Here is a 43,720-nt window from a genome sequence, read left to right as displayed (position 1 = left end):
GAATTGAGATTACTAGTCCGAAAGAGATTGTGATTACTGCTGGAGGTTCTCAGATCAAGCTGGATGGTTCGGGTATTTTCTCAACCACAGGTGGTAAATTTGAAGTGAAGGCAGGGCAGCATTTGTTTATGGGTGGGGCGAAAGTTTCTGCTGAATTACCTTCTTTGCCTGTCCATGGCGAGAGTGCAGGTTTTATAGAGTTAAATTATGTTTATGAGGATTTGTCGCCTGTTCAGCAAGCGACTTATGAACTGCTATTCGAGGATGGTGCAAGTAAGAAGGGTCAGTTAGATGTAAATGGCTATGCAAAAATAGAGGGTATTGAGCTAGGGAAAAAAGCAAAAGTCTTGTATGGAGAGGATATAAGAACGGAGCCAGAGCATTTTATCAAACCATTAGAAAACCCAATTTTAAGTCAAAAAATCAGATCAGACGAAGAGGCAGCAGCAGCTAGAACTTCTTTCATAGAGTCATATCAATCATATTTAACAGATAACTTTTTTGATGATGAAATTGAAGAAATACAAAATGGTGGAGAGGTTGTCCATGACTATTATGATGACTACAGATTAGACAATGAAATTAATCCCGAGACAAAATCATATACAGATACTCATTCAAAAGATTTAACTGACGATGAAGTAGCAACAGCACGTACTTTTCAAGAAGGTGATATTTAATGGCTAATTTACCTTCTGTTCCTTCAAATGCAATTAAACCAGTTAATCCAAATGTCTCACCACAACAACTAAAAAAAGCGGATGATGATGTTGGTAAATGGTTTATGGGGTTACTTGATGGTAGTGGAACTGGCCCTAGCCAGATTGTTGTTACTGCTGTATTAGGTTGTGTCCCTGTCGTAGGACAATTATTTGATTTAAGAGATCTCATTAAAGGGATTATTTTAGTTTCAGCAACACCTGCAAATGTAATGGGGTGGGTAGATTTAGTTATTACACTGATTGGGTGTATTCCTGGTTTTGGTGATGCGTTTAAAGCTGGGTTTAAGTTGGCTAAAAATGGGGAAAATGCAGAACGTGTTTTTGATGTAATGCGTAAATATGCCAAGATTGATCCGAAAAAAGCGCTTAAAGAAATGGATTGGAATAAGTTAAAGAATCAATGTATTTCTTTACTTAATAAAATGATTGATGAAATTGTTGATGTACTTGACTCTTGGCTTGCTAAACAAGTGATAGGTCGACCAAAAGTAAATGAAGTAATCAGAATGTTTACTCAGGTAAAAAAAGATGCGCCTAAGTATATGAACGCTGCATTTGCTGAAATTCAAAAAACGGTCAATCAAATGTTAAATATGCACCCACCATTACCATCAACGGCTATTGGTAAATCAAGCCATCAAGTGCCTGCTAGACCAGTAGTGCCAATTGGTAGTGGAAAGGGGGCAACGCCTCCACCAGCTCAACGTCCATCAAATCCTCAACGAGGTGGAGCACAACAACAAGTTAAAAATAATGCGCCTACAACTCAAAGCTCAACAGTATCAAAAGCGAAAAAGAGCCATGAAATACGACAAGCCAAGAAAAAACGCTGGTCTACAGGAGTGCCAGCGGAACATATTGTTGATTATTACTCTAAAGAAAAGCGTAAGTCATTACGCAAAATCAATGATCATGGGCGCTTGATTGAGGAGTATGAACGTTTAAAGCGTAATGCAGCTGGTGATCGTATACGTAAGCAAGATATTAACCAAACTGGTATTGATCATTTGTGGTTTGGTAATCATAAAGGACGTAAATATTTAGTTGGTGAAACTAAGGGAAGTATTTTTGGTCACTTTTCTTTTTTGGCTGGTATGGCACAATCCGATGCTAAGGCGATAGAAGGAAATCGTTCTGAAATTGGGAAAATTTTTGATGAAAAAACTGAATATAATGAGCAGTCAGGTCTAGGTAAAAGATCAACTAGTGCAGAAACTTCGATCCGAAATGAAAGTGCATTGGAAGGGAGTAAAGGTAAAGCGGGTTTAGGTGGAACTAAAGCTAAAGGTCGTCAAATGAGTCATAAGTGGATCGGGGCTTCAATAAGTACAGATAACAGTATTTCACCAACACACAAATCAAATTTTATTATTGCATACAGAAGTTATATCCGAACTGGTAAAGATATAACACTTTATAATCGTGAAATATATATGGTTACTGGAAAGCAATATGAACAACACGATCGTTCAAAAGGAAAAGTCCATAATATTCAAATGCCGTTAATTTCTATTCCAGACAATACTTTAGTAGAGTGAAATAATGATGTTGAAACTAATCTCAAAAGAAGCATGGGCATTTCAAAAAAGAGAGTCTTATCAAAAGTATAAAGATTATGAAATGGTGGCAACTTCGGCAATAGAAGGGATTCCTATAACTTTAGAAACAATCAACAATTCTAAACAACTACCTTTGGAGTCTGTTTATACTAAGCTAATGATGGCATCTAATTTACTTGGAAAAGAAGGATTGGAACTTATCATTTACAGCTATTCAGCAGGATTACCTGCAAAAGAGTTAGCAGAATATTTCCCCAGTGTTATTGAGTATTGGCAGTTATATGCAAAGCACCATATCAATTTTCATAAAAGTAGTGAATGTGATGGTCATTTAGTACCGCATTTAGAGTTAATTACAGACGGATATTGGGAAGCACTACAATTAGTTTGCTTTTCGATACTATTTGGTCAACCAGAGCATTTGCCTACAATTATGGATATTTTGGCTTATGAAAATGATGAACAAGATGCATTGTTAGATAAGTTAGCTTCTCCTTGGCTACCAGATCGAGATATTTCGAATATTTATTTAAGGCAGTTGCCTTATCGCAAACTAGATAAAATATTTGCAGCCAAAGAAGAAGACCGACCTAAGTTGATGTCACAGTATTTGGATGAATGGTATGGTGCTAGCAAACGCGAGCCGTATCATGACCGACATAAGAGTAGTTTTTTCCCAGGCTATTGGTCACTTGAAGCTGCGGCAGTTACAGTAATATTAAGAATAGATGACAGTAGCTATCGAGATAAATCCTATTATCCAAAAGATTTGGTTGATTTTGCTCGGAGTCAATATACACCTCTAGATCAGCACGGAAATACTGAGAGTGATGACACTCGATTGCGCTGTGTAGCTGGTGAGATTTGTCCGCAATCAGGTGAATGGTATAGCCCAGCCAACAACATGGAAAAACGTCATTTTGATCAAGGCGAAACAATGCCTGAAATACCAAATAACTCGTGGGGCGAAACCATTTGGTATTTGGATTTAAGTCATTGATATGAATTAAAAGGAACTGATAAGGTTCCTTTTTTATAACAAATATTTTCTGGTAGTTGATAAATAAGCTGATCGAGTCTAGATATAAATCATTTAGTTTAGAACAACTAATTATCTTAGGCTGGATACGTATTGATGGAATAACTTTGATGATTACATTACTCAATGAAAGTGATTGGAAAATACAAAAAAGAGAGCCATATCAAAAATATAAAGATTATGGAAATGTTATAACTCAAGCTTTAGAGTCAGTCCAAATAATTGGTGAAAAAATAAACAATAAGGAGTTTTTAAAAGATAAACCTAAAGGTGCAATTTACTTATCATCTAATCATTTCTTGAAAGCTTCTTTAGAACTTATTATTTATAGCTATTCTGCAGGAGTTAATGTTGCTGAGCTTGCAAAATATTTTCCAAAAGTAGTTGAATCCCTTCAAATTTTAGCGAAGCACCATATCAATTTTCATAAAAGTAGTGAATGTGATGGTCATTTAGTACCTCATTTAGAGTTAATTACAGATGAATATTGGGAAGCACTACAATTAGTTTGTTTTTCGATACTATTTGGTCAACCTGAGCATTTATCAACAATCATGGATATTTTGGCTTATGAAAATGATGAACAAGATGCATTGTTAGATAAATTAGTTTCTCCTTGGTTACCAGATCGAGATATTTCGAATATTTATTTAAGACAGTTGCCTTATCGCAAACTGGATAAAATATTTGCAGCCAAAGAAGAAGACCGACCTAAGTTGATGTCACAGTATTTGGATGAATGGTATGGTGCTAGCAAACGTGAGCCGTATCATGACCGACATAAGAGTAGTCAATTTCCTGGCTATTGGTCGCTTGAAGCAGCAGCAGTTACAGTTATATTAAGAATAGATGACAGTAGCTATCGAGATAAATCTTATTATCCAAAAGATCTAGTTGATTATGCTCAGAGTCAATATACACCTTTGGATCAGCAAGGAAATACTGTGAGTGATGACACTCGATTGCGCTGTGTAGCTTGTGAGATTTGTCCGCAATCAGGTGAATGGTATAGCCCAGCCAACAACATGGAAAAACGTCATTTCGATCAAGGTGAAACAATGCCTGAAATTCCAAATAACCCGTGGGGTGAAACTATTTGGTATTTGGATTTAAGTCATTGATATGAATTAAAAGGAACTGATAAGGTTCCTTTTTTATAAAAAAATTCTGACGTTTAGAGTAATAAGATTGATTTGAAAGAAAGTTTTAATTATTCAATCAAAATTTTTTGAGTAGGTTTATGGATATTTTAAAATTAGATGATTGGAATAATTTTCATAGAGAAAATTATCAAAGTTATAAAGATTATAATTCACGAATAGATGCTATAGCTAAAGAAGTCAAAAGGAAAGGGCAAAATATAATGAATGACGAAGAGTTATTTTTAAGCCAAGAAGAAGTCACTGATTATATAGCCGAATTTAAGAAGGATAGTGACCATATCTATGGGTATGAACAAGAAGAGTTCGGTATTTGCCCATACATCACATTTTATATTTATCATCAAGATTATGAAGTGGAAGAGGCTGCTAATAGAATCATTGATATTTATGAGGAGTTTGAAAGTAAAATAATTGATAAGCTTTTTAAACTCAAGTACAGGCATAAAACAAGTACGTGGAAAAAGGCTGAAAAATGGCAAACAACTCGTCAGGAGTTATTGGATGAAATGCATGAAGGCTATAAAAAAAATTCTGTATATTTTATAGCAGCGACCACTGGAGATTCAGACAACCAAAGTGCGCAGTGGGCTTTTCAAAGTAATATTAGAGACAACGGATTAAGATATTCTAGTCTAAAATTATCATTTGGCGAAAAATGGTATAAAGAGCATAAAAAGCAATGGTATCAGTTTGTACAGCATTGTTTAATTAAACTCAATCCAATACAAGCTTATAGTGGTTATGAAGTTGGGAGTGCAGCACAATTTCCTATGGTTTCTCCAGAATTTGAAATTGTAGAACGCATTTTTAGTGACTATTTTTACGGACTAGATATCGATCATCCGAGTAACATGAGTCATTCTCATGATGATATAGATGGTTTTATCTACACACCATCATTAGCAGCAGGAATACGTACTCCAACATGGTGTTTTTTATTATCACCATATTGGTTAGATAAATTGGGATTAAGTGAGGAGCAAATCCGTTTAAAACTAGATGATCCACGAATCGAGATTACCAAACTGCTAGATCCAACAGATCCTGAAAAATTCAGTCTTTGGATTCAGCTGGGAGAGTTATCACTTTATCCAGTTGAAGAAGGTATTCCAGATTTATTGGTAAAGGCAAACGAGTTGATTAAACCAATACGATGTAATGATCTGAAGCTAACAACACTTGATGCATGGGATGATGACTCTAATCCAAGATTCGACGTTGAAAATTCTCCACAATGGATTGCTCGTTTTGATGAAGACAGCGGTTGGCCTGAAGGGAAACGAGTCAATAAGGTTAGTAACTTATCATTGGAAGAAGAAAAATTTAAAGTGAAAGGTGGAGAGTTATGCCCACAAACTGGCTATTGGCAAACACCAGCACAACCTGATTCACGACAGTATTTTAAACAAGGTGAAATTATCCCAGTACTTACTGAGTTAGATTGGGGTGATGTGTATTGGTATTGGGATGGTGAGAAATAATTTAAATAGTTGGAAAACCATTCTAGATAGGATGGTTTTCCAACTTGTGTTAGGAATTATCTTTTTCAATCAGTTCAAGCGTGTGTACCACAGCTCTTTTGCTTTAACCATCGCTTCATCATAACTATTTACAGCACCCATGGTATACAACGCGATTCCCATGGTTTCGATGACTGCCAATTCGCCATATTCATGAGACTGTTTGCCAATCCAAACTGCTTTAAATACAGCAAGGTCTAGTTCTTCTTCAATAGGGCTGCGGTCTGGTGTTAATTTTGGCAATTCGTGCTCATATAATTCGCCGCTTTTAATTCCACAAATTAACGTTTTGGCATCAGGATTACGTTCAAACTCACCACCTTCACCTTTAATGACAGCACTGTTTTGATAACCTAAACGGAAAGCCGTTTGTTGATGTGAAGTACGATAAGCAGGGTGGAAAATTGCTTGTAAGGTCGCTTTAGCATCAAAAGGATTAATCAATCGAGTAAGCGTATGAATTGGAGAACGAAGCCCCATCACATTACGTAGTGAAATCAATTCACTGAGAATTGGTGAAATGACTTCAAGTGGTAAAAATGCAAAATTGTGTTGAGCAAGCTGATTTTGTACATCATGTTCACTTTGACAAATCGTATAGCCCAAGTACTCTAAAACTTGTTCAGTATAAACGCGGTTGATAGTGTGACCTGATGCACCATGCATCACAATTTTGTAACCATGATGAGAGAGAGTAAGTGCGGCTAATAAGAACCACGGATAATGTTTGCGTTTACCAGCGTACGAAGACCAATCTAGATCAACTTCGAGTGGTTTAAATGAGAGTTGATCACGAGTCGCTTGAACAAAACCAGCAAGTTCATCTACAGATTCTTCTTTTACGCGAAGTAACATGAGAAAAGCGCCGAGTTGAACATCAAGTACTTCATTTTTAAGGATCATACTAAAAGCTTGATAAGCTTCTTCGTAGCTAAGTGAACGAGAGCCAGTTTTACCTTTACCTAAAATACGAACATATTGTGCAAAAGGATGTTCTTCGGTTTTATAAATATTTCGTTTCGTGTTCATGATCGTATTTAAAGCGATGGCTAAGAATTAAAACCAATATGACATAAAAGTGACGTATTTAGCGTAAAAAATGAAAGAAGCTGTTTAATCAGTAAACAATTGTCGTTATGAAAAGCGTATTGCAAACAAAATTATTGACCGAATGAGTCTAGTGATTTGATGCAAACGGGACATGACATCTCGAAAAAAAGTTATTAGCATGACGGCGAACTTATTTTTAAAACAAAGAAAGCGAAAGGAAATAATGATGTTAGCTTACGATGCAGATTTGGAACTCTTCCGTGATAATTTTAAACGCTTTATGAGCGAAAATATTGCTCCTCATTATGAGCAGTGGGAACGCGAGGGCATTATGCCGCGTTCAGTTTGGACATTGTTAGGTGAAAATGGATTTCTGTGTGTAGATGTACCAGAAGAATACGGTGGCTATGGTGTACCTACCCATTATTCATTAATGTTAGTTGAAGAGTCTGCACGTGCAGGCTACTGCGCGTTATCAACTGCAATTTCATGTCATTCTGAAATTGCTGCACCATATATTCAACACATTGCCACAGAAGAACAGAAAAAGCATTGGTTGCCAAAAATGGTTTCAGGTGAAGTCGTTGGTGCGATTGGGATGACGGAACCAGGTGCTGGGTCTGACTTACAAGCAATGCGTACTAGTGCAATTTTGCAAGATGATCATTATATTCTTAATGGTTCAAAAACTTTTATTTCAAATGGTCAACATGCTGATTTAGTTGTTCTTGCAGTGAAAACAGACCCGCAAGCGCGTGCTAAAGGTGTGTCTTTGATGCTCGTAGACACACATCTTGAAGGCTTTAAAAAGGGAACGAACTTAGACAAGATCGGTTTGCATTCACAAGATACATCTGAATTATTCTTTGATAACGTCAAAGTACCCAAAGATCAATTGCTTGGGAATGCTGGATCTGGTTTTGCTTATTTAATGCAAGAATTACCGCGTGAGCGTACTGCAATTGCTTCTACAGCACTTGGTGCAATTCGTGGTGCAATTGATTTAGCGACGGCTTATGTCAAAGAACGCCAAGCGTTTGGTCAAGCAATTGCGCAATTCCAAAATACGCGGTTTGTTTTAGCTCAAGCAAAAATTGATGAATTGGCAACTGCTGCATTTTATAACCAAAATGTAGAACTCTACATGGAAGGTAAATTAGATGTGGAAACAGCCGCTGCATTAAAGAGCTTTAGTACTGATATGCAAATGAAAGTAGCAGATAATTTACTACAGTTATTTGGTGGTTATGGTTATATGACCGAATATCCAATTTCACGTTTCTTCATTGATGCGCGTATCCAACGTATTTACGGTGGAACAAATGAAATCATGAAAGAGATCGTAGCTCGTGGATTGATTGGTAAAGCCTAGTTAACTTAGATCAGCCTGTTCAAAAGAGCAGGCTGGTTTTGATTATTTTGATGAAAGAATAACGATAGGATAATTCTGCTGCTTAGTTTGTTTTTGCAGTGCTTGATTTATTTTAATTAGAAAAGCATCAGCCTTATCTTGATTTGGCCAATGATCATTGTATTGACTTCTCTTTTGAATATTTACACCACAACCCGTGATTTCCATGTTCTTGGGATTAAAAGACCAATCGTTTGGATCTTTTAAAAGAACATCTAAGCGATCATCGCAACTTTTCCATAACTGAGCAAATTCATTGTTTATCGCTGGGGCAGCGTCTACGACACGGTAAGCAGTAAAGCCTTTAAACTCGGAATTGAAGAACTGTAAAAAAGTTGTGACTGACATTCCTCCCCAGATCATTGCTGTATTTGGTGCAAGTTCTATTTCAGTCAAATTTCTCTCATCTAATGCTTTGTATTGTTGATCTATTTGTTTTGAATCCATCAGTTTATAGGTGAGTTTACTTTGTGAGGGAACGATTAAATGTCGAACGTGGGTTGTTGTGGTTGTATAAAAATAAGGGGAAGCATCGCGGCCACAGCCGTTTGGGTTATAGCAGCCAATACAGCCTGTTAAACCTAAACTACTTAGTACAATCATTGGAAATGAGATTATTATTTTCATTTTTACTATTTGGTCTTTTAAAATTTGATTATAACCAATTCAGCAAGAATGGAAATTTGGATTTAAATGTTTTGTTAAAAGCATTTAAACACTCAATGTTTTTATCATTTTTAGTGTGTAATTGGTCGTTGGATCAATTGGTCATTCTGTTGCATAGGTAATGAAGTAAGTTGAGTTATCGCTACAATTACAACCCGCATTAGGCAACCACTACACGCAGTTAAATCGATATTCACTAAACTTAGTCAACTAAAGCCGAAAAATTTTACTCATTGTTTTCTTGTACCGGTTCATCAAACAAATTCGTACAACTTTCTGGCTGACAACCAGCAAGCATGATTGCTTTTGGTAAGCTTGCATACATGTTTGTTAAATGTTGTTCAGCAGGGTGTCGGAAGTCCCAGTATAAAAACTGTTGTGTTTGTTGTTTTTTGAAGTTTTGATAAAAGTGACTCTGCTTTTGCTGTGCTTGAAGATCAGGAGTTGCATTTTTGCGGTGTTCATGTGTTCCAACAGTAGTCATTAACATCATTGGTTTAGTTTTATCTCTTTTATTCAACCAATCATTTTGCTTTTCTAAAAGCATATAGTCATCAAACCATAGCGAAGGGCTTGCAGCGATGTATCGTTGAAAGCTTTGTGGCTGAGTAAATATCGCATGAAGTACAAATAACCCACCAAATGAGTGTCCAAATAGGCTTTGTTGTTTTGTATTTACGTTGATTCGTGACTCGATTTCAGGTTTGAGCTCTTTTTCAATAAATTGAAAAAATTGATCTGCTCCTCCGTATTTGTATTTGGCTTCAGATTGAAATTTTGCAGAAGCTTTCGGGGTATAGTCTAAAGCACGTTTTTGAACATCAAATGTACTTTGATTAGGATAACCAATCGCGATTACAGCTACAGGACTTAAACCTAATTTATTAGCACCAGCACCAACGGATTTTGTTATGTTAGTGGCACTATCAAATGCAGCATTTCCGTCCAGTAGATAGAGTACTGGAAAGCCATCTTTTGGCGTGTCCGTTGTAGGAACAGCAACTTGGATTAAATATTCATGTGAAGTGTATTTAGACTTCAATACAAAGCTTTGTTTATTTTCAGTCTTTGTGAATGAATCATTTATTTTTTCATTCACGGAAGTTGCTTCGACAGATGCCGAATGAATGCTTGTAATGATAGCGAAAGACAAAATACTAAAAAGTTTGAACATGACTAAGTTCACAACAATAAAATTTAAAAGAATTTAATATATAATGAAAATCATTATCAATAAAGAATCTTTATAAAAAGAGTTAAAACTCATCGTGTTTAATGCGTGAAAGTATTGCTATACTAAGCCGAATAAACAATTCAACGATGAATTGTAATCCATTCTTATAGATGATTTTGCTGAGGCTGCATTCAATGGTAAACGATGGACAAAACACATCGACTTCACTTAATTTAGAACAAATTCGCGACGATATTGATAGTGTTGATCAACAAATCCAAGAATTACTTAACCGTCGTGCTTCTTTAGCTGAAGCTGTAGCGAAGGCAAAGTTTGCAGCTGAAGATAATCCGTTGTTTTATCGTCCTGAACGTGAGGCACAAGTCCTTCGTAAAGTGATGGAGCGCAATCAGGGTCCACTTTCTGATGCGACAATGGCTCGCTTATTCCGTGAGATTATGTCTGCTTGTTTAGCACTAGAAGCACCGCAAAGTATTGCTTTCTTAGGGCCTGAAGGGACTTATACACATTCAGCTGTATTAAAACATTTCGGTAAAGATGCGGTCGTTCGTCCATTGCCAACGATTGATGAAGTATTCCGTGAAGTTGAAGCAGGTGGAGCACATTATGGTGTTGTACCTGTAGAGAATTCTTCAGAAGGAATCGTAAATCATACCCTTGATTGTTTTAAAGCATCAACTTTAAATGTCATTGGTGAAGTGGAATTACGAATTCATCATCAGTTTTTAATTTCTGAAAATACACGAAAAGATAGTATTAAGCAGATATATGCGCATCAACAAACATTAGCGCAGTGTCGCAAATGGTTAGATGCGAATTATCCGGGCGTAGAGCGTGTGGCTTTAAACTCAAATGCGGAAGCTGCGCGTCGTATTCGTAATGAATGGCATTCAGCTGCAATTGCATCTGATATTGCAGCAAGTATGTATAATCTTGAGATTTTGCATAGCAATATTGAAGATAATCCCGAAAATACCACACGTTTCCTTGTGATTGGTCGTGAGAAGATTCCACAAAGCGGTAATGATAAAACGTCATTACTCATTTCTGCACATGATCGTGCAGGCGCTTTATTAGAAATTCTTGCTCCATTTGCGAAACATCAGATTAGCTTGACTAGTATTGAAACACGTCCTGCTTTACCTGAAAAATGGGCATATGTGTTCTTTATTGATCTTGAAGGTCATATTGATCAAGCAAATGTTGCTGCAGCATTAGATGAAATTCGTCCAATGGTGAAAGAACTTCGTGTACTCGGTTCTTATCCAATCGCAGTTTTGTAATCAATTTTTATCACATAGCTAGATGAGCTATTCATCTAGCTATCACAAAGTCGTCTTATTGGGCAAATCTCTTTTATGTCTGAACCATTGTTTAAAAAAGTTGCATTTATTGGGCTTGGGCTGATTGGTTCTAGTCTCGCTCGTGTGATCGTGGCAGAAAAATTAGCATCTGAAATTGTTGCTTCAACACGTTCAAAAAAAACCTTAGAAGATGCCAAAGCATTAGGTCTCATTCAAAATGGTTACGCAACACCTGAAGAAGCAGTCCAAGGCGCAGATTTAGTTGTTTTAGCATTACCAGTTCGTGCAACACAGAAAGTGCTTGAACAGATCAAGCCTTATTTAGTTGACCATGCAATTATTACTGATGTGGGTAGTACTAAAGGTAATGTCGTAGATGCTGCAAAAGCAGTATTTGGTGAAGATTTACCCGTTGGATTCGTTCCAGGTCATCCAATTGCTGGTGCTGAGCATACTGGTGTTCATGCGGGTAAAGTTGATTTATTTGCCAATCATAAGGTGATTTTGACACCGTTGCCGACCAGTGCGGGTTGGGCAGTTGAGAAGTTGATTCAACTTTGGTCTGCGGCAAAAGCAGAAGTCATTTGTATGGATGTGAAAAAGCATGATGAAGTGCTTGCTCATACGAGCCACTTACCACATCTCATGGCATTTAATCTTGTTGAGCAGCTTGCAAATCGTGAAGATAATTTAGATATTTTCCGTTATGCTGCTGGAGGTTTTAGAGACTTCTCCCGTATTGCAGCAAGCGATCCGCAGATGTGGCACGATATTTTCTTTGCCAATAAAACTGCAATTCTAGAAGCCGTAAATGGTTTTGAACAACAGTTGCTTGTTTTAAAGAAACTGATCGAACAAGAAGATTCTCATGCATTGATGGGCTTGTTGGGCCATGCTCAAGCAGCTCGTCAGCATTTTAACCATATGTTAGCCAAAAAACCTTTGATGGAGAAAAACAAGGTGACACAGCAATTTACCATTTTGCCAGGAAAGAAAACATTTACAGGTAAATTCACCGTGCCAGGTGACAAATCAGTGTCACATCGCTCGATCATGTTTGGTGCGATTGCTGAAGGTACAACACACGTTACTGGTTTCTTAGAAGGTGAAGATGCACTCGCTACACTTCAAGCTTTCCGTGACATGGGGGTAAGCATTGAAGGACCTAAAAATGGTGAAGTCACGATTCATGGTGTGGGGATGCAAGGCTTAAAAGCACCTGCAAGTGCCTTGTATATGGGCAACTCAGGTACGAGTATGCGTTTGCTCTCGGGGATGTTGTCAGCGCAAAAGTTTGATTCTGTGATGACTGGTGATGCATCATTGTCTAAACGTCCTATGGAGCGTATTGCTAAGCCTTTACGTGAAATGGGTGCACAAATTCAAACAACTGGTGAGAAAGGTACACCACCAGTCAGTATCACGGGAAGCCAAGCATTAAAAGGTATTCAGTACGATTTACCTATGGCTTCGGCTCAAGTGAAATCGGGTATTTTATTGGCAGGTTTATGGGCTGAGGGTGAAACTTCAGTTACAGAACCAGAACCAACGCGTGATCACACTGAACGCATGTTACGTGCATTTGGTTATGATGTGAAAACCGAAGGTAATAAAATCTCACTTGTTGGGGGTGGTAAGTTAGCTGGTACAAATATCCAAGTGCCTTCTGATATTTCATCAGCAGCATTCTTTATGGTTGGTGCTGCAATCACTGAAGGTGCCGATGTGGTGCTGGAAGCTGTTGGAATTAACCCAACGCGTACAGGTGTCATTGAAATTCTAAAACAAATGGGTGCTGACCTAACTGTTGAAAATGAACGTATTGCAGGCGGTGAACCGATTGCAGATATTCATATTAAAGGTTCAAGAACATTGAAAGGCATTCATATGCCGGAAGATCAAGTACCATTAGCAATTGATGAATTTCCAGCATTGTTTATCGCAGCAGCTTGTGCTGAAGGTCGGACTGTTTTAACAGGGGCTGCTGAACTTCGAGTTAAAGAGTCAGATCGTATTCAAGTGATGGCAGATGGCCTGAAAATCATGGGTATAGACTGCACACCAACTGAAGATGGAATCATTATCGAAGGTAAAGGTAAATCTGGTGATTGGTCTGCAATTTTCGCGGGTGGCGAGATTGAATCGCATCATGATCATCGTATTGCAATGAGTTTTAGTATTGCTGGCTTACGTACTTCGGGTGAAATTATCATTCAAGGAACTGAAACGGTCGCAACAAGTTTCCCTACATTTACTGAGTTAGCAAACACTGCTGGTTTGGATTTACAGGTAGTGGATCAATAATCTAATTTTGTAAAGCTAAAGGCAGCAATTCATGTATTGAGTTGCTGCCTTTTTTATTTATGGATTATAAAACTAGATGTTTAATTGATCATTAAAGCTCAAAATCACTCGTTTTTAGATGTACATATCTAATTGGGTCGAAATTTGTCAATTTAGTAAAAGAAGTTAGACAATCAGCTAATCAATTAAAGACAATTGTATATATAATAATTCTTACCGTACGAGTCGGTTTTACTCTGTGATCCAGAGCTAAAAACATAAAAATTAGAGGGAATACCATGAAAACGTTGCAATTCATAGCAGATTGCCCAAAACATGGGGTGGTTGATCATCCACCAAATGAATGCTATATCACTCAAGAATATGTTGCTGCGCTATTGTATAAACAATTAGAACAATATGGCTTTGATGCACATCATATTCGTCATGAACATGAAAAAATTGAAGTTCGTATTGATAATCATCAATTACCTCTTTCTATCCTTTGTTCTGAACAGGATGCCGAAGGGCATATTTTATGCGAGATTACTGCAAATCCTCAGCGTGAACTGGCTTGGTTTGAAAAAATTGAAACACAGAGTATTATTCGCCAGTTAGCACAAGCTGTTGAAAATAGTTTAAAAGCTGAGCATAGTTTTTCTGATTTTGTATGGAAATCATAAATACACATACCTAATTTTTTATATCAAAGTGGAGAACAAATTTGTTGATCCGCTTTTTTATTAAATATTAATAAGAAATATTTATTTTTGTAGTGACATTATTTAATAAAAGTTAACAATTAAAATAATAATAATGTTTGAATTTTGATCTATTTTTCTATTAATTTAAAAATGCTTTTTAACAAAGAATTACTCAATCTTCTCCTTTTATTCATAATACTTTTTAAGAGAATTCATATGACCTTTATACGCACGAATTATCTAAAAGGCTTTAGTGTATTATTCATTTCCTTACTTGCGGCATGTAATAGCGATGATAAAAATACGATAAGCAACTCTTCTAACCAAAAGCTAATAGATGAAACAATTTTATCCCTACAGAATTTAAGTCAAAATTTAGTATGGCAAGAAAATCAATGTGATAGTGTTTATTCTAAAGTGATAAATGATGCGAACATTGCTGAAAAATCGGCTTTGGAGTTAAGAGCAAAGCTTAATGATACAAATAATTTAAGTATGTTCTTGGATCAGCAGATTATTCCAAAATTGACTCAACTCACTGATGAGTCAACTACATTAAGAGTTAGATGTAATGCCCCAGATTATGACGGAACAGGGGTGAGTATTGAAAGGCCTGCGATGTTAAGAGAAATGTTAAGTGAATGGCAAGGGACTATAAATTTATTGATTCATCAAATAAATAACCCGCCAAATATGAATCCTGAAATTAAATTAGCATCTTTAACAAATACAAACATCACTGAAGCAACTTCAGCAAAATCCAAATTTAAAGATTGCTCAGATAGTTTTTGTCCAGAAATGACAGTTATTCCTTCTGGGAGTTTCTTGATGGGGGGAAATATAGAAGAACAAGAACAACAAAATGTGCCTGCCCAATCGCGACCGTATGAATTACCTCAGCATGCAGTGATAGTCGAGAAGCCATTTGCTATGTCTACATACGAAACTACTATTGCCGAGTTTCAGGCTTTTCAAAAAGAAACAGGATGGGAGGTACAAGGTTGTCGCAATTGGGAGTCACGTGATGGTGTTTTTAATATGTGGTATCGAGATGATTTGAATCCGACTAACGCAGGTATGAACCAAACACCACAAGATCCAGTCGTGTGTGTACGTCGTGAAGATGGGAGAGCATTTGCCGAATGGTTATCTAAAAAAACAGGACAAACCTACCGCTTACCAACAGAGGTTGAATGGGAGTATGCAGCTCGTGCAGGAACTTCGACTGCCTTTTATTGGGGTGATGATTTGAATCTAGACCAAGCTTGCAAATATGCGAATGTGCTAGATCCAACTACAGTGTCCGCATTGCCACAAACAAGCTCTTGGAACTTATTCAATTGCACCGATGGTTATGCATTTACTTCACCTGTTGGAAAGTTTCTACCAAATAACTTTGGTTTATACGATATGACAGCAAATGCACGTGAATGGGTAGATGATTGCTGGCATTCAAATTATGAAAATGCACCTGTAAATAACCGTATTTGGGGTGAAGAAAATAACGGACAGTGTAATTTCCCTGTATTGCGTGGAGGTGCATGGATATACAACACCTATAATGCTCGAACCGCTTATCGAAATGCTTATGTAACATCACAAGCGCGTTCGATCATGTGGGGATTTCGTTTAGTTCGTGAAATTTAGTTTAGCGTCTTTAATTCTATAGGAATTACTGATCCTTTATTAATAAAAATCAGCGTAAGTTTTCACCTGAAATTTGAATAAACTTACGTTGATGGAATATTTATTTTTAAATGATCTAAGTATACTCAAATGTATTGTATGAATTAGTTCGAGAGTATAACTGTATGATGCAGTTTGATTTTTCTAAATTATCTCCCCAAGTGGTTTGGCAGCATTTTGAAACACTATGCACGATTCCTCGACCATCAAAGCATGAACAACAATTAAGACAGTATCTAAAAGCTTGGGCGGAACAGCGCAATTTGGAAACTTATGTCGATGACATTGGTAATTTGATTATTCGGAAAGCTGCCACAGCAGGTAAAGAACAAGTTGCAGGTGTGGTTTTGCAAGGGCACTTAGATATGGTGACTCAGGCAAATCGCGGTACGCAACATGATTTTTTTAAAGACCCTATTCAACCTGTCTTAAAAGATGGCTGGCTAATTGCTGAAAATACCACTTTGGGTGCAGATAATGGCGTTGGTGTCGCATTGGCGCTAGCGGTATTAGAATCAAATGATATTGCACATGGTCCAATTGAAGTATTGCTTACCATTGATGAAGAAGCAGGAATGAGCGGCGCTCGTTTGCTTGAGTCGGGTGTTTTAACAGGGCAATGGCTTTTCAATATTGATACCGAAGAATGGGGCGAACTATATCTTGGTTGCGCAGGAAGTATTGACCTTGAAGTGGGACAGCCACTCGAATATGAAATAGCACCTGAAAATTTGATTTATGTTGATTTGTTGGTATCTGGATTAAAAGGTGGTCATTCTGGGGTTGATATTCATTTAGGTCGTGGTAATGCCAATGTGATTTTAGCCAATTTCCTGAATGATTATTTGGCGCTTTCAAATGGTAGACTGGTTGAATTTATCGGTGGCACAGCAAGAAATGCTATTCCACGTGAAGCTTTGGCAACTATTGCAATTAAAGCAGAGCAATTACCAGAGCTAGAAAATGCCGTTGCTGTGATACAAGCTGAATGGCAACAAAAATTAAATGGGGTTGATGAGCAGTTACAAATCACCGCACAGCAAAATACCAATCAGATAAATGAAGTGGTCACCTTGCATCAGCAACAAGCTTGGTTAAAAGCATTGACAACTTGTCCATATGGCATTGCTGAATGGAGTAGCACTTTACCCAATGTGGTTGAGACTTCGAATAATATTGGTGTGGTCAAACTGACTAAAGATGAAGCGAAAACTTTAATTATGGTTCGTTCGATGGTGAATCAAGAAGCTGTGACATATGCACAAAGCATTCAACAGCACTTTGCTAATTTCCAGATTCAATCTAAATTAACGCCGTTGGTATCAGGTTGGACACCAAATCCAGATTCGGCTGCATTGAAATGTTTGCAGCAAGCTTATCAATCTGCATTTAAGATCGAGCCAAACTTGAAAGTGATTCATGCTGGTTTGGAGTGTGGCATTATCGCTGAACATTATCCGAATTTACAGATGGTGTCGTTTGGCCCTGATATTCAAGGGGCGCATGCGCCGGGTGAGCGGGTTAAAGTGGATACCGTAGAGAAATGCTGGGCGTTGTTGGTGACAGCTTTGGAATCGATTAAATAAGCTCTCAATAAAAGAAGCTCATGAATGAGCTTCTTTTACTTTAACAGTGACCTGAAACAGGTTTTTGTTTAGTTCGATAAACTCAATTTCACAATCAACAAATTTTTCAATCATAGAGGCCTGAGTACGGGTGTGTTCACTAATACATTGTGCGGTAAATTCACCGCCTTGTCCCAATGCTAAAGGCAGTAACAACTGATCGGCTAAATATTCATCGACTGCAGCATTAGATTCTATATATTGCTTCACCTGTTCAGCCAAATGATTGGCAATTTGTTCTGCACTTTTACGCATTTCACCTAAAGCAGTAAATAGCTGAGTGTGGTGTTGATGCTCAACTTTGACATACGCCGTATTGCCTTGGCTAATGCCATTCAAGTGAAATAGCTGTTGTGTATCTAGTTTAAGTCTTTTGTTTAAAGTCGCTAATTCCCGTTGTGCAATTTGTGCTTCTTCTGAAAGATTCAAGACGGCTGCAAAAGCCTCCGTGCTTTGTAAAGCGCCACGATCTAATAAATTTAGCTTGTTTCGATGTTGCCAAGGCTGAATCTTGATTTGAATTTCACCAGCACCAATCGGAAAGAAGCCTGCTTTATTTAACTTAAATTCGGTTTCTATTCCGATCTTTATGAGCGTAGGCAAAAAGCAATGCTCGATAAAATCAGCTGTCGGTGCAAGCGGATTATGAGTACCGCCTGTGATTGTGAGTTCACTGGCTCCATCTTGTAATAATAAAGCTGGTAAGAGGGTTTGCAAAACCAGTGTTGTGCTTCCTGCCGAACCAATCTGGAATTGGTATTTTCCACTTTGTACATGCTGTGGTGCAAAGTATAAACGCTGGCTATGTAGTTCAGCACCTTCTACATAAGCTTGGCTGATGTGTTGAGATGCCTGTACACAGACTAAATGCTGACGCATTAAACCTGATTTTTTACGCCCAGCACGAATATTGATTAATTCAAATGCCTGACCCGTAATCATCGAAAGGGCAAGGGCAGTTCTTAAAATTTGTCCACCACCTTCACCATGTGAACCATCAATCTGGATGGTCGCTGGCATATTTGCCAAAGCTTTATTCAAGTCTATTTTCCTTATTTTCTAATTTAATGAACATACTGTCAGTACATGGTAATGCGAAGTAACGCGTGACTTTCCTTTTGGCAAAGGTTTACTAGGTACATAGTGCTGAGCCTAATCAGTGAATATCGATGCACGGCTCACATGCTGCCATAGCCGCCTGAATTATTTTCAATCCCTCAGATCGGAGTAACGCAGGATCTTGTACTCGCCCAGTATGCCCAAACTGTGATTGTGAACTAAATTCACAAAATCTGTTGTTTATTCGACTAAATCAATTTGCCAATTGGCAGCCTGAATTTTGATGTTTAAATCGCGTAGTTTCGCGCTGATATCATCGGCTTGTTTTTGCAAGCTAGAAACAGGGATAACCTTCTTCCATTTGATCTCACGTGAGCTGTAACGATCAGGTTCACGATGGGTATTGGCAATCGCATCAACCAGAATCTTATGCTGTTCAGCATAACTATCACGTAAGCTTAATAGCGACAGCAATATTTTGCCATCCTCCAGCTTTGCTTGCGCATTGGTCAAATGAATACGACAAATCAATTGATTGCTTTCTTGGGTTAAAGCAAACACCTGTTTGATCAGTTCATTTGGATCTTCACTTGGTTCATCGCCATCTTGTACCAATACATTGGCGTTGATCCGTTGTTTTAATGAAGCGAGCTTTTTTTGTTGATCGCTTCGCAGTAAAAGTGCTTCTGCGAGTTTCATTTTTTATTTTCCTGATTTTTAAAACTATTAATTAAATTTAGTTTTAAAAATAATTTCCATAATAAAGATAACTAAAGTGTGCGCAGCGTTAACAGCTAATCGTGCTTCTGCTATAACAATATTCGGGGGATTTGAACCACGTCCGTGGGCTGAACCTATATGAGATCTAAAAGAGCCAACTCCATCAATTATGGAGGAAATGCCTTGCAAGATTTTTTGCTGATCTGAAGCTAATATATCATCCCTATTTAATTCTAAATTAGGTTTAACAACATCCCATAAAGGCTTAACGCTGAGCTTATTCGGCATGGGTAAAGAAAAATTTTCTATATAGTTTTTAAACGTAGCTTCAATTATTGAGCACGCTGCTGTTATAGCAGCGTGCGGGTCTGTTTGAATATTTTCCAAAGCTCTTTCAAACTCTTTTTCTATAGAAGAAAAGTCACCAGATTTTAGATAATCTTCTAATGTTCTTGTAATAGGAGTTGAGCCAGCTTGAACAATATAGCCGTTCATGTTGTAGGTTAACTGATTTCTTGATAAAGCATCAGAGATTCTCTTTCTACCATCAATAATTTTTTGGGAAAGTGGTTCTGTTCCCCAAATAGAAGTGGTTTCTTCTTTATCCATGAAATCTTGAATCACTTTTCCAAGTACGTCTAAAGCATTGGTGTTCGGATCTTCGTTACAGCGTTTAAGCCAGTTACTACATTTTTGTTCACAGTTTCCTAATGGAGTCTCACCAGGGGCACCACTTTCCATAAAAAGAGAATCTAATTTTGAATGACTGTAATAGTAATTGGAAATTACAGAGGCAACGGCTCCAATTACTGAGTTAGGTATTTGAATATTATTCATTGGTGAGCTCCTATAAAACTACTAAATTACCCTTTAACACAGACAACTTGTCTTAAGGTATAAACCACTTCAACCAAGTCTTTTTGTGCATTCATTACATCTTCAATCGGTTTATAAGCTGATGGAATTTCATCAATCACAGCAACATCTTTACGGCATTCCACACCTTCAGTCTGCGCAATCTGATCTTCTACGGTAAAGCGTCGTTTTGCTTCAGCACGGCTCATTACACGACCTGCACCATGTGAACATGAACAGAACGATTCCTGATTTCCAAGCCCACGAACAATAAATGACTTAGCACCCATTGAACCAGGAATAATTCCATATTGTCCAAGTTTGGCACTCACAGCACCTTTACGAGTAACCATAACTTCTTCGCCGTAATGTTCTTCCTTTTCCACATAATTATGGTGGCAATTCACTGCTTCAAGCTTGGCATTAAATGGTTTTGGAATAATGGTTGCTAAAGCTTTAATTGCAGACTGCATCATGATTTCACGGTTTTTCATGGCAAAGCGTTGTGCCCAGCCTACAGCAAACCAGTAATCATCAAAATGTTCTGTTTCTTCAACTAAATATGCTAAATCTTTATTGGGTAAGTTAATAAAGTGTTTCTGCATATCTTTACGTGCTAGCTCAATAAAATGATTACCGATGGCATTACCCACACCACGTGAACCTGAGTGCAACATAATCCAAACATGATCATGTTCATCCAAACAGATTTCCACAAAGTGGTTACCTGTTCCTAACGTTCCCAATTGTTTACGGTTATTGGTGTTTTTGAGGCGAGGGTGCTTGGCACAAATCAATTCAAAATCTGAGACTAAATTAGCCCAAGCTTGATCTACCATTTTAGGTGGATTTTCCCAAGAACCTCGATCTCGTCCACGTCCTTTGGTCATTCCGTGTGGAATCAAACGTTCAAGCTCGGTACGCAAAGCATGTAAATTATCAGGTAAATCTGATGCAGTTAAGCTAGTACGTGTGGCCATCATTCCACATCCGATATCGACACCGACCGCAGCAGGGATAATTGCACCTTTAGTTGGAATCACACTTCCGATCGTCGCACCTAAACCAAAGTGAACATCTGGCATCACAGCCATCCATTTATAAATAAAAGGCATTTGCGCGGTTTGTAGCAATTGTTGTTTTGAGTTGTCATCAACAAGTACTCCGTTGGTCCACATTTTGATCGGCATACTTTTTTCATTTTGAAGAAGCTGATAAGCACGTTGTTGCTGTTCTTGTTCAAATTGAGCTTGTTGGTTGATTTGTTCAACGACAGACATTTTCATTTTCCTTTCAAAGCCTGCCTGCCAAGCGTTTGCAGGCAGGTGATATTCACAAGATCCCAATGATATTGTGTGCTTATACTATTGCAGTGACTGTGCCAACTTTTTTAAAAATGTAGTAATTTTAATTTAATACATTGATATTTATTAATAAAATTTAATATTAAAATAACATTATTCATTTTGATAATTAAAATTTCAATAAATAGGATATAAAAATATATATTTTTTTATCTTAAATTCTATTTAATGGCCCGCTGCATTTTTACCTGTTCGAGCGAATTGTTGTTCTTTTTCAATTTTTAACCACAAAGTATTCTTAGGTGAAATGTGCGTTAGGAGTGATAAGCTGTGATTTCGATAGCTTAGAATTGCTTTCATTTTCTTTCGTTTACGATTTAAGGTCGATGGTTTTTCAAAATAGCCATATCCTTTTTTATACCAACGAGTAGCTCGTAGTTGATAATGCTTTTGATTGAGAAAATATAAAGCTTGATCAGTGTCTTGATCGTCTTGAAGATAGACTGTGATGGACATGCTTTGCGTTTTTTAGACTGACACCTGTCTTTTAAGAAAACGTTGTATAGGTCTTTGTATAAAGACATGTTATAACCATAGCAAAATAGAAATAAATTGCCAATTCCTATGGGTATTTTGCGTTATTTGCTCTCGATTCTTTTATTTATTACTGGGATATTTTGTCTTATACATTTTTTAGTAGACGATTTTAATTTTATATTTCTAGCGATAAGTTTGGTCTGTTTTCTGCTTGCTTATTGGGTAAAACCAAAACGAGAAAGCCATCGCCATCGAGATAATGGTTGGAATTGGCTAGATTTAATTGATTTTCCTGTAGAGATTATTTACTGGATCATCACTTTACCATTTCGCTTGTTACGAGGTCTGTTTGACTTTTTATCTCCAGACATCCCTTAATTAAAATGCCGTATCTCATTTATTTCGGATTTACTTTACTTAGTTGTCCTGTCGCATCTAACGTAAATTGATCAAAATCATCAGCTAAATAGAAATTGCCTTGATAATATTGATGGACTTCATCAGCAATCGCTTGCTGCCCAGCACAGTCTTGATGGCGTGGGCTAAAGTGTGTCAGGATCAGATTAATTAGACCTTGTTGTTGAGCAAATTCTGCAACGATCTTTGCGGAACTATGCATTGGGCCTGACCCAACTTTATCTAAAATAGCTTGCGTGTAGGTGCTTTCATGAATCAAGAGTTGGGCATCTTGGCAAGCTTGTGCCAATAAATCGGGATGATCATTGTCACCACCGACAATCGCGTGAACACGATGTCTGAGTGTCTGAATAAAATCAGCCGCTTTCAATGTTTGCTTGTTAAACTGAACGTCTAAGCCTTGCTGTAAATCGCCCCAAGCTTTGCCTTTTGCTACGCCGAGTTGAATTAAGGCTTGTGTATCTAACTTCTTCTGGGTGTATTGCGCAATAATACTAAATGCAAAACTGGGTACGCGATGACTGAGTCGATGGGATTGAATCGAAAGTTGATCAGTTATTTGCTGTATTTGAGTGGACTCTTTTACATCAGTGAAATTAAGTGGATAGGGTAAATGCAGATCGGTCAGCTGTGCGGTGACTTCAATCCATTGTTGAATTTCTTTGGGGGCGATAATGGTTAAAGGTGCGGTACGTGCATTCATACCTGCACTCGCCAATAAACCAATTAATCCATAACAGTGATCGCCATGGACATGGGTAATGCAAATGGCAACTAGGTTTTGTAATGAGAGTTTAGCTTGTTGAATGCGATGCTGTGTGCCTTCACCAGCATCGACCAATATCCAGTCTTTATTCTTGCTGTTGCGGATGGCTAAACCAGAAACGTTACGTGTCAGTGTGGGTACACCAGATGATGTGCCTAAAAAAGTAAAATGAAGCATCTTGTTGGCATTTTTCATCGAATTGCGTATTGTATATGATAGACATATATAAAATATTATAGAAATTATGCTGAATGCAAAGAAAACCGTTGTAATTGGTTTTGTTGGTTCTACTTTGGATCAAGGGAAACGTCCTGATCGTTGGCAGCGTTGGCGTCCAACGTTGAGTCTTCTAATGCATGAAGATCTGATCGTGGATGAACTGGTACTATTACATGATCGACAGCATCATAATTTAGTCAAATTTATTGCTCAAGATGCTCAGAGCGTGTCACCGTCTACTACGGTGTCGGGTCAGCGAGTAAGTATCCGAGATCCTTGGGATTTTGCTGAGGTTTATGGTGCGCTATATGACTTTGTGAAAAGTTATTCATTTGATACCGAAAAAAATAACTATCTTTTGCATATCACCACAGGCACGCATGTTGCTCAAATCTGTTGGTATCTCTTAGTTGATGCCAACTATTTACCTGCCAAACTAATTCAAAGTGCGCCAAATCAACAGAAAACGCCAGAAGGTGAATATCGCATCATTGATCTGGATTTATCTCGCTATGATGTTCTCAAACAGCGTTTTGAAGATGAACAACAACAAAACTGGCAAAGGTTGAAAGCCAATATTTCAACCTATAACCATGAGTTTAATCAGCTGATCACAGAAGTTGAGTTGGTTGCGACACGTTCCAGCGCGCCGATTTTGATTATGGGCGCAACAGGTGTAGGTAAATCCCATCTAGCCAAACAAATCTTTCAATTAAAGAAAGATAAGTTTCATTTAAGTGGGCGTTTTGTTGATGTGAACTGTGCGACGTTGCGTGGTGATAGTGCTATGTCGAGTCTATTTGGTCATATCAAAGGTGCGTTTACAGGGGCAGCAGCTTCACGGACAGGATTATTGAAAAGTGCCGATCAAGGTATCTTGTTTTTGGATGAAATTGGTGAGCTTGGACTAGATGAACAAGCGATGTTACTAAAAGCACTTGAGGATAAATCGTTCTTTCCTGTTGGGAGTGATAAAGAAGTTCAGGCGGATTTTCAGTTGATTGCAGGAACGAATAAAGACCTGAGAGCAGAGGTACAAGCAGGTCGTTTTCGTGAGGATTTATGGGCGAGACTAAACACATGGACTTTCTTTTTGCCGAACCTTAAAGATCGAATTGAAGATATTGCTCCAAATGTTGAGTTTGAATTACAACGTTTTGCTGCGAACCATCAAAGACAATTACGTTTTCAACGTGATGCACTTGATGTGTATTTAAAATTTGCTAAATCAAGAGAGGCTTCATGGCAGGGAAATTTCCGTGATTTAACCGCTAGTGTGACAAGATTGGCGACATTATCCAGTGGCGAGTTAATCCGCTCAGAAACGGTGGAAAAGGAAATTCAACGTTTGAAGCAGTTGTGGTCGATTCAAGTCACACAAAACCACTCTAAAGACGTAGATATTCTACTGAAATACTTAGATCAAACGCAGTTGAGCGAGATTGATGAGTTTGATCAAATTCAACTACGAGGAGTGCTTCAAGTCTGTGAAAATTCCAAGTCGATGGCAGATGCTGGACGTCAACTGTTTGCTGCTTCACGCCAGCAACGTAATACCACCAATGATAGTGACCGAGTCAAAAAGTATTTGGCTCGGTTTGGTTTAAATTGGAGTGATTTTCAATAGTTATTCAACAGGATGATTTCTTTTGTTCTGAGATTGGCTCGATAGAAACTCTAAATTCCATAGTTTTTCAGCATGTCGACCAATCCACCAGAACGAGGCTGCGAGCACAATAAAGAAAATTGCTTTATGCATTCCATTCCAGAAAAACTCAAAATATTTGGTATAAAGATTTAGAAATAAAAAGGTAATGCCAAAGCCACGAGATGTTGCATCATCATGTTTTAAACCATATACGATTGCAATAATCGCAATAAAACCAAATAAGATGCCCCAGTGTAAGAGTTCATATTGTTTAACACTGTACCAACTATTCAAGTCGCCATAATTTCCAAAGATTGACAGAATCCATAATGCAATAAATAAATACAGTAATCCCATCACGTAAGTTGAGTGTGCAAAGTTTTTAAAGTAAGTATATCTTTTAAACAGTAAACTCAAGCCAATCAGTACTATGCCGAACATGACGAAGCGTAAAGGAAAATTCATGCCTAGATAGTATGCGCCCCAACCTGACATATAGCCTGTCTCTGCACCGAACCATGAACCTAAGGAGAGAAGTGAAAAGACCCAAATGAGTTTGGATGGAAACCAAAATGCGAGCGCAGCATAAATGACAGTGGAGAGTAAAAATAATAAAGAAAAATGCCCGCTGCCCGTGTCGATTGCTTGTCCAAAATAAGCAACAGAAGCTGCAGTGGAAATTACGCCAGCAAAAATAATGGCCTCATTACTAAATTGATGTAATGGTTTTGTTTTGCGTCGACGATAGGCAAAAGCATAAAAACCAGTTGCCACGCCAGCAAAAATCAGACATGGGATGATCTTTGAGTCAACGAATATTCTCGCAATCAAATCTAATAAGAATTTATCGGCAGTGATTGCAGCAATTGCTATGACTGCACAGATCATTGAAATCCAAAAAGAATATTTAGCTAGCCGTTCCCAATCAAAGGAGCGAACAGAAAAGCTATTTTGTAAATCCTTTGCAACATCAGGGGTGATCGTACCTTGTTGTTGCCAATACTCAATGGTTTGCTTTAAAAAAAGTCCCTGTTTTTTATTTAACTTCATATAGAACCCTAATGCCTATTCATCTTTACTGATATAACAGACATCGGATTCAAAACAAGTATACTTTTTTTAATAATTTGTTGTTAATTCTACAGTTTTAAAAAGCGAGAAATAACTTGTCTTAATTGCTTTAAATAACCCGTAAAGAAGTGGTTAGCACCTGGCAGAATAGTAATTGGATGCTTTTGTGGTTTTGCCCAAGCGATCATGTCTGAAAGCAACGTAATATCATCTTGTTCACCATGAACAAATAGAATATCTCCGTCAATTGCTGGCGTTTTATAGTGACGTAGGTCTACGACTGAACCTGTTGGTAATCCACATAGAATCATTTGTTTTGGGCGTAAGTCTTCACTCAACTGGGCTTGGCATTTCGCTAAAACATGAGAACCAAAGCTGAAACCACCTGCGTAGAATGTTAAGCCTGCATGCTTTGAACGTGCGTATTCAATGACAGTCATAATATCATCAGTTTCGCCGTGTCCTTGGTCATGCGTGCCTTCACTACCTGATAGACCGCGAAAACTAGGGCGATAAACAACGCAGCCCATTTCATTAAATATCTGAGCCAATAGGACGGGAACTTTGTGGTGAGGTGTTCCACCTTGTAAAGGATGAGGGTGGCAGACGACAGCAAAGCCAGTAATTTCACCTTTGGGTTGATCTACAAACATTTCGATTTGACCAACAGGACCTTGGATGAAGATTTGCTCAGACATAAGATAAATAATGAATAATGGAAGAATCCACTATTTTACCGATAATGATCAATGAAAACACGAATTGGCATTAAAAATTATCAACTGTTATAGTTTCACTAAGATAAATTGATATTGATTGAATATGCTTGCTTTAATTTCTCCAGCGAAAACACTAGATTATGAAACTGCTTTACCGACAGACACATACACACAGCCTCGTTTATTAGAACAATCACAACAATTGATAGATGTATGTCGTAAGTTATCTGCAACCGAAATTGCCTCTTTGATGAGTGTAAGTGAGAAAATTGCCAACTTAAATGTTGATCGTTTTCGTGACTGGAATGCGGATTTTGATTTTTCTAATGCACGCCAAGCTTTGTTTGCATTTAAGGGTGATGTGTATACAGGTTTAGATGCATATCATTTAAAAGATCAAGACATTGATTTTGCCCAACAGCATTTGCGTATGTTATCTGGTCTTTATGGTTTGTTGCGTCCATTGGATTTGATGATGCCGTATCGTTTAGAAATGGGCACTAAATTAAAAAATGCACGAGGTCATAATTTATATGAATTTTGGGGAAATATGATCACGGATCAAATTAACCAAGATTTGAATGAAATTGATGCGAAAGTATTGGTAAATTTAGCTTCTGACGAATATTATAAATCTGTGAATGAAAAGAAAATTCAGGCAGAAATTATTAAACCTGTATTCTTAGATCAAAAAAATGGAAAATATAAAGTCATTAGTTTCTATGCGAAAAAAGCGCGTGGCTTAATGGCAAGATATTTGATTGAAAACAAATTGAATCAAGCAGAACAATTAAAAGCGTTTGATAGTGAAGGTTATTACTTTGATGCCGAAAGTTCTTCAAATAAAGAATTGGTATTTAAAAGGGATGAGCAACACGCATCTTAAAAAAAGGGGAAAGGTGAGATGTTAACTAAAGAACATTTATTAAAACATGCAATCTCACCAGATCAAGTCACTATCAAAGGGCATCTGACTGAACCACGTAGTTATGGTGTTTATGCCTTACCTTTAGATGCTGATGGAACAAGACGTTTTCGTTTTGGAAATCACCCAGTACGTCAACAGGAACTTAAACATGAGTTTGGTTCCTGTAAGCTTTATCAATTATTTCTTGATCGAAAACAAGCAGAAACTTTAGCGAAGTGGTTGAATAAAGAAATTCAGTGATGGAGCTATCATGCAACAATATTTAGCGATCCTAGAAAACTCATGGTTCGATTTACATCGACATTATCAATTTTCTGAACCGAGAAAAGTTTTTAATAAATTAATAGTTGCTTATAGTGAAAAGCATCGCGCTTACCATACAATTCAGCATTTATATGAATGTCTGGTTCTAGTTGACTCGATTCGAGCTGATTTAAATGATGCACATGCTGTTGCATTGGCACTCTGGTTCCATGATGTAGTTTATGATCCGCAAGCCAAAGATAATGAGTTAAAAAGTGCTGAATTATTTGAGCAATATTTGGCTCAAGATTTATCAGCAGATGATGTTCAAAAGATAAAGCGATGGATTATTGCCACACAAAAGCATGAGGTAACAGATGAGCTAGATTTACAGTTTTTACTGGATATTGATTTGGCGATTCTAGCTGCTTCACCAGAGCGTTTCGATGAATATGAACAGCAAATTCAACAGGAGTATGCTTGGGTAGATCCAGATGTTTATTCGATTAAAAGAAAACAAGTTTTAGCGCATTTTTATCAGGCTGAACCTCTGTATCAAACGGAATACTTTCAACAGAACTTTGAGCAGAGAGCTATAATAAATCTTGCTGTCTTTAAATTATGAAATAGTGGATGATATAATTGTGTTGAATTTTAAAGTTAATATTTTTAACCTTTCACCAGGAGATCTAGAAAGAAATAATAATTTTTTATCAGTTGATGCGTTTAATTATGTAGTTGTGAATAATAATGCTGTAGATGTTTTTTTAACTGAAAAAATACAGTTGAGAGTATCTAATTTTAAAACAACTGACAGTATGGAGTTGGAGTTTGTTTTTTATAAAAATAATGCTGACTTCTTAAAGTATTCTATTTTTCCTGTCTTTTTTGAAATTTCTAAGGATCAGAGCGTGATTCATTTGGTCAGTAATTTTAAAAATGATGATTTTATTTCACTAGATTTTCTTAAAGAGGTCGTACTTTTATTCTGTGAAAATAGAATAGATCGTCAATATTGGTTTAGTTTAAGTAAAAGTAAAAAAATCGCATATTTAAGGGTGGGTTATTACCATATAGCCACCAGACCTGAAAGTGTGATGGAATTGAGTGAGCAAGTTGAGCTGGATGGTAAATATATTATTTCAAAGCAGGATTTTTTGTGCCATTTAGGAGAGGAGGTTAATGGTATTTTGGGATATTTTGGAGGCTGCTTTGATTCTTTAAGTGATGCCCTAACTGGTGGCTTAAATGAATTAAAAGGTGTTTTGAGGATTAAATGGATAAATTTCTCATTTTCAAAAGAATATTTCGATGATAAAAATGATCTTGAGGTGCTTTTAGAGATACTAAGTCAATATTCTAAATTACAATTAATTGATTAAAAATATTATAGAATCTAGTAGAAATTAATTGAAGAAGAAATATGGGGAGCTTTATTTAAAGTAATCACTCCCACTACTATTTTTTAATAGATTATTTAAAGAAATACCCAGTCTCAGGCGAGCTTGCATTCGCCATACGCTTACGCGGCATACGACCTGCTAAAAACGCTTCACGACCTGCTTCAACTGCTTTTTTCATCGCAGAAGCCATCAAAATTGGATTTTGCGCAGCCGCAATCGCTGTATTCATCAATACGCCATCGCAACCGAGTTCCATTGCAATCGCAGCATCACTCGCAGTACCAACACCTGCATCCACTAAAACAGGGACTTTAGCATTTTCTTTGATGATGGAGATGGTGTGAGGATTCAAAATGCCGAGGCCAGAACCAATTAAACTACCTAAAGGCATGATGGCAACACAGCCCATGCTTTCAAGTTCTTGCGCAACAATCGGATCATCCGATGTGTAGACCATGATCTCAAAACCATCATCAATCAGGGTCTGCGCGGCTTTCAGTGTTGCAGTGACATTTGGGTATAAAGTTTTTTCATCACCGAGTACTTCTAGCTTTACCAGATTGTGACCATCAAGCAACTCACGAGCCAGCATACAGGTGCGAATCGCGCTATCTGCATCAAAACAGCCAGCAGTATTCGGCAAAATTGTATATTTCTCTGGTGGAATCACTGAAAGTAAATTTGGTTGATCGGCATGCTGACCAATGTTTACGCGACGAATTGCAACGGTCACAATTTCAGCGCCACTGGCTTGAATCGCTAAATCAGTTTCATTGAGATCTTTATATTTGCCTGTCCCAACCAACAAACGTGATTGAAAAGTTCGTGAACCAACAATTAAAGGGGAATCTTGCATGGGCTTACTCCATTTTTAGCCGATTAGCCGCCACCAACAGCTTGAATAATTTCAATACGATCTTCAGGAGCAATTGCAGTTTGCTCAAGTCTACTTTTCGGAATAATCTGTTGGTTCTTCTCTACAGCAAAGCGTTTTCCTTCTAAAGCTAGTGCTTGAATGAGTTGCTGAAGGTTTTCGCAAGGCGTGTCTGTTGACTCACCATTTAAATAGATATGCATGAATCAATCCTTATTTCGCATGCTTGATTGCCTGCCATGCAAGCATTACCCATCCTGCAATCATAAATGCACCACCAATTGGCGTAATTGCACCTAAGATTCTAGGTAGGCCAAGTGCCATAATGTATAACGAACCGCAGAAAAAAATGATGCCAATTTGGATCAAAATAAAAGGGATTTTTATAGGAAAACCAGGAGAGGTGCTTTTTAACACGCTTAAAATAAGTAAACCAATTGCGTGATAGAAAAAATACTGTGTTGCTGTACTCCACCAAGCAAGCTGCTCAGGTGTGGCAAAAGATTTAAGTCCATGAGCACCAAAAGCACCTAACATAACTGCAAGTGCAAGATTAAGCGCAGAAATTGCTATCCACATAATGAAAATGGAACTTGAAAATTGATGAACAAAGTTAACATATTCGAAGCTTTTAACAAAGCTTGATAAAACAAAAGGGCGTTGTCGCCCTTATGTTTGTCTTGATTTTAACTTGCAGACATCGCAGTTTTGATTTTTTCCATTGCATTTTTTTCAAGTTGGCGAATACGTTCAGCAGAAACGTTATATTCAGCAGCAAGTTCATGCAGGGTTGATTTGTCATCATCTAACCAGCGGCGTTGTAAAATATTACGTGAACGATCATCAAGTTGATCCATTGCTTCGTGTAAGGCAGAAGTACTTTGTGCTTCATAATCTTCTTCTTCAACTAAACGCGCAGGATCGTAACGATTATCCTCTAGATACAATGCTGGAGCAGTATGTGGGGTATCGTCATCGTCATCGCCTTGAGCTTCAAAAGCAGCATCATAAGCAGTTAGACGACCCTCCATCTCAAGTACTTGTTCTGGAGTCACATTCAAATCATTAGCAATCGCTTGAGCTTCTTCCAGCGTTAGGCGTTTGCTTGATTTTTTAAGACTGCGTAAGTTAAAGAATAATTTACGTTGCGCTTTAGTGGTTGCAATTTTGACAATACGCCAGTTACGAATCACATATTCATGAATTTCAGCTTTAATCCAGTGAACCGCAAAAGAAACTAAGCGCACACCCATATTTGGATCGAAGCGTTTAACGGCTTTCATTAAGCCAAGGTTGCCTTCTTGAATTAAATCGCCTTGAGGTAGGCCGTAACCCGCATAACTACGTGCAATATGTACAACAAAGCGTAAATGAGACATTACCAATAATTTGGCAGCATCTAAGTCTTGATCATAATAATAACGTTCAGCAAGCTCTTTTTCTTGCTCGGCAGTTAAAATTGGAATTTGATTGACAGTACTGATATATGCACCGAGATTTACACCTGGCGCAGACAATGACAGGGGCATCAATTGATTGCTGCTGTCAGTAGTCATGGATTCTCCTTATAGGATGGTATTTAAGTCAACAATTTCATCTTAATGTGAATGTTCTTCATCACTAAGGAAATTTGAGTATAGAAATGTAAATTTATCTATCTAGTCTTTACCAAGAGTTTAGCAAAGAATCACATAGATTCAATTAAATAGTGAAATTCATTCTCTGAAATTTTTTGAGGCTGGCATTGAAGTTGCTGAATTTGGCAATATCGTGTTACATCAATTTCACTATGTGGATCAGATGATTTCAATAAATATTGTCTAGGTGCATTAGCTTTTTTCAAAGCACGTTTCAGCATCAATAATGGCATAGGGCATGGTTGTCCCATTGCATCAATGATTTCAGGTGAATGAGATGTATCTGACATAATAATTCGTGAAGCTTAATTCAAAATTATCTTAACAAAATTTTTTGTAATTTTAGAGAGAAAAATTACAGCAAAAAAACAGCTAAATTATTGAAAAAAACAGATAGAAATATTTGAAATAGTCTAAATAAATCTATTAATTGTCATAAACCCATGTTAAGCTCGATGCGTTTTAGGATGTGTTTGATATAATTTATTGTAATAAACCCTATAACAAATGGATGTAACCGGAAATTGTTGATAGTTTTACAGAATGATTACAAGCTTTAAAATTATAAAAAATTTTAAAACCTTGTTGGCTCTGCTGTTTGCAACACCGGAAGGTCCTTATCTTTCAATATCTGAGGATTGACTTATGACAGCTCGTGAACAAGGCGTAGTAAAGTGGTTTAACGACACTAAAGGCTTTGGTTTTATTCAGCGTAATGGTGGTGATGACGTATTTGTTCATTTCCGTGCAATCGTTGGTGATGGTCACCGTTCATTACGTGACGGCCAACGCGTTGAATTCAGCGTAGTTCAAGGACAAAAAGGTTTCCAAGCTGAAAACGTTCAGCCTTTAGACTAATTTGTTGCCTTAACGCAATATAAAAACGCTCCAATGTTATTTGGGGCGTTTTTGTTTATAATAGCCACTTTCTTTTGGTCATTGATGGTTCGAGAGCATATATGACATCTGGTTTTGAAACCTTAAATTTACATCCGCAGTTGAAGAAAGCAATCGATGCTTTGGGTTTTACGAAAATGACCCCGATTCAACAAAAGGTTTTAAAATATACATTAGCAGGGCATGATGCTATTGGTCGAGCACAAACAGGTACAGGTAAAACTGCAGCCTTTTTAATTAGTGTGATCAATGATTTATTGAATAACCCAGTTCAAGATCAGCGCTTCCGTGGAGAGCCGCGTGCTTTAATTTTAGCGCCAACCCGTGAATTGGCACTACAAATTGAAAGTGATGCAAAAGCATTAACCAAATTTTCAGACTTACATCTCGTAACATTGTTAGGTGGTGTAGATTTTGATAAACAAAAGAAAATGTTAGATCGTAACTTTGTTGACATTATAGTGGCGACACCGGGGCGTCTAATTGATTTCGTTGAGCAAAAAGAAGTTTGGTTGGATCGAATTGAATTTTTGGTGATTGATGAAGCTGACCGATTGCTTGATATGGGTTTTATTCCGTCAGTAAAACGAATCGTTCGTTATTCGCCATTTAAAGAGCAACGTCAAACTTTAATGTTCTCAGCAACATTTAGCTATGATGTTTTGAATCTTGCGCGTCAATGGTTATTTGAGCCTGTGACGGTGGAAATTGAGCCTGAACAGAAAACTAATAACGATGTTGAGCAGCGTGTGTATGTTGTAGAAAATAAAGATAAATACAAACTACTACAAGAAATTTTGAAAGATGAGCCGATTGATAAGGTGATGATTTTTGCGAATCGTCGTGATCAAGTACGTCGTCTTTATGATCATTTGAAACGTGATGGTTATAAAGTTGGTATGTTGTCAGGTGAAATTGCGCAAGACAAGCGCCTAAAAATGCTCGATCAATTTAAGCAGGGTAAAAATAATATTATGATTGCAACTGATGTTGCGGGTCGTGGTATTCATGTTGATGGTGTATCGCACGTCATTAATTTTACGTTGCCTGAACAGTCTGATGATTATGTACATCGTATTGGCCGTACTGGTCGTGCAGGTGCGCAAGGTGTAAGTATTAGCTTCTTGTCAGAAGATGATGCATTTTATTTGCCAGAGATTGAAAAGGCGATTGGTAAGAAATTACCTCTAACACGTTTGGAAGGTTATTGTTAAGTTAAGCAAAATCTATCATTTGACTTTATAGAAGCATTTATAAAAAGATCAAATCAGGGCATGATTTGATCTTTTTTATTTTTAAATACAATTTAGTACTCAAATTACACAAAAGATTGAGGATTTTTTTTGATTTACTGTGATTAGTTGCTGAATTGAAATAAATCAACATGTAGAATATGGCGCATTACCTGGGAGGATATTATGGCACTCATCTCAATGCGCCAGCTCTTGGATCACGCTGCAGAACATAACTACGGCGTACCAGCGTTTAACGTAAACAACTTAGAACAAATGCGCGCAATTATGCTCGCGGCAGATGCAACTAATTCACCTGTAATCGTACAAGCATCAGCAGGTGCGCGTAAATATGCGGGTGCACCTTTCTTACGTCATCTTATTCTAGCTGCAATTGAAGAATGGCCACATATTCCAGTGGTAATGCACCAAGATCATGGCACAAGTCCTGATGTGTGCCAGCGTTCTATCCAATTAGGTTTCAGCTCAGTGATGATGGATGGTTCATTAGGTGCTGATGGTAAAACACCAACTTCATATGACTATAATGTTGATGTAACACGTCGTGTTGTTGCGATGGCACATGCTTGTGGTGTGTCTGTTGAAGGTGAGATCGGTTGCTTAGGTAGCCTCGAAACTGGTATGGCTGGCGAAGAAGATGGTGTTGGTGCAGAAGGTGTGCTAGACCATTCTCAGTTGTTAACTTCTGTAGAAGAAGCAACTCAGTTCGTAGCTGATACAAACGTTGATGCTTTGGCGATTGCTGTGGGAACATCTCATGGTGCATACAAGTTTACTCGTCCACCTACAGGCGATATCTTGGCAATTGATCGTATTAAAGAAATTCACGCCGCATTGCCAAATACGCATCTTGTAATGCATGGTTCAAGCTCTGTACCACAAGAATGGTTAGCGATTATTAACCAATATGGTGGCGATATTAAAGAAACTTACGGTGTGCCTGTAGATCAGCTTGTAGAAGCGATTAAACACGGTGTGCGTAAGATTAATATTGACACTGATTTACGTTTGGCATCTACAGGTGCAATGCGTCGTATGATGTCTGAAAAACCAAGTGAATTTGATCCACGTAAATTCTTTGGTGAAACAGTTGAAGCAATGAAAGATATCTGTGTTGCTCGTTACGAAGCATTTGGTACGGCTGGTAATGCAGATAAGATTCGCCCAATCTCTTTAGAGAAAATGGTTGATCGTTACAAATAATCATTTTGTAATGCAAAAATAGCGGCAATTGCCGCTATTTTTATTCTTAGAGGTGAATAAGCCAGCAAATTGCTGGCTTATTTCTGTTATTTATTCTGTTGAGCTTTGGAATCTAAGCTCACGTCTTTGATTTCAACATAGGCATTTGCACGAAGCTCACGCATCCAGCTATCAACCTCGGTATCAAACTGACGTTCACCAAGAATTTGACGAGCCATACGTTCTTGAACCTCTTTGGTCATGTCTTGTTGGCGCGTATCGCTCACTTGCAGAATGTGCCATCCAAACTGTGTTTGAAATGGTTTGCTGACCTGACCAACAGGTGTGTCTTTCATAACTTGTTCAAATTCAGGAACCATGGTGCCTGGGCTCACCCAACCTAAGCTACCGCCATCACGTGCAGAGCCAGTGTCGTTTGAATATGTTGCAGCTAGAGTGCCAAAATCTTCACCCGCTTTAGCACGATTATATAAGCTGTCGATCATTTGTTTAGCACGATCAAGGCTAACAACTTCTGATGGCTGAATCAGGATATGACGTGTTAGATATTGAGGCACAAGCGCTTTTTGATCATTTTGTTTGCGATCAAGTAATTTTAAAACATGCACACCATCACGAACATTAATAAGTTCAGTAGTTTGACCAACTTTTAATGGCGCAATTCGTGCAGATAGTTCAGTCGGAATTTCTGATAATGAGCGGAAGCCCATGTCAGCACCATCAACAGTTACTGTAGAAGTAGAAAACTTGGAGCTAATTGCTTTAGGGTCATCATTGTTGGCTAAAGCTTGCTTAACTTCTTTTGCTATTTTTTGAACTTCTTCAGTGTTGTCACCTGAAATCCGCATATGAATTACGTGTGCTTGTGTACCAAGTGCAGCTTGACCTTCAGGTGAGTTTAAAAAGTTTTCAACATCGTGATCGCTAATTTTAATACGTGACATTACTTGTTGTTGGCGTAAACGACCAATCGAAAGATCTTCTGCAATACGAGCACGTAGACTCTCGTAAGTACCCGGAGCAATCGCATCTAATTTTTGTTGGAATGCTTCTAGGCTATTTGCGCCTGATTGATTTGCAACTTTTAGAACAGCAGCATTTAAACTTTTCTCATCAGGTTTAATACCATATCGTTTTACTTGCTCTAACTGAGCTTGACGAACAATAAGCTGGTCTAGAACCTGCATTTGCAAATATTGTAATGGGGGAACAGTTTTGTTTTGCGCTTTAAGCTGGTGTTCTGTTTCTGCAATCCCTTGTTCTAAATCACTTTTAAGAATGACACTACTATCAACAATTGCAACAACCTCATCCGTAGGTTGTGCAAAGCTTTGCATTGATGAAGAAATTAGGGCAGCTAGAACAGTGGCTCTAAAGATATGTTGAAAAGATTTTATCTTCATTAACGTTGTGTCCAAGATTGATTAATTTTGTTGAAACCCAAAACTCTATTTTCTAACAGAGATGCAAGTTTGTTGTTTAAAGCACCTAGCCCTTTAAGAGTAAACTCCGCCATAATGGCTTTCTTTCTATGAACGTCAGGAAGCGTGGGATCATCCAAATCGTTATAGTAAGAACGACCATAAACGGAAACTGCCCAACAACAAGACTCATAATTTACACCGAGTAAATATTCGCGCATTAAATTATTATCTAAATCATATTGAGCGTGACCCATAATACGCCAATTATCTTTCACGGGTTGTATAAAGGATGCAACAGCTTGGTCGTATGCATCTTGGCGATCTGGAATGTATTTACGGTAGAAGTAACCTAGGTTATACAGGTTGCCTTTATCACCTACATAGTAAGCTTGGAAATCTCGTTGAGCATTATCGCCACTATCCATCCATGCTGAATTCGCAGCAATAGTGAAGTTTTGGTTGAGTTGGCTAGACAAGCTTACAATAGGGCCGGTACGACGTTGTTTGTCGAATTCATCTGGCTCTTGATTTAGTGTTACGCGTCTATCACTAAAATAATAACTCTGCCCAATACTCGCTTTGATTCGCTCTAAGCCTTCGGTATCCAATAGGCTGTATGTTACGCCTAGAGACAAAAAGTTATTGTCATCTAAGCGGTCATGTCCGTAGAAGCGATAAGGGTTGAAGAGTTGATCATAACTAATTGAAGCTGTTGTTGAGTCAAAGTTAGGGTAATCTTCTTGGTTTTTGTAAGGTGAATATGCGTAAAAGGCACGTGGTGAAATGCTTTGTAAGTATTTACCATCTTTTTCGAATGTTACACCTGTTGCAAAAGTAAATTGTGGAACCACAACTGACTTTTGTAAATCATCAGATCCACGATTTACTTGGGCGTCCTGATCATAATAAGTGTTGATGCTTCTTACAGAAACTTCAGGAATCGCATAGAACCAAGATGGGGTTAGATAATTATATCGAACTGCAAATTGGTTGTAGATACGTGTACCACTTGACTCTAAAGCTGAGCCATCATTAATCGATTTTTTGAAGTAAGCTGTATCATTGTTAAATTCGTATTGAAGACCTTGAGGGTCGCCAGTGACGTAATTTAATAAGAATTGTGGAAGACGCGCATAAGGTTTATCTGCATCTTTAATTGTTTCATCCAGTGTTTGGAAGTCTTCGACTTTCAATTGTGCCTTAAGCCCAGGAATACCATTTTGGTAGTTTAGCTCCCATGCGCGGCGTAAGTTCAAGTCCGTTTTTGAATTTGGGCTTGTATTAAAGTCAGAGAAATAATCTTTATCAGAAGCGTGGTTGTATTCTAGGTTTGTAGACCATTGATCGTTAATTTTCCAGTTATGCAGGAAATGTAAATCTTCACGATCTTTGTTGTCGTATTGATTGTCAGTTGGTAAATAACCACCCCAAATACGACCAGAACCAAAGTTTTCAGTCATGTATCTAAATTCGGCATCTAACTTGACACCGCGTTTACTCATGTAGCTTGGGGTTAATGTTAGATCATAGTTTGGTGCAAGGTTTAGATATACTGGAACAGTAAGTTGAGCACCACCATCATTACTATAACCAAAGTTTGGATTTAAAATACCAGTCGTGCGGCGATCATCAATCGGGAAGTTAAAGTAGGGCACAGCGAGAACTGGAACATCCTTAACATATAACTTTGTACCGCGAGTTACACCTCGGCCTGTATCTTGATTCAGCTCAATTTCTTTAGCTTGAATTCGCCAAGCTGGTTTCTGCTCGGGTGGGCAAGCCGTATAGCTCGCATCTTTTAAAATAACAAGATTTTCATTCGCACGTTTGATCTGACTTGCATGGCCATGTGCATGTTGTTGTTCAGAAATATAAAAACTATTGTTTAAATCGCCAGTTTGGGTCTTTAAGTTATAGTTAATTTGGTCACTTTGCGTTAATAAACCTGATTGTGCAAGCTGAACACGACCTTGTGCATTTGCATATGTTTGAGTTGAATCAATCGTCACTTGATCTGCACGAATGGTTCGTCCTTCTTGGTCAATTATAACGTTGCCTTGTAGGACTGAATCACCTTCAGGATTGTAGTGGCCATAGTCAGCCGTGATGACAGAGGTTGTGCTACTTGCATCAACAGCTTTGGTTTCGGGGTTAATCGGTGTAACCCATGTTCCTTGGCAGAAAGAAGAGCTTAAGTAACGGTTATCACGTAACTGTGCTTCTGGTGCAGATTTATCAACGTAATACTGTTGAAAAAACTTTTGACCAGGAAAGCTTTCTTGGTCTTGTTGAAGTTTAGCTTTAAGCTGGGCATTGTCTAAAGTCGAGACATGAGACGAATCTGTTGCTGCGAAACTTGATTGAATCGAGCCGCCACACAAGAGTGTCAAAATAGCAGTTGCTAAAGGATTAAATTTAAACTGATGTTTCATTGTCTCATTAACCAGTACGCTAATTCACAATTAATTATTGTCGCATCATAGAGAAAAAGTTGATAAGTGGCTACACTTAAGCTTTCAAAATCTCAGCTAGTTTTAGATTTTATTGCAAATGAATACACAACGTGAACAATTGATACAAACTTGGCTTCAAGCCACTCTCCAATCAGATCAATTTGAGATCAGCTTTTTGGCAGGAGATGCGAGCTTTCGTCGTTACGCACGAGTTAAGTTACAAAACAAAACATATATGCTTATGGATGCGCCGCCTGAAAAAGAAGATTGTGTTCCATTTGTGACCATTGATGAGTTTTTTGACAAGCATGGTGTGCGTGTTCCGCATATTATTGCAAAAGATCTCGATAAAGGTCTGTTGTTGTTGGAGGATTTTGGTGATGTAGTTTTATCTACATTGTTAAATGATATTACGGTAGATCAATATTACGCTCAAAGCTTTAAGCAGTTAATTGAATTGCAGCAGATTGATGCTAAAGAATATTTACCAGAGTATTCATATGACAAACTGATGTCGGAAATGCGTTTGTTAACGGACTGGATGTTACCATCATTGAATATTCAGCCTTCTGAACAGCAGTTGGAAACAATTGAACAAGCATTTGATTTCCTTGCTGTAGAGGCAACTCAGCAACCGCAAGTCATTGTGCATCGTGATTTTCACAGTCGTAATTTGATGAAAATTGAAAATGAACAAGAATTAGGGGTGATTGATTTTCAGGATGCTGTAATTGGCGCAGATACTTATGATCTGATTTCCATTACGCGTGACGCCTACGTGCAGTGGAATGCTGATCGTGTCTACGAATGGTTTGAAGTTTTCTATAACTTATTGCCAGCAGCAGCGAAAGAAAATCGTAATTTTGAGCAGTTCAAGCGTGATGCGGACTTAATGGCAATTCAACGTCATTTGAAAATTTTAGGTATTTTCGTTCGTTTGTTTGAGCGTGATGGAAAATCGGGATACTTAAAAGATTTACCGCGTGTAATGTGGTATCTGCTAGAAGAAAGCCAAGGTTATGATGAACTGAATGATTTTATGCAGTTTATCCGTGATGTAGTTATGCCAAAGTTTATTATCAAATATGGTGACTATGAGGTTGCAGCATAATGAAAGCAATGATTCTAGCTGCTGGTATGGGCAATCGTATGCGTCCGCTGACCTTGAACACACCTAAACCTTTACTAGAAGTTGGTGGCAAACCATTAATTGTTTGGCATATTGAAAAGTTACAAAAGATTGGTGTAACTGAAATTGTCATCAATACAGCATGGTTGGGTGAAAAACTTGCGAATACTTTGGGTGATGGCTCTCAATTTGGTGTCACGATATTATGGTCTCATGAAGGTGAGGGGTTGGAAACGGCAGGAGGCATCATTAATGCTTTACCATTGCTAGGAACTGATCCTTTTATTTTGGTCAATGGTGATGTCTGGACAACAATGGACTTTTCTACATTGTTGGATGTTGATTTAAGTGATAAGCAAGCACACTTGGTGTTGGCTGATAACCCGCCACAACATACCAAAGGCGATTTTATTCTAGCGAATGATTTGGCTTACACTTTTGAGCAAGATCAACTCGGTGAAGCACTTACGTATAGCGGTGTTGCTGTATTAAAGCCACAAATGTTTGTGGGTTTAGAAAATGGCAAACGACCGTTAGCACCTTTACTTAAACAAGCGATGCAACAACAACAAGTTTCAGCTGAAAAAATGCAAGCAATTTGGGTTGATGTAGGAACACCTGATCGTTTGGAACAACTTGATCAGCAAATCAAACAAGGTGTGTTCTGCTAATAAAATTAATTTTTGTCACTCTTTGATTTGTATAAGCAAAGACAAAAAACTGATGGATTGTGCAGTTTATCATGAACATAGATGTTTAACTGCATAATCGTTCAACAAGTCCTACTGTGTCTTGTATCAGAAATCGGTATACTGCACAGCAAATTTATCGAGATGTTACACCGTTATGCATCCTTTTTTTCAAGAATTAAAGCAAGGTAGCCAAGCACTAGGTTTAGATCTAAGTGAAGAGGCTTTAACTCTCTTATTGAAATATCAAGATGCACTCGTGCTTTGGAATAAAGCTTATAACCTTACGGCCATTCGCGATCCAAAAGAAATGTTGGTTAAACATTTATTAGATAGCTTAAGTATTTTAAAAGATTTGCCAAAAGGTCGTTTGTTGGATGTTGGTACGGGTGGTGGTATGCCCGGCATGATCATTGCATTATGTCAACCAGAGCGTTCATGTGTATTATTGGATTCAAATGGAAAAAAGATTCGTTTCTTGAAGCAATTTATTGCTGATTTAAAACTAACAAATGTAATTGCAGTTCAAACACGTGTTGAAAATGAAGATAGCATTGGTGAACTTGGTCAGTTCGATGTCATTACAAGTAGAGCCTTTGCATCTCTGACAGATTTTGTAAATGCTGCACAGCCGTATATGCATCAACAAAGCATTATTGCGGCGATGAAAGGTCTAATCCCAACGGATGAGGTTGAACAAATGAAGAATGAATATTCTTGTCAGGTTGTTGAGCTTCGTGTACCGAGATTAGATGAACAACGTCATTTACTTTTACTTCAACGTATTCAATAAAAAATATTAAGGGTAATCATGGCTCAAATTATTGCGATTGCAAACCAAAAAGGTGGTGTAGGGAAAACCACAACAGCAGTGAATCTTGCTGCATCTTTGGCGATCTTAAAAAAACGTGTTTTGCTGGTTGATATGGACTCGCAAGGGAATGCCACCATGGGATCTGGTGTTCAAAAGAATGACTTACTTTATTCTGTAACTGATGTTTTATTAGGTGAAGTACCTATCGAAACGGCTATTCAAAAAGCTGAAGTAGGATATAAAGTTTTAGGTGCAAATCGTGAACTTGCTGGTGTAGAGCTTGCAATTGCAGAGCAAGAAGGGCGTGAGTTCATTCTGAAAAATGCTTTGCAGGAAGTCGATTCAGCATTTGATTATATTATTGTAGATTGTGCACCAAGTTTGAGTCTAATCACCGTGAATGCTTTAGCGGCTGTGAATGGTGTTATTATTCCAATGCAATGTGAATATTATGCTTTGGAAGGTTTAGCAGATCTAACGCAAACAATTGATCGTATACAAAAAGCCCTCAATCCAAACTTGGAAATCGTAGGGGTATTACGTACCATGTACGATGCACGTAATGCATTGACGCGTGATGTTTCGGCTGAATTAGAACAATATTTTGGTAAGAAACTTTATGACACAGTTATCCCAAGAAATATTCGTTTAGCTGAAGCGCCAGCGCATGGTTTGCCTGTTATCTATTTTGAGAAAAGCTCAAAAGGCGCAGTTGCATATTTGAATTTAGCAGCAGAAATGTTGAAGAAAAGTAAAGTGAAAAAAGGAAGTGCGGTATGAGCATCAAAAAACGCGGATTGGCTAAAGGTCGTGGTTTAGATGCGCTGTTGGGTTCAATTCAAAAAGAAAAATTGCAACTTGAAGCACAAGCCTTAGATCATGGTCAACTCAAGCAAATTGATGTTAATTTATTAAAACGTGGTGAGTATCAGCCACGTCGTTTTATCCAAGAGCAAGATTTACAAGAGCTTGCATCATCAATTGAAAAGCATGGTGTAATGCAACCAATCGTCATCCGTCCAGTTGATGATGAAGAATATCCTTATGAAATCATTGCGGGTGAACGTCGTTGGCGGGCTGCTCAACTCGCGGGCTTGGCAGAAATTCCTGCGATTGTACGAGATCTAAATGATCAGGTTGCAATTGCTTTAGCGTTAATTGAGAACATTCAACGTCAAGATTTAAATCCGATTGATCAAGCGCTTGCACTACAACGTTTCCATGATGAATTTGGTTTAAGCCATCAGGAAATTGCGGATACTGTTGGCAAAGCTCGTACTACAGTAAGTAACTTATTACGTTTGTTAAGCTTAGCTGATCCAATTAAAGATTTTATGCAGCAAGGTCAAATTGATATGGGGCATGCCCGTGCCATTCTAGCTTTGAAAGCAAAAGATCAATTGGAAGTCGCTAAAATCGTAATTGAAAAAGATTTGTCAGTGCGTCAAACTGAACAATTAGTTCGTGAGTGGAGTGAACCAAAGCCTGAAAAGGAAAAGGTGCAAGTTTCTCCTGATATTGAGCATTTAAC

General features: G+C 37.8%; 43 protein-coding genes (1 of these 43 running past the window's edge). 25 read left to right on the top strand and 18 right to left on the bottom strand.

What is annotated here, in order from left to right; translation table 11 throughout:
- The 5 genes from IO68_RS0116835 to IO68_RS21590 all read left to right on the top strand — a co-directional run.
- A partial coding sequence (locus IO68_RS0116835; protein WP_152514793.1) for a DUF2345 domain-containing protein occupies window positions 1–680 on the top strand: 680 nt, incomplete at its 5' end.
- Window positions 680–2,260 (top strand): hypothetical protein, encoded by a 1,581-nt coding sequence (locus IO68_RS21605; protein ID WP_023012902.1) that lies wholly within the window; start codon window positions 680–682, stop codon window positions 2,258–2,260. The genes IO68_RS0116835 and IO68_RS21605, both read left to right, overlap by 1 nt.
- A 4-nt stretch (window positions 2,261–2,264) precedes the next feature.
- A complete protein-coding gene (locus IO68_RS21600) occupies window positions 2,265–3,281 on the top strand; it encodes a PoNe immunity protein domain-containing protein (protein ID WP_023012901.1) in 1,017 nt (338 codons plus the stop codon).
- A gap of 149 nt (window positions 3,282–3,430) precedes the next feature.
- Window positions 3,431–4,441: a PoNe immunity protein domain-containing protein gene (locus tag IO68_RS21595; protein ID WP_023012900.1), complete on the top strand. Its 1,011-nt coding sequence runs from the start codon at window positions 3,431–3,433 to the stop codon at window positions 4,439–4,441.
- 242 nt (window positions 4,442–4,683) lie between these two features.
- Window positions 4,684–5,964 carry a type VI immunity family protein gene (locus IO68_RS21590; protein ID WP_031234719.1) on the top strand — a complete coding sequence of 427 codons (1,281 nt, stop codon included), beginning with the start codon at window positions 4,684–4,686 and terminating at the stop codon, window positions 5,962–5,964.
- Between the two features lie 69 nt (window positions 5,965–6,033).
- On the opposite strand, the gene IO68_RS21585 is transcribed toward IO68_RS21590, so the two are convergent.
- Complete coding sequence (locus IO68_RS21585) at window positions 6,034–7,032, bottom strand: glycosyl transferase family protein (RefSeq protein WP_023012898.1); 999 nt, start codon at window positions 7,030–7,032, stop codon at window positions 6,034–6,036.
- 247 nt (window positions 7,033–7,279) lie between these two features.
- Here IO68_RS21585 and IO68_RS21580 point away from each other — a divergent pair, with 247 nt between their 5' ends.
- Window positions 7,280–8,425 (top strand): acyl-CoA dehydrogenase family protein, encoded by a 1,146-nt coding sequence (locus IO68_RS21580; RefSeq protein WP_023012897.1) that lies wholly within the window; start codon window positions 7,280–7,282, stop codon window positions 8,423–8,425.
- Between the two features lie 42 nt (window positions 8,426–8,467).
- Here IO68_RS21580 and IO68_RS21575 read toward each other — a convergent pair whose 3' ends face one another.
- Window positions 8,468–9,091, bottom strand: a complete 624-nt coding sequence (locus IO68_RS21575; RefSeq protein WP_031234717.1) for a hypothetical protein — start codon at window positions 9,089–9,091, stop codon at window positions 8,468–8,470.
- Window positions 9,092–9,356: 265 nt separating this feature from the next.
- Window positions 9,357–10,304, bottom strand: coding sequence for an alpha/beta hydrolase (locus IO68_RS21570; protein ID WP_023012895.1), 948 nt, complete (start codon window positions 10,302–10,304; stop codon window positions 9,357–9,359).
- Window positions 10,305–10,498: 194 nt separating this feature from the next.
- Here IO68_RS21570 and pheA point away from each other — a divergent pair, with 194 nt between their 5' ends.
- The 5 genes from pheA to IO68_RS21545 all read left to right on the top strand — a co-directional run bounded on the left by pheA (window position 10,499) and on the right by IO68_RS21545 (window position 17,888).
- Window positions 10,499–11,608, top strand: a complete 1,110-nt coding sequence (gene pheA, locus IO68_RS21565) for a prephenate dehydratase (protein WP_007481976.1) — start codon at window positions 10,499–10,501, stop codon at window positions 11,606–11,608.
- A gap of 75 nt (window positions 11,609–11,683) precedes the next feature.
- Window positions 11,684–13,933 carry a bifunctional prephenate dehydrogenase/3-phosphoshikimate 1-carboxyvinyltransferase gene (locus IO68_RS21560; protein ID WP_023012894.1) on the top strand — a complete coding sequence of 750 codons (2,250 nt, stop codon included), beginning with the start codon at window positions 11,684–11,686 and terminating at the stop codon, window positions 13,931–13,933.
- Between the two features lie 278 nt (window positions 13,934–14,211).
- On the top strand, window positions 14,212–14,595 hold the full coding sequence (locus tag IO68_RS21555; RefSeq protein WP_004879966.1) for a hypothetical protein: 384 nt from the start codon (window positions 14,212–14,214) through the stop codon (window positions 14,593–14,595).
- A gap of 237 nt (window positions 14,596–14,832) precedes the next feature.
- Window positions 14,833–16,263 (top strand): formylglycine-generating enzyme family protein, encoded by a 1,431-nt coding sequence (locus tag IO68_RS21550; RefSeq protein WP_023012893.1) that lies wholly within the window; start codon window positions 14,833–14,835, stop codon window positions 16,261–16,263.
- 164 nt (window positions 16,264–16,427) lie between these two features.
- Window positions 16,428–17,888 (top strand): aminoacyl-histidine dipeptidase, encoded by a 1,461-nt coding sequence (locus tag IO68_RS21545; RefSeq protein ID WP_031234716.1) that lies wholly within the window; start codon window positions 16,428–16,430, stop codon window positions 17,886–17,888.
- An 18-nt stretch (window positions 17,889–17,906) separates the two neighbouring features.
- Here the strand turns inward: IO68_RS21545 and rtcA are convergent, their stop codons facing one another.
- The 5 genes from rtcA to IO68_RS21520 all read right to left on the bottom strand — a co-directional run bounded on the left by rtcA (window position 17,907) and on the right by IO68_RS21520 (window position 22,381).
- On the bottom strand, window positions 17,907–18,968 hold the full coding sequence (rtcA, locus tag IO68_RS21540; RefSeq protein WP_023012891.1) for an RNA 3'-terminal phosphate cyclase: 1,062 nt from the start codon (window positions 18,966–18,968) through the stop codon (window positions 17,907–17,909).
- Between the two features lie 258 nt (window positions 18,969–19,226).
- Complete coding sequence (locus IO68_RS21535; protein ID WP_004806564.1) at window positions 19,227–19,685, bottom strand: DIP1984 family protein; 459 nt, start codon at window positions 19,683–19,685, stop codon at window positions 19,227–19,229.
- A 27-nt stretch (window positions 19,686–19,712) separates the two neighbouring features.
- Window positions 19,713–20,543 (bottom strand): abortive infection family protein, encoded by an 831-nt coding sequence (locus IO68_RS21530; RefSeq protein WP_023012890.1) that lies wholly within the window; start codon window positions 20,541–20,543, stop codon window positions 19,713–19,715.
- A 26-nt stretch (window positions 20,544–20,569) separates the two neighbouring features.
- Window positions 20,570–21,841, bottom strand: a complete 1,272-nt coding sequence (locus IO68_RS21525; protein ID WP_023012889.1) for an RtcB family protein — start codon at window positions 21,839–21,841, stop codon at window positions 20,570–20,572.
- A gap of 249 nt (window positions 21,842–22,090) precedes the next feature.
- Complete coding sequence (locus IO68_RS21520; RefSeq protein WP_023012888.1) at window positions 22,091–22,381, bottom strand: hypothetical protein; 291 nt, start codon at window positions 22,379–22,381, stop codon at window positions 22,091–22,093.
- Window positions 22,382–22,489: 108 nt separating this feature from the next.
- Here IO68_RS21520 and IO68_RS34115 point away from each other — a divergent pair, with 108 nt between their 5' ends.
- On the top strand, window positions 22,490–22,780 hold the full coding sequence (locus IO68_RS34115; protein ID WP_081401462.1) for a hypothetical protein: 291 nt from the start codon (window positions 22,490–22,492) through the stop codon (window positions 22,778–22,780).
- A 19-nt stretch (window positions 22,781–22,799) separates the two neighbouring features.
- On the opposite strand, the gene IO68_RS21515 is transcribed toward IO68_RS34115, so the two are convergent.
- The gene (locus IO68_RS21515) at window positions 22,800–23,780 is read right to left on the bottom strand and encodes a ribonuclease Z (RefSeq protein WP_081401461.1); all 981 of its coding nucleotides are present in this window, start codon (window positions 23,778–23,780) and stop codon (window positions 22,800–22,802) included.
- A 49-nt stretch (window positions 23,781–23,829) separates the two neighbouring features.
- On the opposite strand from IO68_RS21515, the gene rtcR reads away from it, so the two are divergent.
- Window positions 23,830–25,431, top strand: coding sequence for an RNA repair transcriptional activator RtcR (rtcR, locus tag IO68_RS21510; protein ID WP_023012886.1), 1,602 nt, complete (start codon window positions 23,830–23,832; stop codon window positions 25,429–25,431).
- Here the strand turns inward: rtcR and IO68_RS21505 are convergent, their stop codons facing one another.
- Both IO68_RS21505 and IO68_RS21500 read right to left on the bottom strand, forming a co-directional pair.
- Complete coding sequence (locus IO68_RS21505) at window positions 25,432–26,502, bottom strand: DUF2157 domain-containing protein (RefSeq protein ID WP_007481952.1); 1,071 nt, start codon at window positions 26,500–26,502, stop codon at window positions 25,432–25,434.
- Window positions 26,503–26,591: 89 nt separating this feature from the next.
- On the bottom strand, window positions 26,592–27,221 hold the full coding sequence (locus IO68_RS21500; RefSeq protein ID WP_023012885.1) for an alpha/beta hydrolase: 630 nt from the start codon (window positions 27,219–27,221) through the stop codon (window positions 26,592–26,594).
- A 124-nt stretch (window positions 27,222–27,345) separates the two neighbouring features.
- Here IO68_RS21500 and yaaA point away from each other — a divergent pair, with 124 nt between their 5' ends.
- From yaaA to IO68_RS21480, 4 genes are read left to right on the top strand one after another with little or no spacing between them, the layout of a single operon-like run.
- Entirely contained in the window at window positions 27,346–28,128 is a 783-nt protein-coding gene (gene yaaA / locus IO68_RS21495; protein ID WP_023012884.1) for a peroxide stress protein YaaA, read from the top strand.
- Between the two features lie 18 nt (window positions 28,129–28,146).
- Entirely contained in the window at window positions 28,147–28,410 is a 264-nt protein-coding gene (locus tag IO68_RS21490) for a hypothetical protein (RefSeq protein ID WP_007481945.1), read from the top strand.
- 10 nt (window positions 28,411–28,420) lie between these two features.
- A complete protein-coding gene (locus IO68_RS21485) occupies window positions 28,421–29,038 on the top strand; it encodes a metal-dependent hydrolase (RefSeq protein WP_023012883.1) in 618 nt (205 codons plus the stop codon).
- A gap of 19 nt (window positions 29,039–29,057) precedes the next feature.
- Window positions 29,058–29,795, top strand: coding sequence for a barstar family protein (locus tag IO68_RS21480; protein WP_152514792.1), 738 nt, complete (start codon window positions 29,058–29,060; stop codon window positions 29,793–29,795).
- A gap of 91 nt (window positions 29,796–29,886) precedes the next feature.
- Here the strand turns inward: IO68_RS21480 and IO68_RS21475 are convergent, their stop codons facing one another.
- From IO68_RS21475 to IO68_RS21455, 5 genes are all read right to left on the bottom strand, one after another.
- On the bottom strand, window positions 29,887–30,672 hold the full coding sequence (locus tag IO68_RS21475) for a thiazole synthase (protein ID WP_004653899.1): 786 nt from the start codon (window positions 30,670–30,672) through the stop codon (window positions 29,887–29,889).
- Window positions 30,673–30,695: 23 nt separating this feature from the next.
- Window positions 30,696–30,893 carry a sulfur carrier protein ThiS gene (gene thiS, locus IO68_RS21470; protein ID WP_004879934.1) on the bottom strand — a complete coding sequence of 66 codons (198 nt, stop codon included), beginning with the start codon at window positions 30,891–30,893 and terminating at the stop codon, window positions 30,696–30,698.
- Window positions 30,894–30,903: 10 nt separating this feature from the next.
- Window positions 30,904–31,269 carry a DUF423 domain-containing protein gene (locus IO68_RS21465; RefSeq protein ID WP_023012881.1) on the bottom strand — a complete coding sequence of 122 codons (366 nt, stop codon included), beginning with the start codon at window positions 31,267–31,269 and terminating at the stop codon, window positions 30,904–30,906.
- 107 nt (window positions 31,270–31,376) lie between these two features.
- Window positions 31,377–32,246, bottom strand: coding sequence for an RNA polymerase sigma factor RpoH (rpoH, locus tag IO68_RS21460; RefSeq protein WP_007481934.1), 870 nt, complete (start codon window positions 32,244–32,246; stop codon window positions 31,377–31,379).
- A 131-nt stretch (window positions 32,247–32,377) separates the two neighbouring features.
- Window positions 32,378–32,617: a sulfurtransferase TusA family protein gene (locus IO68_RS21455; RefSeq protein ID WP_004879926.1), complete on the bottom strand. Its 240-nt coding sequence runs from the start codon at window positions 32,615–32,617 to the stop codon at window positions 32,378–32,380.
- Window positions 32,618–32,972: 355 nt separating this feature from the next.
- Here IO68_RS21455 and IO68_RS21450 point away from each other — a divergent pair, with 355 nt between their 5' ends.
- The 3 genes from IO68_RS21450 to fba all read left to right on the top strand — a co-directional run bounded on the left by IO68_RS21450 (window position 32,973) and on the right by fba (window position 35,680).
- Window positions 32,973–33,185 carry a cold-shock protein gene (locus IO68_RS21450; RefSeq protein WP_000126912.1) on the top strand — a complete coding sequence of 71 codons (213 nt, stop codon included), beginning with the start codon at window positions 32,973–32,975 and terminating at the stop codon, window positions 33,183–33,185.
- Window positions 33,186–33,286: 101 nt separating this feature from the next.
- Window positions 33,287–34,438 (top strand): ATP-dependent RNA helicase RhlB, encoded by a 1,152-nt coding sequence (gene rhlB / locus IO68_RS21445; protein WP_004879923.1) that lies wholly within the window; start codon window positions 33,287–33,289, stop codon window positions 34,436–34,438.
- Between the two features lie 204 nt (window positions 34,439–34,642).
- On the top strand, window positions 34,643–35,680 hold the full coding sequence (fba, locus tag IO68_RS21440) for a class II fructose-bisphosphate aldolase (RefSeq protein ID WP_004879920.1): 1,038 nt from the start codon (window positions 34,643–34,645) through the stop codon (window positions 35,678–35,680).
- Between the two features lie 86 nt (window positions 35,681–35,766).
- On the opposite strand, the gene IO68_RS21435 is transcribed toward fba, so the two are convergent.
- Window positions 35,767–37,083: a peptidylprolyl isomerase gene (locus IO68_RS21435; protein WP_031234714.1), complete on the bottom strand. Its 1,317-nt coding sequence runs from the start codon at window positions 37,081–37,083 to the stop codon at window positions 35,767–35,769.
- Entirely contained in the window at window positions 37,083–39,536 is a 2,454-nt protein-coding gene (locus IO68_RS21430) for an LPS-assembly protein LptD (protein WP_007481857.1), read from the bottom strand. Before IO68_RS21430 ends, IO68_RS21435 begins: the two co-directional genes overlap by 1 nt.
- A 118-nt stretch (window positions 39,537–39,654) precedes the next feature.
- Here IO68_RS21430 and IO68_RS21425 point away from each other — a divergent pair, with 118 nt between their 5' ends.
- The 5 genes from IO68_RS21425 to IO68_RS21405 form a co-directional block, all read left to right on the top strand.
- Window positions 39,655–40,668 carry an aminoglycoside phosphotransferase family protein gene (locus IO68_RS21425; protein ID WP_023012879.1) on the top strand — a complete coding sequence of 338 codons (1,014 nt, stop codon included), beginning with the start codon at window positions 39,655–39,657 and terminating at the stop codon, window positions 40,666–40,668.
- Window positions 40,668–41,357, top strand: coding sequence for an N-acetylmuramate alpha-1-phosphate uridylyltransferase MurU (gene murU, locus IO68_RS21420; protein WP_023012878.1), 690 nt, complete (start codon window positions 40,668–40,670; stop codon window positions 41,355–41,357). The genes IO68_RS21425 and murU overlap by 1 nt, the downstream gene beginning before the upstream one ends.
- A gap of 175 nt (window positions 41,358–41,532) precedes the next feature.
- Window positions 41,533–42,168, top strand: a complete 636-nt coding sequence (rsmG, locus tag IO68_RS21415; protein WP_023012877.1) for a 16S rRNA (guanine(527)-N(7))-methyltransferase RsmG — start codon at window positions 41,533–41,535, stop codon at window positions 42,166–42,168.
- An 18-nt stretch (window positions 42,169–42,186) separates the two neighbouring features.
- A complete protein-coding gene (locus IO68_RS21410; protein WP_019384475.1) occupies window positions 42,187–42,969 on the top strand; it encodes a ParA family protein in 783 nt (260 codons plus the stop codon).
- Window positions 42,966–43,720, top strand: partial view of a ParB/RepB/Spo0J family partition protein gene (locus IO68_RS21405; RefSeq protein WP_019384476.1) — the 5' portion only. The gene runs 133 nt beyond the window's last position; the window shows 755 of its 888 coding nt (coding positions 1–755); it begins with the start codon at window positions 42,966–42,968; its stop codon lies beyond the right edge, outside the window. The genes IO68_RS21410 and IO68_RS21405 overlap by 4 nt, the downstream gene beginning before the upstream one ends.

Origin of the sequence: Acinetobacter sp. COS3 (genome assembly GCF_000475335.1) — a bacterium.
Taxonomy (GTDB): Bacteria; Pseudomonadota; Gammaproteobacteria; order Pseudomonadales; family Moraxellaceae; genus Acinetobacter; species Acinetobacter venetianus.
This window is presented reverse-complemented; position numbering and strand designations above follow the sequence as displayed.

Bases quoted from the DNA above. Each gene is read 5' to 3' on its own strand.
- IO68_RS21605 (WP_023012902.1), top strand. From the start codon at position 680: ATGGCTAATTTACCTTCTGTTCCTTCAAATGCAATTAAACCAGTTAAT.
- IO68_RS21600 (WP_023012901.1), top strand. From the start codon at position 2,265: ATGATGTTGAAACTAATCTCAAAAGAAGCATGGGCATTTCAAAAAAGA.
- IO68_RS21595 (WP_023012900.1), top strand. From the start codon at position 3,431: ATGATTACATTACTCAATGAAAGTGATTGGAAAATACAAAAAAGAGAG.
- IO68_RS21590 (WP_031234719.1), top strand. From the start codon at position 4,684: ATGAATGACGAAGAGTTATTTTTAAGCCAAGAAGAAGTCACTGATTAT.
- IO68_RS21585 (WP_023012898.1), bottom strand. From the start codon at position 7,032: ATGAACACGAAACGAAATATTTATAAAACCGAAGAACATCCTTTTGCA.
- IO68_RS21580 (WP_023012897.1), top strand. From the start codon at position 7,280: ATGTTAGCTTACGATGCAGATTTGGAACTCTTCCGTGATAATTTTAAA.
- IO68_RS21575 (WP_031234717.1), bottom strand. From the start codon at position 9,091: ATGAAAATAATAATCTCATTTCCAATGATTGTACTAAGTAGTTTAGGT.
- IO68_RS21570 (WP_023012895.1), bottom strand. From the start codon at position 10,304: ATGTTCAAACTTTTTAGTATTTTGTCTTTCGCTATCATTACAAGCATT.
- pheA (WP_007481976.1), top strand. From the start codon at position 10,499: ATGGTAAACGATGGACAAAACACATCGACTTCACTTAATTTAGAACAA.
- IO68_RS21560 (WP_023012894.1), top strand. From the start codon at position 11,684: ATGTCTGAACCATTGTTTAAAAAAGTTGCATTTATTGGGCTTGGGCTG.
- IO68_RS21555 (WP_004879966.1), top strand. From the start codon at position 14,212: ATGAAAACGTTGCAATTCATAGCAGATTGCCCAAAACATGGGGTGGTT.
- IO68_RS21550 (WP_023012893.1), top strand. From the start codon at position 14,833: ATGACCTTTATACGCACGAATTATCTAAAAGGCTTTAGTGTATTATTC.
- IO68_RS21545 (WP_031234716.1), top strand. From the start codon at position 16,428: ATGATGCAGTTTGATTTTTCTAAATTATCTCCCCAAGTGGTTTGGCAG.
- IO68_RS21535 (WP_004806564.1), bottom strand. From the start codon at position 19,685: ATGAAACTCGCAGAAGCACTTTTACTGCGAAGCGATCAACAAAAAAAG.
- IO68_RS21530 (WP_023012890.1), bottom strand. From the start codon at position 20,543: ATGAATAATATTCAAATACCTAACTCAGTAATTGGAGCCGTTGCCTCT.
- IO68_RS21525 (WP_023012889.1), bottom strand. From the start codon at position 21,841: ATGTCTGTCGTTGAACAAATCAACCAACAAGCTCAATTTGAACAAGAA.
- IO68_RS21520 (WP_023012888.1), bottom strand. From the start codon at position 22,381: ATGTCCATCACAGTCTATCTTCAAGACGATCAAGACACTGATCAAGCT.
- IO68_RS34115 (WP_081401462.1), top strand. From the start codon at position 22,490: ATGGGTATTTTGCGTTATTTGCTCTCGATTCTTTTATTTATTACTGGG.
- IO68_RS21515 (WP_081401461.1), bottom strand. From the start codon at position 23,780: ATGAAAAATGCCAACAAGATGCTTCATTTTACTTTTTTAGGCACATCA.
- rtcR (WP_023012886.1), top strand. From the start codon at position 23,830: ATGCTGAATGCAAAGAAAACCGTTGTAATTGGTTTTGTTGGTTCTACT.
- IO68_RS21505 (WP_007481952.1), bottom strand. From the start codon at position 26,502: ATGAAGTTAAATAAAAAACAGGGACTTTTTTTAAAGCAAACCATTGAG.
- IO68_RS21500 (WP_023012885.1), bottom strand. From the start codon at position 27,221: ATGTCTGAGCAAATCTTCATCCAAGGTCCTGTTGGTCAAATCGAAATG.
- yaaA (WP_023012884.1), top strand. From the start codon at position 27,346: ATGCTTGCTTTAATTTCTCCAGCGAAAACACTAGATTATGAAACTGCT.
- IO68_RS21490 (WP_007481945.1), top strand. From the start codon at position 28,147: ATGTTAACTAAAGAACATTTATTAAAACATGCAATCTCACCAGATCAA.
- IO68_RS21485 (WP_023012883.1), top strand. From the start codon at position 28,421: ATGCAACAATATTTAGCGATCCTAGAAAACTCATGGTTCGATTTACAT.
- IO68_RS21475 (WP_004653899.1), bottom strand. From the start codon at position 30,672: ATGCAAGATTCCCCTTTAATTGTTGGTTCACGAACTTTTCAATCACGT.
- thiS (WP_004879934.1), bottom strand. From the start codon at position 30,893: ATGCATATCTATTTAAATGGTGAGTCAACAGACACGCCTTGCGAAAAC.
- IO68_RS21465 (WP_023012881.1), bottom strand. From the start codon at position 31,269: ATGTGGATAGCAATTTCTGCGCTTAATCTTGCACTTGCAGTTATGTTA.
- rpoH (WP_007481934.1), bottom strand. From the start codon at position 32,246: ATGACTACTGACAGCAGCAATCAATTGATGCCCCTGTCATTGTCTGCG.
- IO68_RS21455 (WP_004879926.1), bottom strand. From the start codon at position 32,617: ATGTCAGATACATCTCATTCACCTGAAATCATTGATGCAATGGGACAA.
- IO68_RS21450 (WP_000126912.1), top strand. From the start codon at position 32,973: ATGACAGCTCGTGAACAAGGCGTAGTAAAGTGGTTTAACGACACTAAA.
- rhlB (WP_004879923.1), top strand. From the start codon at position 33,287: ATGACATCTGGTTTTGAAACCTTAAATTTACATCCGCAGTTGAAGAAA.
- fba (WP_004879920.1), top strand. From the start codon at position 34,643: ATGGCACTCATCTCAATGCGCCAGCTCTTGGATCACGCTGCAGAACAT.
- IO68_RS21435 (WP_031234714.1), bottom strand. From the start codon at position 37,083: ATGAAGATAAAATCTTTTCAACATATCTTTAGAGCCACTGTTCTAGCT.
- IO68_RS21430 (WP_007481857.1), bottom strand. From the start codon at position 39,536: ATGAAACATCAGTTTAAATTTAATCCTTTAGCAACTGCTATTTTGACA.
- IO68_RS21425 (WP_023012879.1), top strand. From the start codon at position 39,655: ATGAATACACAACGTGAACAATTGATACAAACTTGGCTTCAAGCCACT.
- murU (WP_023012878.1), top strand. From the start codon at position 40,668: ATGAAAGCAATGATTCTAGCTGCTGGTATGGGCAATCGTATGCGTCCG.
- rsmG (WP_023012877.1), top strand. From the start codon at position 41,533: ATGCATCCTTTTTTTCAAGAATTAAAGCAAGGTAGCCAAGCACTAGGT.
- IO68_RS21410 (WP_019384475.1), top strand. From the start codon at position 42,187: ATGGCTCAAATTATTGCGATTGCAAACCAAAAAGGTGGTGTAGGGAAA.